The organism is Enterobacter cloacae complex sp. P47BA (assembly GCF_014930485.1).
Taxonomy (GTDB): domain Bacteria; phylum Pseudomonadota; class Gammaproteobacteria; order Enterobacterales; family Enterobacteriaceae; genus Enterobacter; species Enterobacter bugandensis.
In genome coordinates this window covers 228,743-286,104 of record NZ_JADBRF010000001.1, presented here as the reverse complement: position 1 = coordinate 286,104, position 57,362 = coordinate 228,743, and the positions used below count along the sequence as shown (strand labels likewise).

Below are 57,362 nucleotides of genomic sequence, written 5' to 3'. Positions count from 1 at the left end.
CCCCCAGATAGCCAATCGCCGACATCGATACGTGCAGGCTAATCTGATTGCCCACCAGCGCCCCCGCGCCAATCCCCAGATTGAATATCCCCGAGAACAGCGACATCGCCACGTCCGTGGCATCCGGTGCCAGGGCCAGGACTTTCACCTGCATGCCAAGACCAATAATCATGATCGCCACGCCCCAGAACAGGCTCAGGATCGCCAGCTGGCTTTCGCTGCCTGACGCAGGCAGCAGCAGCACCAGGCACGCCAGCAGCAGGCCGATGGCGCTGCTCACCAGCAAGGAGGCATGCTGGTTACCCAGTTTACCAAACAGCACGCTGCCAATAATGCCCGCGCCGCCGAGAATGAGTAGTAAGAGGGTGGCAAAGTTTGCGCTAAAACCCGCGACCACCTGCACAAACGGTTCAATGTAGCTGTACGCCGTGTAGTGCGCGGTGACCACGATAACGGTAAGCAGGTAGATACTCAGCAGCGCCGGGCGACGCATCAGCAGCGGCAGGCTTTTCAGCGAGCCGGAGTGTTCGCTTGGCAGCGCGGGCAGCAGCTTAATCAGACACACCAGCGTCACCAGCGCGCCCATGCCGATGGCAAAGAAGGTGGTACGCCAGCCGAAGTACTGTCCCACGATGCGGCCAATGGGCAGCCCCAGCACCATCGCCAGCGCGGTGCCGGTGGCAATCAGGCTCAACGCCTGGGCGCGTTTACCCGCCGGCGCGAGCCGAATAGCCAGCGACGCGGTGATCGACCAGAATACCGCGTGGGCAAAGGCAATGCCGATGCGGCTAATGACCAGCACCGTAAAATTCCATGCCATAAACGACAGGATATGGCTGGCAATGAACAGGGCAAACAGGCCGATCAACAGCCTGCGCCGCTCCATCTGGCTGGTCAGCAACATAAACGGCAAAGACATCAGCGCCACCACCCAGGCGTAGATAGTTAACATAATCCCCACCTGCGCCGTTTCCATCTGGAAGCTTTCTGCTATGTCAGACAACAGCCCAACCGGAACAAATTCTGTGGTGTTAAAAATAAATGCGGCAATGGCCAGCGTGACCACGCGTAGCCACGCGACCCTGCGGGAAACTGTGTTCGTTGTCATAGGGATGTCGGAGATTCGTTGCTGGAAAGATGAGAAGGCGATCTTAAAACGCCATACGGCGAAAACTCAACCATTATGTGACGCAGATCTCAATATTTACCTTATGAAAGCGGTAGCCGGGGGCGTTGTTTTCATTGAATATAAAAGTACAACACAGCACAGACAGGCGGTAAGACAATGCAGGAGATTGATTTTTATCTGGTAGATGCATTCAGCAATACTTCGTTCGGCGGCAATCCGGCAGCGGTTTGCCCGCTGAACGAATGGCTGCCGGATGAAACGTTACTGAAAATGGCGCAGCAGCATAATCAGTCGGAAACCGCATTTTTCGTCTGCACTAAGGGCGGCATTGAGCTACGCTGGTTTACCACGCTCACTGAAGTCAATCTCTGCGGTCACGCCACCCTGGCTGCCGCGTACGTTCTGTTTAATGAACTCGATTACCCCGACTCGCGGATCCACTTTGATACCGCCTCTGGCCGACTGACGGTCAGCCGGGAGGGAGAGTGGATGACGCTGGACTTCCCGGCGTGTCCGACCCGAGAAGAGACGCCGCCGCCGGAGATGCTCGCGGCGCTCGGTATCCGCCATTACGTTGAAGCCCGTAAAGGCCGCGCCTGGGTGATTGTGCTGGAAAATCCCCGGCAGGTTGAAGCGCTTGCGCCGCGCTTTTCGGCGATGACGCCGGGCGAGCATAAAGTGAGCGTGACGGCACCGGGTGAAGGGGAATATGACTTTGTCAGCCGCTTCTTCTCACCGGGCGTTGCCGTTCCGGAAGATCCTGTGACTGGATCCGCGCACACGATGCTGATCCCCTACTGGAGCGAAAAGCTGGGGAAAACGGCAATGTTTGCCCGTCAGGTTTCGGCGCGCGGCGGGGATGTGCGCTGCGAGCTGAAAGGGGAGCGCGTATTGATGAGCGGTCAGGCGTCGTGCTACCTGAAAGGCACTGTGTATCTGCGCTAAAACTGATAACAAAAGAGGAAGAGACAATGCGGGAAATTGATTTTTATCTGGTGGATGCCTTCAGCGACAAAACCTTTGGTGGCAACGCGGCAGCGGTATGTCCTCTGGAAGAGTGGCTGCCGGACGAGACGCTTCTCAAAATGGCACAGCAGCATAATCAGTCGGAAACCGCGTTTTTTGTGCGAACCGACGGCGGATTTGAACTGCGCTGGTTCACCACGCTGCATGAAATTAACCTCTGCGGCCATGCGACCCTCGCGGCATCACACGTCATTTTTGAGTATCTGGACTATCCGCATACGGAAATCCACTTTACCACGCGCTTCGTGGGGGAGCTGACGGTCAAACGCAGCGGCGACTGGCTGACGCTGAATTTCCCCGCATGGTCCACGGAGGTCGTCGATAACCCACCGCCTGCACTGTTTAGCGCGCTGGGCATCCCGGCGGCAAAAGAGGTGCGCGTCGGGCGAGACTACTGCGTGGTGCTGGAGAGCCAGCAGCAGGTGGAGGCATTAATGCCGGATATTGGCGCGATGGTTCCGCTGGGCAAAATGGTCTGCGTAACCGCGCCGGGCGAAGGGGAATATGACTTCGTCAGCCGCTTTTTTTGCCCGGGCGAAGGGGTACCGGAGGATCCGGTTACCGGGTCCACGCACAGCATGCTGATCCCTTACTGGAGTGAAAGGCTGGGTAAGACGTCGCTCAACGCCCGCCAGGTGTCGTACCGCGGCGGGGATCTTCGCTGCGAGCTGAAGGGCGACCGCGTACTCATTGCTGGTCAGGCCACCCTGTACCTGAAAGGGCGGATCTTTTTACGCTAGCGGCTGCGCGATAAGTTAATACTATGAAGCAGCCTGGCAGGCCTGCGCTATGTTGACATTGAGTTTCACAAATAAAGCAAGGAGCCTGCCATGTATTCCATTACCTCTGAATCTGCACGTCACCCGGACATTCTTATGCTGATTGCGGCCCTCGACCGTTATCAGAGCGAACTCTATCCCGCCGAAAGCAACCATCTGCTCGATCTTTCAGAACTGCCCGCGACATCTCTTATACTGATGATCGTCCGCGACCCGCAGCTTCAGGCCGTTGGCTGTGGAGCTATCGTGCTCAACGGCGACGGAACGGGGGAGATGAAGCGGGTTTATATCGATCCGGCCCATCGCGGGCAACATCTGGCTGAGAAGCTGCTGGCCGCGCTGGAAGATGAGGCCCTGAGCCGTCACTGCCATACCGTACGGCTGGAAACGGGCATCAAACAGCATGCCGCGATTCGTCTTTATGAACGAAGCGGCTACGATCGGCGTCTGGCGTTTGCCCCGTATGTGGACGATCCGCTCAGCCTGTTTATGGAGAAGGCGCTGGTTGAAGACGTTCGTTTAGCAGCGCTATAAACGCTTCCAGCTGGCGGGTCATCGCCCCGCGTCGCCACACCAGCCAGGTAGTGAGCCAGCGCCAGTTTTCCGCCAGCGGCCAGGCTTCAACCTGATGGTGGCCCGGCATACTTTCCAGCATTGTGCGCGGCATCAGCGCGATGCCCGCGCCCGCGATGACGCAGGCGAGCATGCCGTGATAGGACTCCATCTCATGAATGCGTCCCGGCGCGGCTCTGTCTGCATGAAACCAGCTCTCCAGGTGTCGGCGATACGAGCAGTTTGCGCGAAAGGCATAAACATCGCTGCCGCTCACCTGCGCAGCGCGCGTTACCTCCGTCTGCCCGGCAGGGGTGACCAGCATCATCTCTTCCCGATAGACCGGCATCCCCTCCAGCTCCGGGTGCGACAGCGGCCCGTCGACAAAGGCGGCGCTCAGGGTTCCCTCCAGTACGCCATCAATCATCGTCCCGGACGGCCCGGTAGAAAGGGCAAACTGGATGCGCGGATAGCGCTGGTTAAACTGCGCCAGCGTCTCAGGGATGCGCACGGCGGCGGTGCTCTCCAGCGCCCCGAGGGCAAACAGCCCCTGCGGCTCATCGCCCGCGACGACCATGCGCGCTTCATCCACCAGCGCCAGGATCTGCCTGCTGTAGCGCAGGAAGTTATGTCCGGCGGGAGATAAGCGCAAGCGCTGGTTCTCACGGATAAACAGCTCCACGCCAAGATCGGCCTCCAGCTGGCGGATGCGGGTCGTCAGATTCGAAGGAACGCGATGCACCTTCTGCGCCGCCTGGGTGATGCTGCCCGTCAGCGCGACGGCGTTGAACATTTCAAGCTGGGTTAAGTCCATAGCATTCTCGTTTCGTGAATAAGGTGGTCAGTATTATTCATTTTTAAGAAATAGCAGAGTGAGCCACACTTAATCAACCGAAATGCGTGGAGAACATCATGAAATATTCATCTGCTACACATGCTCTGTCCGTTAACCCTGCAACGGGTGAAACGCTCGCCTCGTATCCGTGGGCGACGCAGGGAGAGGTTGAACGTGCCATCGCGCTGGCTGATGCGGGCTTTCGTCACTGGCGGTGCGAAAGCGTAGCCCACCGGGCGCAGAAGCTGCGAGATCTCGGCACCGCGCTGCGCGGTCGCGCGGAAGAGATGGCCCGGATGATGTCCCGCGAGATGGGAAAACCCATTCAGCAGGCGCGGGCGGAAGTGGCGAAATCAGCGGGCCTTTGCGACTGGTATGCCGAACATGGCCCGGCGATGCTGAATGCTGAACCCACGCAGGTCGAGAATGACAACGCTGTCATCGAGTATCGTCCGCTGGGGCCAATTCTGGCGGTGATGCCGTGGAACTTCCCGCTCTGGCAGGTGCTGCGCGGCGCGGTGCCGATCCTGCTGGCAGGTAACAGCTATCTGCTCAAACACGCGCCCAACGTGCTTGGCTCGGCGGAACTTATCGCGCAGATTTTTGCGGACGCCGGCTTCCCTGAAGGGGTATTCGGCTGGGTGAACGCCACCAATGACGGCGTAAGCCAGGCGATTAACGATCGTCGCATTGCGGCGGTAACCGTCACCGGCAGCGTGCGCGCCGGGGCAGCCATTGGCGCGCAGGCGGGGGCGGCGCTGAAAAAATGCGTTCTTGAGCTGGGGGGGTCTGACCCGTTCATCGTTCTCAACGATGCCGACCTGGATCTTGCCGTGAAGGCGGCGGTAGCAGGGCGCTACCAGAATACCGGGCAGGTGTGCGCGGCGGCCAAACGGTTCATTGTGGAAGAGGGTATTGCAGACACCTTTACCCGACGCTTCGTTGACGCCGTCGCCGCGTTAAAGATGGGCTCGCCGGATGAAGAAGAGAACTACCTTGGCCCGATGGCGCGCTATGATCTGCGCGATGAACTGCATCAGCAGGTGCAGGCGAGCCTGGCAGAAGGGGCAACGCTGCTGCTGGGGGGAGAGAAAATCAGCGCTGAGGGGAATTATTACGCGCCAACCGTGCTGGCGAACGTTACCCCGTCGATGACGGCCTTCCGCCAGGAGCTGTTTGGTCCGGTCGCGGCCATTACCGTTGCGAAAGACGCGGCGCACGCCCTGACGCTTGCCAATGACAGCGACTTTGGCCTGTCTGCCACGGTCTTCACCGCCGACGCAGCGCTTGCGGATAAATTCTCTCGCGAGCTGGAGTGCGGTGGGGTGTTTATCAACGGATACAGCGCCAGCGACGCGCGCGTGGCCTTTGGTGGCGTGAAGAAAAGTGGCTTTGGCCGCGAGCTTTCCCATTTTGGTTTGCACGAGTTCTGTAATGTGCAGACGGTGTGGAAGGATCGCGTGTAATTTATTCGGCCCTCATCACGAGGGCCGTTGTCATTTATCTGCAATGGTTCTGTCATTTTCGTTTCGTAGACTCGCACGCGTCTAACGTCTTGTTACTGAAGAAAATTATGAACCTAACGCAAATTTTTCGCCGTATTGCGCAGCGTCTTATCCCTCGCCAGTTTGGCCTGCTGACGGGTATCTTTTGTATTATTGGCCTTTTCTCCGCGCTGCAGCTCTCCTCATCCTTTCTGCTGAACGCCTCCCTGAAGGAAGCTCAGCGCAATGAACGACAAAACCTGCTGGCGTATCAGCAGCAGAGCAAGCTGGATCTGGCGCGCGTCTCCCTGCTGGCGGCGAGCGATCTGCTCAACCGCTCCGGCGTCTGGTTTATGCAGGATAAAGAAACCGGCTCGGAAGGAAGCTGGCACAGCCTGATGGACGACGCACAAAAGTCGCTGGCGGTTTCTCAGCAGGCATGGAAGGCCTGGCTGGCGCTCAGCCCGCCAAAAGATGAGGCGCTGATTAACAGTTACCAGCTTTTCTACGATGCCATTAAGGAGCAATCGGAAGCGCTTGTCAGAACCAACTCGATTGATGCCTTTTTTGCCGTGCCGGCACAGGCGTTTCAGACCGACTTTAACGACAACTACGCGCGCTATCAGCAGGCCAGCGAGAAGCAGGCCATGCAGGGGCGTCAGGCCTTAATGGCGCAGCTCTCCGGTCTGCAAACGTTGTTCCTGCTGGCGCCGGTTCTGCTGCTCGCCATCGCCGCAGCCGTCTGGTTCGGCATGTCCAGGTGGGTGATTACGCCGTTGCGTCGGCTTATTGCACATATTAACCGGCTGGCCGCTGGAGATCTCTCCGGCACGCCGCCAAACGTGATGCGCTTTAACCGGGAGACGGGGCAGCTTAGCGACAGCGTTGCCACCATGCAGCGCGGCTTGCAGCAGCTGGTGACGCAGGTCAGCCACGCCACAGCCACGATGGTGGAGAATATTGGCTCCCTCGCGGAGGGAAACCAGAAGCTGTACCAGCAGTCGGCGCGTCAGGCAAAGGAGCTGGAGGAGGTCACAGCGCATATCGCGGCGCTGGAAACCCACGTGGAAGGGAATACCGGCTATGCCCGGCTCGCCAGCTCGCGCGCGGATGAAGCGCGTCAGGCTGCCGTAGGAGGCGACCAGATGATGTCGACCGTGAATGCCTCCATGCAGGCGATCGTCGAGCGATCGTCAGAGATGCGCGGGATCGTGGCGATGATCGACAGCGTGGCGTTTCAGACTAACATTCTGGCGCTCAACGCCGCCATTGAGGCCGCCCATGCCGGAAACCAGGGGCGCGGGTTTGCCGTTGTCGCCCGTGAAGTCGGGCTCCTGGCGCGAAAGAGCAGCCACTCGACGCAGACCATTCAGGAGTTGATCAACCGCTCCGTGCAGGGCATTGAAGACGGCTCCCGCGCCGTGAATCTGATGGAAGAGAACCTGCAGCAGGTCACCGGTCTGGTGGGCAATTTAAGCAGTTTGCTGAATGAAATCTCGACCGCCACGCTCAGTCAGGGAGAAAGTATTCACCAGATGACGCGCCAGCTTCAGGCGCTGAATCAGGTCTCGCGCCAGACGGATCTGCTGGTTTCAGACGCCTCGGAGGCCTCTGAACGCCTGCAAAAGCAGTCCGATCTTTTATTGCAGGCCGTTTCGCGTTTTCGTCTTAGCGCCTGACGCAATACATTAGCCTCTGTTATACTCGCAGCCCGTTTTAGCCTGAGGGCAAGGAGCAAAGAGTGGCTGCGGTCATCCATAATGAGATGCTGGACGAGATTCTGGCGCAGGTTCGTCCGTTATTAGGAAAGGGGAAGGTGGCCGACTACATTCCGGCCCTTGCCTCGGTGAGCGGGAATAAGCTGGGCATCGCTATCTGTACTATAGACGGACAGCGATACCAGGCAGGCGATGCTACTGAACGCTTTTCTATCCAGTCTATTTCTAAAGTGCTGAGTCTGGTCGCGGCGATGCGCCAGTATGAGGAAGAAGAGATCTGGCAGCGCGTGGGAAAAGATCCGTCCGGTCAGCCCTTTAACTCACTGCTTCAGCTCGAAATCGAGCAGGGTAAACCGCGTAACCCCTTTATCAACGCCGGGGCGCTGGTGGTCTGCGATATGCTGCAAAGCCGCCTCAGCGCACCGCGTCAGCGAATGCTTGAGATTGTTCGTCAGCTTTCTGGCGTGGACGACATTGCCTATGATTCGGTGGTGGCGCGCTCGGAGTTTGAACACTCGGCCCGCAACGCGGCTATCGCCTGGCTGATGAAATCCTTCGGCAATTTCCACAATGACGTGGCGACCGTGCTGCAAAACTACTTCCATTACTGCGCCCTGAAGATGAACTGCGTTGAGCTGGCTCAGACGTTTCTGTTCCTTGCGCACCAGGGGCACGCGCCGCATCTCGATCAGGAGGTGGTTTCCCCGCTTCAGGCGCGTCAGGTTAACGCCCTGATGGCTACCAGCGGCATGTATCAGAACGCCGGGGAGTTTGCCTGGCGGGTTGGCCTTCCGGCCAAATCGGGCGTTGGCGGCGGGGTGGTGGCGATAGTGCCGCATGAAATGGCGATTGCCGTCTGGAGCCCGGAGCTGGATGAAACGGGAAATTCACTTGCCGGCGTGGCGGTTCTGGAGAAGCTGACCCAGCGCCTGGGACGTTCTGTATACTGATGCCTGACCTGGATCCCCTCTTTTCCCGCCTGGCGCGATCGACGTTTCGCTCGCGCTTCCGCTTAGGCAATAAGGAACGACAGTACTGCTGGGACAAAGGCCCCGAAACCATTGACCAGCATACCGCCGATTTTGTCGCTAAACGCCTTGCACCCGCGCAACCCGCAAACGACGGCAAGCAGACGCCCATGCGTGGCCACCCGGTGTTTATCGCCCAGCATGCCACCGCGACCTGCTGCCGGGGCTGTCTGGCAAAATGGCATAACATTCCCCAGGGGGTGCAGCTGAGCGCGCAGCAGCAACATTATATCGTCAGCGTGATCCACCGCTGGCTGGTGATACAGATGAACGCCCAAAAATGATATTTAATGCGTTCTGCGCTTACCGCCTGCTGCCTCATACCCGGCTGGCGGACGAGCAAATCGTCATAACGCATTGACGTGAAATGGATAGCGGCTTAACAGGACGTCGAACGCTGACAATGTCTCGGTTTAAGCTACGCTTTGAGTAACGCTTTACGTCAGGAGACATTATGAAAGCACCTGCAACACCTGAAAATGAAATTGACAGACTTAACGCGCTGCGCGAATCGGGTCTGCTTGAGATTGACAGTTCCCCGGCGTTTGACCGCTTAACGCGTCTGGCAAAACGCTTTTTCCAGGTACCGCTGGCCATGGTCAACCTTATTGATGAGCATACGCTGATCGTAAAGTCGGCGGATGGGCAGGCCCCCGATTCCGTTCCGCGCAACATCTCTTTTTGTGGTCATACCATCCTCACCGAAGCACCGCTGATCGTCGGGGATATGCTTCAGGACGATCGTTTTGCGGATAACCCGCTGGTGGCCGGCGAACCTCGCGTGCGGTTTTACGCAGGCTTTCCGCTGCGCTTACGCAACGGCGCAAGCGTTGGCTCGCTTTGCCTGATTGACTACGCACCGCGGGAGTTCTCAGCGACCGATCTCGCCGTGCTGGGGGATTTGGGCGCGCTGGCTGAAGATGAGTTTGCGGCAATCAGCGCGGCGACCACGGATGAATTGACCGGATTATTCAACCGACGGGGCTTTAACCAGCTCGTGCGGTTCACGCTCTCCATCGCCCGACGCCGGGCGGAGCCGTTAACGCTCGGCTGGCTGGATCTGGATCGTTTCAAGGAGATTAACGATCGCTACGGGCATGAAGAGGGGGATAAGGCGTTAAAGACCATGGCGCAGCTGATGCGCGCCTCTTTCCGCGAAGCGGATATGCTGGTGCGTTTTGGTGGCGATGAGTTTGCCGTGCTGTTTGCTGATACGGATGAGAAGGGCGCGTGGATTGCCATGCAGTATCTCGCCGAGCAGGTCGAAAACTACAATGCACGCAAGCTACATCCATGGTCGCTTCTGTTCTCCTGGGGGCTGAGCGAATTCGATCATAACGGCAACGACCTGCAGCAGTGGCTTAAAGATGCCGATGAAAAAATGTATGCCATGAAGCAGCAGCGGCAGCGGGCCAGATGACATAACAAAAGCGTATGACCGTTCCGTTTGCGTTAATGAAATGTTAAATGCAAAGTGAGGGTATTCAACGTAAGGACAAAAAATGAATACCTCACTGCACATCAAAAACCTCACCCGCGACGACATTCGCACCCATCTTGATGCGCTGGCCGGGATCCTCGAAAACTGCGTAAACGGCGGCGCATCCGTCAGCTTTATGCTGCCCTTTAACCTGGAGAAGGCCCGTTCATTCTGGCTCGGCATAGCTGACAGCGTAGGGCGCAACGAGCGCGTGGTGCTGGCCAGTATTGATCCGCAGGAGGGCGTCATCGGCACGGTGCAACTGATTACCGACCAGCCGGAAAACCAGCCGCACCGTGCGGACGTGGCAAAGCTGCTGGTTCATGAAAAAGCGCGTCGAAAAGGGGCCGCAATGGCGCTGATGGAAGCGCTGGAAGCTGAGGCCCGGGCCAGAAACATTTCGGTTCTGGTGCTCGATACCTCCACCGGCAGCGGCGCCGAAACCTTCTACCAGCGTGCCGGCTGGCAAAAGGTCGGTGAGATCCCGCGCTACGCCCTGATGCCGGACGGCGCTATGACGGCCACGTCGGTGTTCTATAAATTCTTATAATTTTTTCACAACCACGCCGGGGATTGATCGAAACAGGGTTTCTGGTCGTAAAGTTTTGATAAGTTATCGTACCAATCTTATCAGGCTGTATGACTAATCATAAAAGGAACCCTCTTGTGAACACGCTCAACCGTCGTGATTTTCCCGGTGCGCAGTATCCCGAACGCATTATTCAGTTTGGCGAAGGCAATTTCCTGCGTGCGTTTGTCGACTGGCAAATTGACCTTTTGAATGAACATACCGATCTCAACGCCGGTGTGGTTATCGTTCGTCCTATTCAGAGCGACTTCCCGCCGTCGCTGAACACGCAGGATGGGTTGTACACCACCATCATTCGTGGCCTGAATGAGCAGGGCGAAGAGGTGAGCGAAGCCCGACTTATCCGCTCTGTTAACCGTGAAATCAGCGTCTATGACGATTACGACGCCTTTCTGAAACTGGCACACAGCCCGGATATGCGCTTTGTTTTCTCGAACACCACCGAAGCCGGAATCATCTATCACGCGGGGGATAAGTTCGACGATGCGCCAGCCGTCAGCTACCCGGCGAAGCTAACGCGCCTGCTGTTTGAGCGCTTTAGCCACTTTAACGGCGCGCCTGACAAGGGCTGGGTTATCATTCCGTGTGAACTGATTGACTACAACGGTGACGCATTGCGTGAACTTGTGTTGCGCTATGCCCAGGAGTGGGCGCTGCCTGCCACCTTTATCCAGTGGCTGAACGAGGCAAACCACTTCTGCTCAACGCTGGTTGACCGTATCGTGACCGGTTACCCGCGGGATGAAGTGGACACGCTTGAGGCCGAGCTGGGTTATCACGATGGGTTCCTGGACACGGCTGAACACTTTTATCTGTTTGTAATTCAGGGCCCAGGCTCGCTGGCTGGTGAACTGCGCCTGGATAAGTACCCGTTAAACGTGCTGATTGTCGACGACATCAAGCCCTATAAAGAGCGTAAAGTCGCCATCCTTAACGGTGCGCACACGGCGCTGGTACCGGTGGCCTATCAGGCCGGGCTGGATACGGTTGGCGAGGCGATGAATGATGAAGACGTGTGCGCTTTCGTCGAAAAAGCAATTTATGAAGAGATTATTCCGGTTCTCGATTTGCCCCGCAGCGAACTGGAGTCGTTCGCCAGCGCGGTAACAGGGCGTTTTCGAAATCCCTACATCAGACACCAGCTGCTTTCCATCGCGCTCAACGGCATGACCAAGTATCGCACGCGTATTCTTCCGCAGCTGCTGGCAGGGCAGAAGGCCTCAGGTCAACTGCCAGCGCGTCTGACGTTTGCGTTAGCGGCACTGATCGCATTTTATCGCGCGGAGCGTAACGGAGAGAACTATCCGGTGCAGGATGATGCGTTCTGGCTGGAACGTTATCAACAGCTATGGGCGCAGCATCGCGATAATCAGCTCGCTACCCGCGAACTGGTGCACGCCGTGCTGAGCGTAGAAGCGCACTGGGAGCAGGACCTGACGAATGTGGACGGTCTGGTTGAACAGGTGACGCGGGATCTTGATGCCATTCTGCTGAAGGGCATGCGCGCAGCGGTGAAGCCGCTTTGCTGATTACGTGACCCGGCTTCGGCCGGGTTTGAACAGGCATTATTTTAGTTACAACATACTATTTACCCTGTTTTTAATATCAAATGCAGCACCGTGCGGTTTTCATTCTTCAGGTGAGAGATTGCAATGTTCCGTTAACATGCTTGCAACCGTGATGGGGATCACGTTTAATAGCCACGCTCTTTTCTTGCCTGAATCTCACTATGATTGTTCGTCCTAAACAGCACTGGCTACAACTGATTTTTGTCTGGCACGGTTCGGTACTCCCCAAAATCTATACCCGACTGCTGCTCAACTTCCTGCTTTCTATCGCCGTTATCCTGATGCTGCCGTGGTATACCTCGCTGGGCATCAAATTTACCGTGGCGCCATTTAGCATTCTCGGCGTGGCGATCGCAATCTTTCTTGGTTTCAGAAACAACGCCTGCTATTCACGCTACGTTGAGGCTCGCCAGCTGTGGGGGCAACTGATGATAGCGGCACGCTCGCTGTTTCGCGAGGTAAAAAACACCTTGCCGGACGATAAGCACCTGGGGGAATTTGTCCGCCTGCAGATCGCTTTTGCCAACTGCCTGCGCATGACCCTGCGCCGGGAAATGAACGCTGACCAGCTCTCTCGCTATCTTGCCCCGGACGTTTTAGCTCAGGTAATGGGCGCCAACTCGCCGGCGAACCGTATTTTGCTGGTCATGGGGGAGTGGCTGGCCGTGCGGCGGCGTAACGGGGAGCTTTCGGACATCCTGTTCCACAGTCTGAACAACCGCCTGAACGATATGTCCATCGTCCTTTCCGGCTGTGAACGGATTGCGACAACGCCAGTGCCGTTTGCCTATACGCTGATTTTGCACCGCACGGTGTATCTGTTCTGCATCATGCTGCCGTTCGCGCTGGTTGTGGATCTGCACTACATGACGCCGTTTGTCTCGGCGCTGATCTCATACACCTTTATCTCGCTGGACACCCTGGCGGAAGAGCTGGAAGACCCGTTTGGCACAGAAGATAACGACCTTCCGCTGGACGCCATCTGCAACATGATGGAACGCGATCTGCTGCAGATGAACGATGAAGAGAACATTCCGGAAAGGCTGATGCCGGATAAGCACTATCAGCTGACCTGATGGGCGTTCCACTCGTCGCGGGTGATCTCCCACAGTTCGGAGTCCAATATCCCGCTGACGTAGGCTTTCTTTTCCGTTCTGATGAGCCGCATGCCGCTGCTGTCTGAAATACGACGGGAGCGGCTGTTCGCGGCGGCCTTCGGCGCCCGCAAAACGGGTTTGTTGAGCGTATTAAACCAGTAATCCGTCGCGGCAATGCTGGCCTCACGCATATATCCCTGTCCCTGAAACTCCGGCGCCAGCCAGAATCCGCGGTTATTATCTTCAACATCGTACAGACAGATAATCCCCATCAACGCATCCGGCACCTCACGACGGCGGATGCTCCAGATCCAGGCTATCCCATTTGCCATATCCGGCAGCGCGACGTTATTCACATAGTTTTCCGCGCCATTATCCGGGTAGGGCCAGGGCACGGAAGAAACCAAATAGCGGACGATCTCCCAGCGCGGATACAGCTTTTGAATCTGAACCGCATCTTCGGCGACCAGCGGTTTCAGCAGGAGACGTTCTGTCGTGAGGGTCGGTATTGTCATCTGCGGATCTCCTTATTTAAGCGTTATGTTTTTGTTTGCGTTCTGGTATTTTCATCTCTATCACATTCTGGTGAGGCGTGCTGTGGTTATTCACTACCAAAAATGGGCAACCTCTCTTTAATGGCAAAATATTGTTGTGACGTTGCGCGAAAACTATCATCACTCGCGTATGGCGGGGGCTGATTTACGCTGTTTTGAAATGGTAATCGACTTGTAATGTGAGGAACGCATGGCTGTCACGGTAAGACCTCTACGCGAAGACGACTATCCCCAGTGGCGACCGCTGTGGGATGGCTATACCCATTTTTATGATTGCTACCTCGAAGAGTCCGTTACCGCATCGACATGGGAAAGGGCGCTCTCAACGCATTCACCGATGTTCTGCCGCGTGGTAGAGAAAGACGCAAAGGTCATCGGTTTCGCAATGTGTGTTCTGCACGAAGGAACCTGGTCAACCGCGCCCATCTGCTACCTGGAAGATCTGTTTGTTGATGCAGCCGAGCGCGGCGCGGGAGCGGGTAAGGCGCTTATTGATGCCTTGATAGCGGAAGGCAAGCGCGAAGGGTGGTCAAAGCTCTACTGGGTAACCCGTGAGAACAATCCGGCACGTAAACTCTACGATCGATACGGTGACGCTGACGATTACGTCCGCTATCGTCTCTCCCTTTAAGGCAGCAGCCTGTGTTTGTATCACACTGTATCCGTGTTCCAGATACATACACAGGCTTGCAATAAACGCGTTTCCGCACATATCCGCTATACATTGAACTGTTGTTATATCACCGTGAAATGTACTCAACCGGAGATACCAACATGTTCAGCAAACTCGCTTATTCAACGCTTGCTCTCACCGTTTCCCTTGGCACCGTCATGTCATGTCAGGCCGAAGTCACCGGCACTAACTTAGCGGCGGCTTTCGATCGTCCACAGCAAATTAACGCCGGCGATCTTAACGTCGGGTATGTCGACATTGGTCCTAAAGACGGCCAACCGGTCATTCTGTTACACGGCTGGCCCTACGATATTCACAGCTACGCTGAAGTCGCGCCTGCGCTGGCGGCAAAAGGCTACCGCGTGATTGTGCCTTCTCTGCGCGGCTACGGTACTACGCGCTTCCTGTCGGCAAAAACGCCGCGCAACGGCCAGCCTTCCGCGATGGCGAAAGATATCGTGAACCTGATGGACGCCCTGAATATCAAGCAGGCGGTGTTTGCAGGCTATGACTGGGGTGCCCGTACGGCCGATATCGTTGCGGCGCTGTGGCCAGAGCGCGTTAAGTCGCTCGTTTCGGTAAGCGGTTATCTCATCAGCAGCCAGCAGATTGGTAAACAGCCGTTGCCGCCAAAAGCGGAGCAGCAGTGGTGGTATCAGTTCTATTTCGCCACCGAGCGCGGCGCTGAAGGCTATGCCAAAAACACGCATGACTTCGCTCGTTTGATCTGGTCTCAGGCCTCACCTGACTGGAAATTTAGCGACGCTGTCTTTAACGCCAGCGCCAAATCCCTTGATAACCCGGATCACGTTGCGGTAACGCTCAGCAACTATCGCTGGCGCTTAGGGCTGGAAAAAGGCGAGCGCAAATACGACGCCTACGAGCAAAAACTGGCCACGCTGCCGAATATCACCGTTCCGACGATCACCATCGAAGGCGGAAACAACGGGGCGCCGCACCCGGCACCGCAGGCCTACGCGGGTAAATTCACCGGTAAGTATGAACACCGTACCTTCGGCGCAACCGTGGGGCACAATCCGCCTCAGGAAGATCCGCAGGATTTCGTCAAGGCAGTTGTTGACGCTGACAAACTCTGAAATGTGCTATTTTCAGTACGTTACCCTTCGGTCTGGAGATTTCGGTGGAGCATATTGATCATATCCTTGTCGTCGATGACGACAGGGATATTCGTGAACTGATTATCGACTATCTCGTTAAGTCCGGTTATCGCGCCTCCGGCGCGGCAAACGGCAAAGAGATGCGCGTCGTGCTGGACAAGCAGCATATCGACCTGGTGGTGCTGGACGTTATGATGCCCGGCGACGACGGGCTTACGCTGTGTCGGCAATTACGCGTCGGGAAATATAAAGATCTGCCCATCCTGATGCTGACGGCGCGCAACGAGGAGACGGACAGGATCCTGGGTCTGGAAATGGGAGCCGACGATTACGTCGTAAAGCCTTTCGTCGCGCGAGAATTGCTGGCGCGTATCAAAGCGATTTTACGCCGTTTTCGCACGATGCCGCCCAATTTACAGGTGACGGAAGCAGGGCGGCTGGTGACGTTCGGCGAATGGCAGCTCGATACCGTTGCCCGCCACCTGATCGACCCGGAAGGGGTGATTGTGGCGCTCAGCGGGGCGGAGTATCGACTGCTGCGCGTTTTCCTTGACCACCCGCAGCGGGTGCTGACCCGCGATCAGCTGCTCAACCTGACGCAGGGGCGTGACGCCGAGCTGTTTGAACGCTCAATCGACCTGCTGGTTAGCCGGGTTCGCCAGCGTCTGAATGAAGATGCCCGCACGCCCGCGTATATCAAAACCGTGCGCAGCGAGGGCTATGTGTTTACCATGCCGGTCACCATCAAAGAGGCTAACGAATGACGCTCTGGCCACGCTCGCTGCTGGCCCGCTTGCTGATCGTCGTGCTGCCCGGCCTGTTGCTCGCCAATGCCCTGAGCCTGACGCTGGTCATGATAGAGCGAATGCACAGCGCCCGAACGGTGATGCTCGGTAATCTGGAATACGATGTCGCGACCAGCGTGGCTATTTTAGACCGCTTACCCGCCAGCGAGCGCGCGGCCTGGCTGCCGCGCCTTGAACGGGGTAACTATCGCTATATTCTGGGGCCGGGAGAGCCCGGCAACGCGCCGACGGACAAGCGCTCCCGGGACGCCATCCGAACCTTAAAAGCGACGCTTGCGGAACAGTACCCGCTAAGCTTCACCGCCGTTCCCGGCGCCATTTCACATATTCAGGCTCATCTCACGCTACATGATGGCGCGCCGCTGACCATTGACCTGAGCCCTCGGATGCCGCCGGTCGCCAGCTGGCTGCCCGTTGTTCTTATTCTGCAGTTGCTCGTGCTGGCTGCCTGCTCCTGGATCGCCGTACGCCAGGTGATACGGCCTTTTTCACAGTTTACCCGCGCGGTAGCCTCCCTGGACCCGGCCGCCAACACGCCAATGACGGAAAAGGGGCCAGTCGAGGTGCAGCGGGCAGCACATGCCTTCAACGCGATGCAGGCGCGCATTCAGTCCTATCTCAGGGAGCGGGCGCAGATCCTGGCATCCATATCGCACGATCTCCAGACGCCCATTACCCGCATGAAGCTTCGTGTTGAAATGGCGGATCAGCCTGACCTGCGCGACAAGCTCTTAAACGACCTTGATAACATGTCGCGTCTGGTGCGGGAGGGTATTGCGTATGCCCGGTCATCAGAATCACTGGAAGAGACCTCGCTGAAGCTGGAGCTGAACGCCTGGATAAACAGCATCGCCTGCGATTATCAGGACATCGGTAAAAACGTGCAGTTTCAGGCAGACGAAAACCGTTTGCCCATCGTCATGCGTCCACAGGCGCTGCGCCGGGTGATGACCAACCTGCTGGATAACGCCCTGAAATTTGGCGACTACGCCACCATTAGCATTGATGACTCGGCTGCCGGAGAGGTGGTGATTCACATCATGGACGGCGGGCCGGGGATACCGGATGCCGAGCTGGAGGCGGTATTACAGCCGTTTTATCGGGTAGAAACATCACGCAACCGCGACACCGGCGGGACAGGGCTCGGCCTGGCGATCGCAGCGCAGCTCACCGCTCAGCTGGACGGAAAGCTAAAGCTGGCGAACCGCGCAGAGGGCGGGCTGGACGTTTCGATTACTCTCCCGCGCCTTTAATTGTACGGTTCTGTATCTCCCCGCGTGGCCGATACAGAGCCAGACAAAAACCCACGCTTTTACACATATCCTGAATACATCCGCACGATGAAATAGCCTCACTGCAGCGTCGCAGGACTTGTATTGTGAGGTATCTATGTTTCTGATAATTGCTTTCCTGGGCGGGATGATAAGCCTGCTCAGTCCATGTACGCTCCCGGTAATTCCTCTCCTGTTCGCCGGTTTTCAGGGGCAGCGGCGACATATTCTGGCGCTGCTCGCGGGGATGATCGTCATGTTCACCCTGGTGGCGATGGTCGTCACCGTCGCCAGCGAGTGGATAGCAGAGGCAACTATCGTCGGGCGCTGGATCGCGCTTATCGTCCTGGCCACGGCCGCGCTGGCCTTAATTTTTCCGGCCTTTGCCCAGCGTATCGCCGGGCCGGCAGTCAGCGCGGGAAATGTCCTCAACACCCGAAGCGGGCAAACGCGTGGTATGGCATCGGCTTTTCTGGCCGGGCTTGCCGTCGGGCTGCTCTGGTCTCCCTGCGCGGGACCGATTCTGGGCGCCATTTTCAGCATCAATATTGCCGGACACTCGGCCATTGCCACAGGAGCCTTGCTGGCCGCCTATGGTAGCGGCTGCGCGCTGATGCTGGGCCTGCTCGTTTTCGGAGGCCGCACGCTGATGGCGCCGCTGAGAGCAAGATCGGCGCTGATGGAAAAAATACGTCAGGGGGCAGGCGTGGTGATGTTAGCGGCCGTTGTCTTTAACGCAACGGGGATGACGTCTGCTCTGCAAGGCGCAAACGGCGTCGCTAATCGTCTTGAAACCGCGCTGCTGAATCTGGCAAAGCCCGCCGCGCAACCGGCGAAGCTTCAACCGGTCGTCATGACCGAGCCCAGCAGCCAGCTGCCTTCATTAAGCGGTGGAACAGGGTGGGTAAATGGTGACCCTGTCACGTCTGAATCACTCCGCGGGAAGGTGGTACTGATCGATTTCTGGACCTGGGACTGCATTAACTGCCAGCATACGCTTCCGCACGTACGCGACTGGGCAACAAAATACCAGTCTCAGGGCCTGGTCGTCATAGGGGTACACACGCCTGAATACCCCTGGGAGAAACCGATCGCCTCGGTGAAAAACGCGGTAAATAAATGGCAGCTGCCGTACCGGGTTGTGACGGACAACAACTATCAGATCTGGAACGCTTTCGGCAACCAGTACTGGCCCGCGCACTACTATTTCGATGCTAAAGGTCAGCTACGCTATACCTCGTTTGGCGAAGGGAATTATGAGCAGCAGGAAAAGGTTATCCAGCAGCTGCTCAAAGAGGCCCGTTCATAGCGCCGTTCAGGGCTGACGCTGGGCAACCATAAACAGTCGAGGAAAAGCCAGCAGTATCTGCCCGTTTTCCTGGAGCGGATACTGCTCTTCCAGCAGTTCATGGTAGCGTTTCAGGAAACGTTGCTGCTCGCTCTCGTTCAGTTCCTGGAGCCACGGGCGCAAACCGGTCGCGCTGACCCAGTCAATAATGGCCTGGTGCGAACTCATTTTATGGAAATAGGTTGTCCGCCAGATATCCACATCGCAGCCGGCCTCCGATAAAATATCGTAATAGGCATGCACGCCAGGCAGCGGCTCGCGGCCACGGTCCGGGTAGCCTTGCTCCAGCGCCACTTCACGCATCGCCACATGCGTGGGTTCAAGCCAGTTGTCCGGCATCTGGATCGCCAGCATGCCATTGAGCGTGAGCAGTGACGCCAGATGCGGCAGGAGATCGTAATGGTCAGGTATCCACTGTAGGGATGCGTTCGCATAGATGAGGTTCAACGGCTGGCCTGGCCTGAACTGGCGGATATCGGCCTCAACGAACTGACAGTCGGGCAGTGCGCTGCGCGCCTCTTCCAGCATAGCCGGTGAGTTATCGACGCCGACAATCTGCGCTTTTGGCCAGCGATGCTGCAACAGCGCGGTGCTGTTTCCCGGCCCGCAGCCCAAATCGGCGATGGTGGCAACGTCACTCAGGGGAATTCTGGCAAGCAGCTCGGCGGCAGGGCGCGTTCGTTCAGCGCCGTATTGCAGATAAAGCGAAGGGTTCCAGTCGGCCATCTTTAGATCTCCGTTTTGCGTGTTTCAGCAAGGATAGCACAGGCCGACACCTGCACCGGGACAGGCGTCGGGCGAGCGGCAGGTTACAGAATGCCTTTCAGTGCAATATGGTAGAGCAGCATGATGGTTTTTCCGTCGACGATTTTGCCCGTTTCAATTCCCCGCAAGGCCTCTTCAAAGGGCATTTCCTGCACGTCGATATCTTCTCCCTCCGCTTTGATACCGCCGCCTGCGCTGGTTTTGTCCTTCGGCTGATACTCGGCAAGATAGAAATAGAGTTTCTCCGTGACGGAGCCTGGGCTCATGTAGGCTTCAAAGATTTTCTGCACGCTCGACACGTTAAACCCGGTCTCTTCTTCCGCCTCTGCTTTAATGCGGCTTTCCGGATCCATGTTATCAAGCAGGCCGGCCGCCGCCTCAATCAGGTCGTCCTCATGGCCATTAATAAAGACCGGGAAGCGGAACTGGCGGGTCAGAATCACGGTTTTTTGGTCACGGTTGTAGAGCAGGATCGTAGAGCCGTTCCCCCGGTCATAAACTTCACGCGTTTGCCGCTGCCATTCGCCATCGCGTCTTTGCAGGTCAAAGGTATATTTTTTAAGTAAGTACCAGTTATCGGACAGGGTTTCACTGTCAATGATGCGCACATCTGCACGTTTTGATTGCACGTTTCGTCCTCCTTACGTAGAGTAACTATCAATATCAGCATTATCGTGCATTTTCAAGATTAAACATGCAACATCAGGAATACATCATGCTCACCAGTCAGCGAAAACAGTTGATCCTTGAAAAGCTCGGCGCCGAAGGACAGGTCCAGTCTAAAGCACTTAGCGTTCTCTTCGACGTCTCTGAAGACACCATCCGACGCGATTTGCGCGAGCTGGCGGCAGAAGGGCGTTTACAGCGGGTTCACGGCGGCGCGCTGCCGTCGTCTTCCGCTACTGTGCCTTTCGCGGAACGACAGTCCGTTAAAATGGATGCCAAAAGAAAGGTGGCGCAGAAGGGGGCGCAGCTGATTTCTTCGGGCCAGGTGGTGATCGTTGACGGTGGAACGACCACTTCAGAATTGATCGCTTTTTTACCGCGTGACCTGCGTATTACCGTGGTGACGCACAGTCCGAGCATTGCCCTGGGGCTTGTTAATCATCCTTCCATCGAGGTGATTCTGATCGGCGGCCGTTTGTATAAACACTCGATTGTCGCCGTCGGCGCGGCGGCCGTCGAAGGTATCGAAAACATTCATGCGGATCTGTTCTTTATGGGCGTGACCGGTATCCATCCGGAAGCAGGGCTGACGACCGGAGATTTCGAAGAGGCGTGCATCAAACGTGCATTTTCCGGCAGAGCCGCCGAGACGGTTGTCCTGGCGTCGCCGGAAAAAATAAATACGGCGTCATCATTTGTTATTGGCGATGTGGCGCTGGCGAATACGATTGTCGTCGAAGGCGATACCGACCGCGACTGGGTCAATGCGGTATCGGAAAAAGGGGTATCGGTCGTATTGGCCTGAGCGTGAGCCAGCCAGAAAACTGGCTGGCGCGGGTACTCGCAAGCGGGTGAAATTAAGTTATCTTTCTTCGGGGGCATGGCATACCGCTTCGATATTATGACCATCAGGCGCAATGACAAATGCGGCATAGTAATTTTTACCGTAGGAGCGTAATCCCGGTGCGCCATTGTCGCGTCCGCCTGCGCGCAGCGCGGCATGGTAAAAGTCATCAACCTGCTGGCGTGTCGTGGCCACAAAGGCCAGATGAAGCGGAGCGGGTTTATCATTCGACTGAAAAAGGCAAAGAGAAACATCGCCGGAACTCATTTCGACGCCATAGTCAGGAGAGCCTTCATCGACGAGTTCGACACCGAGCGGTTGAAGCGACATGAGGAAGAAGGTTTTACTTTTCTCATAATCGCTGACGCCGAATTTTACATGATCAAACATTATGGACTCCTCAAAAGTGATGGTGAAATGAGAAGTATAGAAAGAGAGTGGAGTCCAATACGATCAAGGGGTTGTGAATGTGACCGATATCAATACTCGCTACAAAGCAGACCGTTTACTCCCTACGAATGTCCAACGCAGATAATCATAGAGCCAGTTAAAAAGCATCGTGTATGGCAGGAAAAACAGTACAAGGCCAATCTCAACAAAAAATGCCTCCGCGATCGTCAAATTCAGCATGAACATGGCCACAGGGATTAAGGAGATGATAAGGCCCGTTTCAAACCCAACTGCATGGATGGCGCGAACGAGAAACGTTCGTTGGAACTGATGTTTTTTCTGCAGGGAGTCAAAGAGCTTATTGAAGACAAAATTCCAGACCGTTGCGGTAAGTGCAGATATCACCGACAACGAACCCGACTGGAGTACCGAAACGTTCATCAGCCACGCAAGAGACAGCGCGATGATAACGTTGGCCGTCACTTCAAAAATGACAGCGTGGAAAATCCTTTCTTTAAAGCTTTTATTGAGTTCGATTTCCATAAGTCTACAGCAGCGGTGGTCAAAGCCAGGAGTATATCAAACGTCTTTTAACGTTGGATAAACGTAGAAGTTGGGATTTCACAAGCTATCAATGACCAGGGGCAATCACGACCGTAGAAAGGCAGATTTTGAATGGTATTACGTTGGTGCGCATAATGTATATTATGTTAAATAAGAATGTTGCCGTGCCTCAGGAGGTATCCCTCCTCAGTCTTGAGGATTCACCGTTGGCCACGCAGTTTGTATGTAAAACCCACTGACGATTACGCCCATCTGTGAAAAAAACTCATAACACCATTCGATGGCGCATGCTGGTTCCCTTCATGTCAGTGCAATACCCTGTCACATACAGAATTGCTGGCAATAAAAGAAGGAACATAGAATGAAGTATGTGAATCTGGGTCGTAGCGGTTTGCAAGTCTCCCGTCTTTGTCTCGGTTGTATGAGCTATGGTGAACCTGAACGCTTGCCTCAACCCTGGTCCCTGGATGAAAAGGCGTCACGTCCGCTCATTCGTCAGGCGCTTGAAGCGGGCATTAATTTTTTTGATACCGCGAATATCTACTCGGGCGGAAGTTCTGAAGAGATCACTGGAAAAGCGCTGAGAGAAATGGCCAGACGCGATGAGATCGTTGTGGCGACAAAGACCTTCTTTCCGTGGCGCAACTCACCCAATACCGGGTTTCTTTCCCGCAAGGCCATTTTTCAGTCTATTGACGATAGCCTGATGCGCTTAGGCATGGATTACGTGGATCTCTTTCAGATTCACCGCTTTGACCACTCCACGCCTGTTGAAGAGACCATGGAGGCTCTGCATGACCTCGTTAAATCAGGAAAAGTACGTTACATCGGCGCATCATCTATGGAAGCCTGGCGCTTTGCAAAAATGCAGCATACGGCAGAGCGTAACGGCTGGACCCGATTTATTACGATGCAACCGCAATACAACCTGCTTTACCGGGAAGAAGAGCGCGAGATGCTGCCCCTGTGTGAAGACCAGGGCGTTGGTGTGATCCCCTGGAGTCCGATGGCACGCGGCAGGCTCACGCGCGACTGGAGTGTCACGTCCCGACGAACGCAAAACGATGCCTTTGCGTTAAAAATGTATGAGAACGCAGCCCTTCTGGATAAGCCCGTTATTGATGTTGTTGCCAGCATTGCTGAAAAGCACCATGTGCCAAGAGCCCATGTTGCAATTGCCTGGTTGCTATCAAAAACGGTCATCACAGCACCGATCATCGGCGCGACGAAACCAGAACATCTTTCCACGGCTATCAGCGCGCTGGACTTTTCACTTAGCGATGCCGAAATCATGGAACTCGAGGCACGCTATCTGCCGCACCCCGTCGACGGGATCATTCCCCCGCTTCCGGATACGCCACCTTCACTCACGCCGCCTTCAGCAATACAGGACTGTTAATGCCCTACCCTGGCCCGGCGTTGGTTCGGTGAGTGGATGGACTTGTGAAAAAAATTCAGCAACGGATTAGCCCTGGTCGGTCTATGGTGTATATCATTTCCGTATCAACGCATTCGGGCCTTAACGCACAAGGAAAACGATTCTGTATGCAAATAAGCAGAGCTGATGTCGCCGATCTCATTTATTTCATGGCTATTGCACGCCATCGCAGTTTCAGCCGTGCGGCGATTGAATTAGGTGTCAGTGCATCAGCGCTTAGTCATGCCCTGAAGGGACTGGAAACCCGGCTCGGGGTTCGCCTGCTTAATCGCACGACCAAGAGCGTTACCCCTACGGCTGCAGGTGAAGAACTGGTTCAGTCTGTCCTTCAGCCTTTCGACAAGATAGAAGGCGCGCTTGAATCGCTTAACCGGTATCGTAATACGCCTACCGGGCGTATCCGCATCAATGCAGCCGTTGAAGCGGCCAATCTTTTGCTTGCACCGGTTATGCCCGCGTTTATGGATCGCTATCCCGATATTGAAATCGATATTGTGGCCAATAACCGTATGGTTGACGTCACTGATGCGGGCTTCGATGCCGGTATCCGCTATGGTGGCACCGTCCCGGAAGACATGGTTGCCCGGCGTTTATCTGCCGATATTCGCTGGGTTATCGCCGCATCCCCTGACTACCTTGAACGTTACGGAACGCCTGAACATCCGGATGATTTATTACACCATCGCTGTATAAACAATCGTCTCGGCGATGATCGGATTTATCGCTGGGAACTTGAGCGAGACGGCGAAACGTACCAAATCACTGTGCCTGGCTCAGTGACGGTCAACCAGGCTGAAACGGGTCTTGTGGCCGTATTAGGCGGGGCCGGCCTGATGTATTTTCCGGAGCCTCTTGTTGCACCCTATGTGAAGGATGGACGGCTCCGCCTGGTGCTTACGGAATGGTCCCCGCTGGAGGAAGGTTTTTATATCTATTATTCAAGCCGCCGGCAACTGCCGACCGGGCTTCGCCTTCTGATTGAGTTCATACAGGAGGCCAGGCCGCTGGGGTTGTGAAATAGCGCTTCCATACGGGACAATAGGATGCGGTATCGACGCGCTTCATTCTCTCCGTGCCGAAAAAAGTGGCCTGAGCCGTCAGCGTACAGCGCGGCACACCTCCAGCACCTTTTCTCTGAGCCAGCGATGCGCCGGGTCCTTTTCCATGCGCGGATGCCACATCTGTGACACCGTAATACTCCGGGTTTTAAACGGCAGTTCAAAGACGTGCACGCGCTCGGTCATCGGCTGATTGAGCAGATAGAGCGCCGGCACCATGGCAACGAGATCGGAGACCAGCGCCACCGATAACGCCGTCGGAAACCCTGGCACCACGCTGGCAATTTTGCGCTTCATCCCGCGTTCCGCCAGCGCCTCATCGACAAATCCGTGTAACGAGCCGTCGGGCGAGGCCACCACGTGCCCCCAGGCGACATAATCCTCCAGGCTGACTGACGACAGCGAGGCCAGCGGATGCCCCTGGCGCACCGCGCCCACAAACCGGTCCTGAAAGAGCCGTTGCAGACGAATTTCAGGCCCCATATTGCTCTGCACGCCGATCTCCAGGTCAACCAGCCCCTCTCGCAGATAGCGCGACGTTTTCTCAGGTTTCGGCGAAAAGCGAATGCAGACGTCGGGCGCCACCGCCGCCACTGCGGCAATGAGCAGTGGCCCAAACGCCACCACAAAGCCGTCGTTGGCTCGGATGGTGAACAGGCGCTCCATACGCTCAACATTCAGCGTTTCCGTGGAGGGTTGCAGTACCGCCCTTGCCTCATGCACGGCACTTCTGGCCCGATCCCGGGTGGCTTCGGCCCAGGGCGTCAGCACCATCTGCCGACCAGCCCGCACCAGGATAGGATCGCCTGTCACCTCCCGCAGCCTGCTCAGGGTGCGGCTCATGGCGGAGGTGCTCAGGTTTAAGCGCCGCGCCGCGCCAGCCACGCTGGCTTCGGCCAGCAGAACGTCGAGCGCAACCAGAAGGTTAAAGTCAGGATCGGACACGATGGCTCCTCAGATAAGGCGTCTTATGCAACGATAAAGTGCAAGTACTGCGTCTTCCGCCCTGTATACCTCATGATTATAGTTTCGTCATCACTATTCTTATGCGGAGTAACGACGATGACGCTCTTTTCAAACCAGCCCGGCGATGAAGGCTTACCCAGTCATGAACGCGCCCGGGTGATGGCCGCCGTCATGACCACCACGCTGATGGGCGTCTTTGACGGCACCATGATCAACATCGCGCTGCCCTCCATGGCAAGGGCGATGCAGGTCCCCGCGAACGTTGCGGTGTGGTTTGCCAACGGTTATCTACTATCGGCGGCAATGACGCTGGCCATCTTCGCGGCGCTGGCGGCGCGCGTGGGCTTTCGACAGGTTTTTCTTGCCGGGCTTGCCACCTTTACGCTCACCTCGCTCGGCTGCGCGCTGGCGAAAACGCCCGACATGCTGATCGGGATGCGTATTCTGCAGGGCATCGGCGGCGCGGCTACCCTGAGTATCGCCCCGGCGATCCTGCGGTCCGTTTTTCCGGGGCGACTGCTGGGCCGTATTCTGGGGGTGCACGCCCTGCTTATCGCCTCCAGCACGGCGATTGCCCCTGTACTGGGGGGAACGATACTGGACGCGCTGAGCTGGCAGTGGCTGTTCGCTATTAACCTTGTTCCGGGCAGTATTGCCCTGTTGCTGGCATGGCGGGCCTTGCCGCGGGAATCGGCCGTTGACCGCACTCCCTTTGACGCGCCGGGCGCCGTGCTCTCCGCCGTCCTGTTAGGTTCGGCGATCATGATGGCCGACAGCCTTCAGCACGTGACGGAGCACATTAACCGGCAGGCCGTCTGCTGGGACGTTCTCGCGCTGGTCAGCGCCTTCGCCTTTACCTGGCGTATCCGGCGCGCGCAACATCCGTTACTGCCACCGGTGATGTTCAAAAACGGGCGCTTCACCCTTGCCGCGCTGACCTCGCTGGCCTCGTTTGTGAGCCAGGGGATCACGTTTGTCGCGCTGCCGTTCCTGTTTCAGAGCGTGTATGGCTACAGCCCGGTGGTGTCGGCGCTGCTGTTTACCCCGTGGCCAATGGGCATCGTGCTGATCGCGCCGCACGCGGGTCGCTGGGCGGATACGATCTCCGCGCCGCTGATCTCGACCCTCGGGCTGATCGTCTTTGTCGGTGGGTTGGTCCTGCTGGCCACGTTGCCGGAGAATCCTTCCGTGTGGAATATCTGTCTGCGCAGTCTGGTATGCGGTATTGGATTTGGCTGCTTCCAGAGCCCCAATAACCGGGAAATGCTCGCTAACGTCGCGCGGGAATATGCCAGCTATGCTTCCGGCGTGTTGTCGATTGTGAGGACATTCGGCCAGTGTCTCGGCGCCGCCGTGGTGGGGGTTCTGCTGGGAGCAGCGGCAGGATGGGACCATCAACATGCTATCCAGGTTGCACTGTGGCTAGCCGTCATCGCCTCGACGGGTTCGGTGGTATTCAGCCTGAGCAGGCTGCGCCCTGCGGTTCGGGCATCCGCGTAAATTGTTGCAGCGCCTCTCGGCGCTGCTCGTTTTTACGCCTACGCTGCAGGGCGTTCGTTCCACGCATCAGTGTACTGAATATTTCCGTCCAGAATTTTCCATGTGATTTTTGCATATCGCAAAGATACATTTTCCATGTGACCAGTACCGGGACAATCTCTTGTATCATGCATTATTGGAGTTATTGAAATGACCTTCACCCCTTCCATAAGGATATTGAAGTATTCCACTTCCTGACCAGCATCATTGATGTGGTAGAACTTTAATTCAGCACTATGAAGCGTTTGACCTGTAGCCACAGCTTTGTATAGATAGGGTGAAGATGAATCAATTGCTTTTGTGAGACTGAAAGCAGAGTGTTGCCTTGTACCTGTGAGTTTACCCGTTGCATCATCTGTTGGAATGCTCAGGTTATGAATCAGATCTCTGAGCTCTATACTTCCTTCACGGTCTGCAACATCAGAACCGCCACGGATCATTGCTCCGCCATCGTCTTTCAAAAAGAGGTGTACTGGTACAGCCATTTCTATAACTCCTTATGTTACTTAATCTCTTATTCCATTGGCTATGAGGTTAATTACAGGCATGATCGCTACACCATCTGCATAGAACAGATCAGAATTAGTGAATGAATAAACCTTGCCGGTGATTTTTACATTTACCGTGTTCCCATAAGCTGAAGCAGTAACATTGCTTGTATTGGCTTCAAGGAATGGTGATCGATCTTCAAGGGCTTTCATAATGTTCCCGCTGTTGTCTTTATCTAAATAGAAGCGGTAAACATCCGACACCGTAGCGCCTCCATCATCATACTTAGTTATGTACAGTGTGACGGAATCAGAGAGTTTCTGTTTGCTGACAAAACTATCGTGAGAAGGTGCGTTAAAATAGTATTGATATGTCAGAAACCCACAAACAACGAGCAATAGAATCGTTGTGAGTAAGCAATGAAGCCGTTTAATAACCGTATTTCTTTGCATATTCTATACCTTGCCTTATCCAAAACTGATCGTGAGGATCATCCCCATAAGGCGGTTTTTGATACCAGTGTCCCCATTTCTTTTTGGAGGTTTTAGCTCTTTCCTGCGCCCATCCAGCACCCATCAATAGCGTTTCTGATGGTATCCCGGCAGCATAGCCAGCCGAACCATAATTGAAGTTCCCAAAATTTGCTAACTCCGGGTGTCCTTGCTTGTAATCCCACGGCCCCTTATTTCTTACTTTTTGATAAAACCAAAGATAGGTCGTAGGGATAGCCATGTTTCTACTCATACCATGCGCTCTTGCAATCCTCATGTTTGCCAACACAAGTGCGATTCCTTCTTTAGGCAACAAAGGTATAACAGCCATATTAACCATCCATCCACTGTGGGTATTGGGTATGTGGCCGCGTATCGTACACTTTTGCGATGGTAAAAAAGATATCTGTTTCCAGAGAAATGACGGGAAAATATCCGACTAAGGTATTAATCGCATTAAAAATCAAAGAAATGTAGGCTGCGCCCGGCAAGGCCTACAGGCAAGCGTTGCACAATGTAGGCCGGGTAAGCGCAGCGCCACCCGGCAAGAAAGACGGCGCGTTTGTTTACTCCAGCGCCAGCAGCGCAAAACTCGCCAGCCAGTGCCCGCCGCTATAGTGGCTGCCGACCACATGCCCGACGCTTGCGGCCAGATGTTTCGTCACCGCCTCGCGCAATGCCGGTTGCGCCGGGTGGCTGGCTGGAAGCGCTTTCGCAATATGCTTCATACACCAGGCGCGGCTGAGGTTTAACCCATCCAGATGGGCAATTTTCGGGTCGGTACGGTCGCTCACTTCCGCCGGGTTCATCAGCGCCGCAATGGAGCCGATACTCGGCAGAAACGCGTCAAACCAGGCCGGGAAGTCTTCAGCCACCTTGCTCATCAGCAGCGCCTCCGTCAGCGCACCAGAGATGTACTCATCGCCACCCGGCTCGTAATGGGCCGGGTAGCGCGTATCGGCGAGATAAAACCGCTCCGCCGCCGTCACAATCGCCTGCTCAAGCGCGCTATCTTCCACGGCTCGGGCGTAATCCAGCCCCAGCGCGAGGGCAAACGCCGTGTTGTAGTGCGTTCCGACGCGGATCGGATAGGTTAGCTTGCTGAGGTAATCCACCAGCCGGTTGCCAATATCCTGGGTTAGCGGCTCCAGCGTCTGGTACCAGCCTGCGGCCTGCGGCAGCGACGATTGTTTCAGCTCCTGGGCCAGCGCCAGCAGCCATCCGTAGCCATACGGCCGCTCAAACGAGGCGCGGAACGGCGCGGTGAAATAGGCCAGTTCCTTCACCACATTCTCGTCGGTCAGATGCTCGTCGAAAAGCGCGACGATGTCATTCCGACACGGTAGATCAGGATAGAGGCGCACGCAGCGCAGCAGCAGCCAGTAGCCGTGCACCGCCGAATGCCAGTCGAAACAGCCATAGAAAATCGGGTGCAGCTCGCGAGGCGGCAGAACGTCACCGTCATCATTCAGCAGATGCATGATGTGGTTCGGGTATTCCTGGCGCAAATAGGTTAAAGGCATGCGGGCAAACGCGTCAGCCTGATGTTGCGTCAATTCCATAACAGCTCCTTAGCGAAACACGAGGAAATACATGAGGAACACGTTCACCACCAGCAGGGTTAACGCGGTCGGGATCTGGATCTTGATCACCTGATATTTGTCTTTCAGCTCCAGCAGCGCGGCGGGAACGATATTGAAGTTCGCGGCCATCGGCGTCATCAGCGTGCCGCAGTAGCCCGCGTACATGCCGATCGCCAGCAGCGGCGCCGGGTTGCCGTGATGCACGTTGATCAGGAACGGCAAGGCGATCCCCGCGCTCAGCACCGGGAAAGCCGCAAAGGCGTTACCCATGATCATGGTAAACAGCGCCATCCCCACGCAGTAAATGACCACCAGCATGAAGCGGCTGTCCGGGTTCACGAACAGGCTCACCACCTTCTGCACCGAATCACCGGTATTGGCCGCCACGAACACGCCGCCGAGCATGGCCAGCATCTGCGGCAGGATCACCGCCCAGCCGATGGTATCGACAAGACGACGTGACTGGCGAATGGCGTGCAGCGGCGTGCCTTTGGTCAGCCACCAGCCGGTGAGAATCGCCGCGACGCAGGCCACGCACAGCGCCGCCAGAGTGAGCTGTTTCTGGTCGAGAAGGTAAACGCCGCCAATCGACACCCCCTTCAGGAACAGCGTCCCGATTACCGTCACCACCGGGATCATCAGCGCGGGCAGGAACAGCCAGTTTTTAAGGCGGTTTGACGAGGCAATGCGCTCCTCGTCGGAGGCCATTTTATAGTGGCCTTTCCCGACCAGGCCAAAACCCGCCAGCAGCGCGATAGCGATAACGCAACCGCCAACGATCCGGTATGCCAGCGATTTGCCCAGCTCCTGAACCATCAGGTCACCGAACAGGAAGATCCCGCCGAATAAAAACCAGAACAGCGCGGTGGTAAAACGCTTCGGATTAGCGCGGTCGCGCAGGGTCATGACAACCAGCAGCATCACAACAAAGCCGATCAGGTAATACACGCGATTAATGGTGATAAGCGTCATCATTGCGCGGCCCCCTGCGTACCCTGCTCTGCACGCCAGGCCATGACGTCGCGGCGGATGCTGGCATCCAGGCGCAGCAGGCGCGTCATATGAATAATCAATGCCGCAATGGCGGTGGGAATGGCCCACAGGCCGATATGCAGCGGCTCGATCCCTTCGATCCCGTTTTCCTTCAGAAACGCGTCAATCAGCAGCACCGCACCGAAGGCGATAAAGATATCTTCCCCAAAGAAGACCGCGATGTTGTCGCACGCCGCGGCATGGGCCTTGATTTTGTCGCGAATGTGCTGCGGCAGTTCGCCGTATTCGTTCAGCGCTGCCCCTTCGGCCATCGGGGCCAGCAGCGGGCGTACCGTCTGGGCATGGCCGCCCAGCGACATCAGCCCCAGCGCGGCGGTGCCTTCACGCGCCACGAAGTAGAGCATCAGAATACGCGCCGAGGTGGCGCTGGCGATCTTCGCCACCCAGGCCTGGGCGCGCTCTTTAAGCCCGTAATATTCCAGCAGACCAATTACCGGCAGGATCAGGATGAAGGTCGCCAGCGATCGGCTATTGACGAACTTCTCGCCAAAGGTCTCCAGCAGCATCCCGAAATCCATCCCGACCAGCAGGCCAGTTGCCAGCCCCGCCACCACAACGACCAGCAGCGGGTTGAAGCGCAGTGCAAAACCAATGACCACGATCGGTATCCCGATCAGCGGCAACAGCGTAGTACCGTCCATAACGTTTACCCTATCGAAAGTGAGCGTTGCGCGCCGACGGCTATTTTTTTAATTTGCGGCGAGCGATGTTGTGTTTTTCGTCAGGCTTCACAAAACCTGCGCTAAAAAGCTATATCTGAACCTCAAAAACATGTAAACAAATTATCAATAAAATGTTCTTATTTTATCGACGAGTTTACATTTCTGGCTAAGGAACGTTATGACCTCGAAAAAGAGTGCTTCACCCGATTGCAATGATATCAACGATGGCCGGATCGTCTCCTCCCGCCATCTGGTGTCGGAGCGCTGCGCGGAACTGTCAGAGCTGGAGTACGCGCTGATCATGACCGGCAACGCGTTTAACAAGTGGATGGTGCGCTGCATGGCCGCAGCCGGAGAGCCGGATATGGGCGCTTTTGACGTTTCGCTGCTGCATCACGTGAACCACCGCGACCGCAAGAAAAAGCTGGCCGATATCTGCTTTGTTCTCAACGTGGAAGATACGCATGTAGTGACCTATGCCCTGAAAAAGCTGGTTAAAGCGGGCTACGTGACGAGCGAGAAAGCGGGTAAAGAGCTCTTTTTCTCCACCACAGAGGAAGGGAAAGCGTTGTGCATGAAGTACCGGGACGTGCGCGAAGCGTGTCTGATCGCCATTCATGCGGAGAGCGGCATTTCCGGGAAATCCATCGGCGAAACCGCGCAGCTGCTACGCGCGATCTCCTCCCTGTATGACACCGCCGCCCGCGCGGCGGCATCACTCTGAATTACGGACGTCTGAACAGGGTAATGCTGCGTCCGGCCAGTTCGTACTCTACGGTTTCGGTGAACGCTGTCCCGGCGGCAGCGTCATCCGCCGTAGACAGCTCCAGCACCCATCCCCCTTCGCCAAACTGCGGGATCTGGAACGGCACGGTGCCTTCAAACGGATTGAACAGCATCAGCACGTCGTGCCAGATGCCGTCCTCCTGCTGAAGATCCGGCCTGCTGATGGAGACCCCGAGCGTTGAGCCTTCATCCCACTGCTCGGCCTGCTGCGGACCGCCTCCGGCATTGAACCAGCGGATCTCCAGCCCGTCGCGCCAGCTCTCACGACGCAGCAGCGGCTGCTGCGCGCGCAGGGCAATGAGCCGGCGGGTGAACTCGCGCAGCGCCGCGTCGTTTTCGGACAGCCCCTTCCAGTCGATCCATGAGATCTCGCTGTCCTGGCAGTAGCCGTTGTTGTTGCCCTTCTGCGTGCGGCCAAACTCGTCCCCCGCCAGCAGCATCGGCGTACCGTGGGAGAAAAGCAGCGTGGTCAGGAAATTACGCTTCTGCCGTTCGCGGGTGGCGATAATGTCCGGGTTCTCCGTCGGCCCTTCTTCGCCATAGTTGTACGACCGGTTATCGTTATGCCCGTCGTTATTGTCCTCACCGTTGTCGGCGTTGTGCTTCTCGTTGTACGACACCAGGTCATTCAGCGTAAAGCCGTCGTGGGCGGTGATAAAGTTGACGCTGGCCCACGGGCGACGCCCGCGCAGATCGTACAGATCCCCGGAGCCCAGCAGACGCGCGGCAAAGTCCGTCGAGACGTTGTCCCCCTTCCAGTACTCGCGCACGGTATCGCGGTATTTGTCGTTCCACTCTCCCCAGCCTGGCGGGAAGCCACCGACCTGATAGCCGCCGGGGCCAATATCCCAGGGCTCGCCAATCAGCTTGAGCTTAGAGAGCACCGGATCCTGGGTAACGGCGTCGAAAAAGCCCCCGCGCGGATCGAACCCCTCAGGTTCGCGGCCCAGAATCGTCCCCAGGTCGAAACGAAAACCGTCAATGTGCATGGATTCGGCCCAGTAGCGCAAGGAATCCATCACCATCTGCAGCACGCGCGGGTGCGAGGTATTCACCGTGTTCCCCGTCCCGGTGTCATTAATGTAATACCGGTGCTGGTCCGGCAGCGTGCGGTAGTAGCTGTAGTTATCAATGCCCTTGAATGAAAGCGTTGGCCCCAGCTCGTTACCTTCCGCCGTGTGGTTGTAGACCACGTCCAGAATCACCTCAATGCCCGCGTCATGATAGGCGCGCACCATGTCGCGAAAGCCCTGGATCCCCGCCGGGCCATAGTAGCGCGACGCCGGAGCAAAAAAGCCGAGCGTGTTATAGCCCCAGAAGTTCTTCAGGCCACGGTCGAGCAGATGCTGGTCGTCCGGGAACCAGTGAACGGGCAGCAGCTCCACTGAGGTAATACCGAGGCTTTTGATGTAGTCGACCGAGGCTTTGTGTCCCATCCCCTCGAACGTCCCGCGCAGCTCGGGCGGGATGGCCGGGTTCATCTGGGTAAAGCCCTTCACGTGGCTCTCATAGACGACGGTATGTGGCCAGGGCACGTTTGGCCGGTTGTTGTCCTGCCAGTCGAAAGCGTTCGGGTCGATAACCTTGCATTTCGGCGTAAACGGCGCGCTGTCCCGCGTATCGAAGCTAAGATCCAGTTCGTCATGCCCCAACTCATAGCCGAAATGGGCGTCGTTCCAGTCGATATCGCCCACCAGTTCACGGGCATACGGGTCAATAAGCAGCTTATGCGGGTTAAAGCGGTGACCGTTTTCCGGATCGTAGGGGCCGTAGACGCGATAGCCGTACAGCGCACCGGGTTTCAGGTCAGGCACATAGCCGTGCCAGACCTCATGGGTATACTCCGGCAGCTCCAGCCGGGCGATTTCTGTTTTCCCGGACGGGTCAAACAGACAGAGCTCCACCCGCTCCGCGTGCGCGGAGAACAGCGCGAAGTTAACGCCCTTCCCGTCATAATTCGCACCCAACTGCTGGCCATGACCGGCCCGAATTTCAAACGTAGTTTCCTTTGCCATTTTCGTTCTCCACGATTATTCGCAGGTAAGCAGAACCAGTACACATCCCTTTTCTGACGTTAAATCCAGCGTCTCTTGCAGAATGCGGCTTTCACCGCTGAACAGATCCCGATAGCGCTTCCCGGCCAGTTCGTCGGGTATCGCTACCGTGGTATTGATCCACAGCTGATGATTATCGATGATGCCAAAAACCAGACGCGGCACGGCAACGATCAGCGCCTCCTCGTCTTTAACGCGCGCATAGACAATCAGGTTCTCCTCGCGCTCGCCGGAAACCTTGAGCGGCAGCCAGTCGCCGTAGCGGAAAAGCGCGTCGTAATGCGGTCGAAGCCGCAGCAGCGTGGCGGTGACAAACTGCTTTACCCTGCCATCTCGCCAGCACGCCGGGTGTTCAAACACTGAAGCATCCGCCGCGCTGAGGTTTTGCACCAGCGCGTTGAAGTCCGGCTCCCGCCGGTTATCCGGGTCGACGAGGCTAAAGTTGAGCGCCTCGCTGCCCTGATAGATATCCGGCACGCCGGGCGCCGTCAGCTTGATGACCGTCTGGCTGAGGCTGTTCATCAGCCCGGCGCGGATAAAGGGCTGCATCCCCTCGCTGAAATCGTGCAGGAACGGGGCGTTATCCGGGGAAAGCAGATGCCGCGCATAGCTCAGCACCACGCTCTCATAGCTCTCGTTGCTGTCGATCCAGTCGGTGCGCTGCTTCGCCTCGCGAAGCGCTTTCTCAAGGAAGCCGAGGAAACGCGTCTCCAGCGATGCAAGCCCTTCGGCATCGTCAGGCGACAACGTGGCGGGCCAGACGCCCGCCAGCGCCTGATAGATCATCCAGGTATCGGCGGCGTTCGGCGCGGTGCCGTCGTTGAGAAAACGCACCTGGGTCTGGTTCATCTGCCGCCAGCGGGCGAGATTTTCTCCCCAGCGTTCCGGCGCCTCCGTCAGGGTGTAGAGCCGCGCCCGGGCGTCTTCTCCGCGCTTGGTATCGTGCGTGGAGGTGCCCAGCAGCGCGTCGGGCTGACGGGCGAGACGAATGCGCATCTCCTGGTGAAAGCGGGATAACGAGAACGCGCGCGGTGTCGGGTCAGCGCCCACTTCATTGAGCGCAAGCTCAAGGTTCAGACGGAAAAACAGCGTATCTTCCACCGACTTCGCCATCAGCGGCCCGGTCAACTGCTGGAAGCGAGTTCTGAAAAGCGCGGCGCAGTCGCGGCAATCTTCCGGCAGATCGCCGGTAAGAATGCGCACAATCAGGCTCAGGGCCGCTTCGGAGGTATTTACGCCAGCGACCACGCGGCTAAGCAGCGCCACATCAGGCGGGGTTAATCCCTCGCGAGTGCCGTAGGTGCGGTACACCGGAAAGGCGATAAGCAGCTCGCGCAGCGCGTGGCGGATCTCCTCGCGCGGCAGCGCAACGTCATTGCGGCGGGCCAGATCGTCCGCAAGGTTTAGCAGCGTGGTGAACTCGCCCTCAAAATTACGATCGGTCATCAGACCCTTGGCATCGCGCAGTTCGGCGTGGCGATCAACCGTGACGCCCAGCGTCTCGTCGTGGATTGTCTCCAGGCGCGAGAGATTATCGTCGTCGACCAGCACCTCCGCCAGCGAGGCGATAAACTCGTAGCCGGTGGTGCCGGAAACCGGCCAGTCGGTGGGGAGCTGCTCTCCCTTCGCGAGAATTTTTTCGACCGTGATGTAACAGTCAGATCCAGCTGCCTGCCGCAGCTTCTGCAAATAACCCAGCGGATCGGCCAGGCCGTCAATATGGTCAATGCGCAGGCCGTCAACCACGCCCGCGTGAACCAGCTCAAGAATGAGACGGTGCGTATCGTCGAAGACCGCCTCGTCTTCAACCCGTACGCCTACAAGACCGGTGATCTCGAAGAAGCGCCGCCATGAGAGCTGCTTCGGCGCTTCCCGCCAGGACATCAGCCGCCAGCTCTGCGCCTCATGCAGTTCGGCGATGCTTTTATCCTCGCTGTACTTGCCCGGATTAAGCGGGTACGCCGTGTCGTAATAGACCAGAGAGGCTTTATTCGTGACAGGGTCACGTTTTAACGTAATGGCACCCTTCTCCAGCTCCGCATCAAAGGTGTCGCCGAGAAATGGCAGCGTAAGCGGGCGCGACGCGTCGATATCGAAATAGCGGAAATAGCGGCTCTGCTGGCCGTATTCAATCACGTCCCGCCACCAGGCATTTTCCAGCGAGGTGGACATATGGTTCGGGACAATATCCAGAATCAGCCCCATGCCAGCCTGCCTGAGCGCCGCGGCCATGCGGTCAAACCCTTCCCGACCGCCAATCGCGGGGTCAATTTCATTCGGGTTGGTCACGTCATAGCCGTGGGTGGAACCCGTTGTGGCGGTAAACACGGGCGAGGCGTAGAGGTGGCTGATGCCGAGGTCTTTCAGATACGGCACCAGCTCGACAGCGCGGTCAAACGTCATGCCGTTGCGGAACTGAATACGGTACGTGGCGGAAGGGATCATAACGATGCGTCTCCATCAGCAAAGCGAACGACAATACTGTTCGGCGGCAAAACGTCGTTTACCTCCGGCCAGGCGAAGCGCGTCTCCCCTGCGAGCGCAGGCACGTCGACAGGCTTAGGGCCGATATTGAGCGCCAGAGAGAGCGTCCCGGACGGGAAGCGCCAGCTCACCGCCACCATGCCGGGCGCGGTCTCGATCGTCTTGCCTTCAACGATGCCGCCCTGATGCAGAAGCGGAACAATATAGCGGTGGCGCAACGTCAGCAGGTGGCGGGTGAAGCGCAGCCACGTTTTCCCTTCGTCGGTAGCAATCTTATGCCAGTCGAGCTTTGAGCGAACGAAGGTGTTAACGTCGTTCGGATCCGGGACGGCTTCATCGTGCCCGGCGTGGCCGGTAAACTCTTTCGCGCGCCCTTCCCGCACCGCTTTTGCCAGGTCGCCGTGAAAATCGGTGAAGAACAGGAACGGATGCGTTTCACCGAACTCCTCGCCCATAAACAGTAGCGGGATATGGGGAGAGAGCAGCAGCGCGGCAAGCAGCACCCGCGTCCTGTCGGCCCCCGCGAGGGTGATGAGCCGCTCCCCCTGGGCGCGATTCCCGGTCTGATCGTGATTTTGAATGAAATCGACGAAGAACTGCGGCGGCTGGGTACGGCACTCCACCCCGCGAGATTCCCCGGTTTGCAGCGAAATCTCGCCCTGGTAGACAAACCCTTCCGCCAGCGCACGGGCGAACTTTTTCTCCGGCTCACACGCAAAATCCTGGTAGTAGGCGTGCGTTTCGCCGGTGGCAAACACGTGGGCAGCATTGTGGAAGTCATCATTCCACTCGGCGGTGAACAGCGGCGTGTTGCCCTGTTCATCGCGCGGATGCAGGAAAATCACGTTGCGGCTGTCTTCCGTGGTCAGGTGAACGTGACGGTGCGGGATCGCCTCGCGGATCTTCGCGGCAATCTCCTCCAGAATGTGCGTCCCGGAGCTGTCTTTAATCTGGTCGATGGCATCAAAGCGCAGGCCGTCCAGACGGTACTCCGTCAGCCAGTAGAGCGGTGCGTCGGTGATGTACTGCCTCACCGGCTCGCGCTCGTAAGCGATGCCGTTGCCCCACGGCGTCATCCGCTCCGCATCAAAAAACGCGGGCGACAGCAGAGGGAGATAGTTCCCCTCCGGGCCGAAGTGGTTGAGCACGATATCCAGCACCACGGAAAGCCCCAGCCCGTGCGCGGCGTCGATAAACGCGTGAAAATCCTCCGGCGTGCCGTAGGCAACGTGCGGGGCATACAGCAGCACGCCGTCGTAGCCCCAGCCGCGGGTTCCGCCAAACTGGGAAACGGGCATCACTTCAAGCTGGGTGATACCGAGCTCCGCCAGATAGGGCAGCTTGTCGATGGCCGCCCGGAAGGTGCCCTCCGGGGTAAAGGTGCCGACGTGTAGTTCGTAAATGACCGTCTCTTCCCACGGCCGCCCTGCCCAGTCCCGGTTAACCGGCTGATAGCGTCGGGGATTGATAACAACCGATGGCCCGTTAACATCGCCCTTTTGCGCGCGCGATGCCGGGTCGGGTACCGTCATGCCGTCCTGCAGGACAAACTGATACTCTGCACCGTGCGTGACGCCAGAAACGTCTGCCTGGAACCAGCCGTGCCCCACCGCCGTCATCGGCACGTCGGTGGCGGCCAGACGTAGCGTAAGTTCTTTCTGTCCTTCTGCCCAGACGCGAAAACGTACCACGTCATCGGAAATAAACTCAGCACCCCACTGCTTTTGAAATGTCCTGAATTCCATTCATTGTCCTCGAATGACCCACATTTTACGCGGAACGAAGTACAAGCTTAGTTCAGGATCACAAGTGCGTGAGCTCAGCGGATTTAACCGCGTCGTCTATTCTTTATGAAATAACTCACTATCGGGAATACTATGCAGATTCGAAAAGGATTAAATACGGACCTCGTCCGTCTTGAATGTTGTGACTTTTCTTTCACCATTAGCCACATTGCGCGAGAGCCGTTTATCCATTGTGATTTGCATATTGAAGCCGTCGCCGAGCCCTGGATAAAAACCTACGAACTCGACATCCAAACGCTTGAAAACCATTGCGTTAATCCGGACGCCATATTTCTTGTTGCGGAAACCGATGACGGTGAACTAGCCGGATTTATTACCGCGTCAATCGGCTGGAATAAATTTATTTCAGTGGATTATATTGCCGTTGATCGCACCAGACGCAGAACCGGCGCCGCGCAAAAATTAATGGCTGCCGCGCACGTGTGGGCCCGCAGCGTAAACGCGCCGGGATTACGGCTTGAAACACAAAATGTGAACGTCTCCGCCTGTCTGTTTTACCGTAACTACGGGTTCACCCTGGGCGGGTACGATCGGTATCTCTACAACGCCTTACCGGAAAAAGACGAGGTCGCCCTGTTCTGGTATTACATGCTGGTGTAGCGCCGCTGCCTTCATATTTCTGTCATTGAACTTCATTACGCTTTCGGGATTTTAACCACGGTGTTGAGGAAAGAAGCGTGAATTCAATGGCTAAGGCATTACTGCTGGCATTACCCGTTTTGAGTGCAGCGGCGACGGCCGCTGAGCGCGAGCTGTGTGAACCCAAAGCGTACGAAATGGCGCTGCGCTATCAGCAGAAATCGGCAGAGGTTCTGGCCCTTCAGCTGCAGACGTATCGGTTTGCCACCGAGCGTTTCAACGAAAAATTAAAAGATCTGAAAACACCTGAAAATTACGCCGTGGTGATGGACCTGGATGAAACGGTGCTGGATAACACCCCTCTGCTGGTGCGCGACATGGCGCAGTGTCACGACTATACGAAATGGGATACCTGGAGCGACTGGGAAAAACAGGGAAAACCCGGCTTAATTCCGGGAGCAAAGGCCTTTCTTGACCATGTGAATCAAAGCAAGGTCCGCATCTATTATGTTTCGGACCGTATGCAGGAAAACAAAGCCGACACGCTGAAGACGTTAAACGCTCTCGGCCTGCCGCAGGTGTCTGACGAAAGCGTGCTGCTGGATACGGTCAGCAAGGAAGAGCGCCGTCAGAGCATCCTCAAAAAGCAGCAGATCGTGATGCTGTTCGGCGACAGCCTGCCGGACTTCGCCGTACAGTTCAAAAACAAAAAACCGAGCGAGCAGCAGCGTGAGCTGGTTGAAGCCAGCGCCGAACACTTCGGCAACGACTGGATTGTGCTGCCTAATGCCGCTTATGGTGCCTGGTCCAGGGCCACGCTGGATAGCTGGAACGCACCGCTGAAAAAATAACGCTTTACGGGCCGGGAAAGGCTTCACCACCACCCGGCTGTTGCGCTGTGTTATTTATCTCGTTTATAGGTCCTATCATTTCTGAGCAGGTTCTTATAATTTTACGGAGCAGTAAGATGAGCACTTTCAAAGGAGACTCGTATGCTTACCGTGAAAAAACTTGCTCTTTCCACGCTGATTTCCAGTTCATTGCTGTTCTACCCTGCGCTGCAGGCCTCGGCAGAAACGCCGCAGCACGTCGTTAAACAACCAGCGGGCGGTTACAGCGTGCAGGTCGGTGACGTTCTGGTAACGTCGTTTACGGACGGGACCGTTGCGCAGGATCTGCACAAGCTGCTGCGCCGGACAACGCCGCAAAACATTGATGCACTGCTCGCGAAAAACTTTCAGACCAACCCGGCGGAAGTGTCCATCAACGCGTTCCTGATTGCGATGCCCGGACACAAAATCCTGGTGGATACCGGTTCCGGCCAGCTCTTTGGCCCCGGCAACGGCGGACGTCTGATTGAAAGCCTCGCCACCCAGGGAATCAAACCCGAGGACATTACTGAAGTCTTGCTGACCCACGCCCATTCCGACCACGCGGGTGGCCTGGTGAAAGACGGCAAGCTGGTGTTCAGCAACGCGCGCGTTTTCGTTGGCAAACCGGACATCGACTTTTTCCTTAACGACGACAATCAGAAGAAAACCGGCTACGGCAAGAACTATTTCGATGTCGCACAGAAGACCTTAAAACCCTATCTTGACGCGGGTAAAGTGGTGCCGTTTAGCGGCACATCGGAGATTCTTCCGGGGCTGACCGGCACGGTTCATCCCGGACACACGCCGGGTTCAGCCTTCTACACGCTGACAAGTAAAGGCGAGAAGATCACCTTTGTCGGCGACATCATTCACGCAGCGGCGGTCCAGTTCCCGCAGCCTGCGGTGACCATCACCTACGATGAAGATGAGAACAAAGCGGCAAGCGTACGCGAGCATGCGTTCGCTGACTTTGTGAAAAATAAAGACCTTATTGCCGCGCCCCATCTGCCTTTCCCGGGCATAGGCTATGTGACGAAAGGTGAGAAAGGCGGCTATGCCTGGGTCCCTGTCACCTATACCAACCGGGACGCCAGCGGCGCGAAGTAGAGTGATGTCGCGTATATCTGACATGGACATCGACCTGCTCCTGGCGCTGGACGCCCTGCTTCAGGACAGGAACATCACTCATGCGGCCACGCGGCTGGGCATCAGCCAGCCCGCGCTGTCTGCCCGCCTGGCGCGTCTGCGCACGCTCTTTGGCGAGCCGCTGTTTATTCCCTCCCCACATGGACGTGGGGTGTTACCCACACCGAGAGCGGAGGCGTTGAGGCCACAGGTTGAAAGCGTGCTACGCGGCATCCACGCGATGTTCGCCCCCACCACGTTTGAGGCGCAAACCAGCAGCCGGACATTTGTTATCGCGCTGCATGAAAACCCGGCGCTGATGCTCGGCACCGCGCTGCTTAACCAGGTGAGTACCGATGCCCCCGGCATCCGCCTGCGCTTCGCCCTGCCGGAGATGGTAGACCTGCCGCAGCAGCTGGAAAACGGTGATGTGGATATCTACATCGGCGTGAGCGCGGGCGCCCATGACGGATGGGTGAGGCGCAAACTTCTCGAAGACGCGTTTGCCACCGCCCAGCGCAAAGCTCATCCGCGTGGAACAGGTCCGTTAGATTTGGAAAGTTACTGCGCGCTTTCCCATCTGGTGGTGTCGTCGGCGGGAGATCCCTTTACCGGATTTGTCGACCAAACCCTCGCCGGACTGGGCTATCAGCGACACGTTGCCATGTCCACCCAGAGCTACGCTATGGCGCCTGCGCTGGTTGCCGGTACCGACCTGGTATGTACCCTGCCGGAACGGATGCTGAAGCAGTTTGCCAGCACGCTGGATATTTTCCCACCGCCGCTGCCGCTCCAGCCCATTACCATCAACATGTACTGGCACCCGAAAAACAGCCAGGATCCGGCGAACGCCTGGCTGCGCGGGCAGCTGCTGCGGGCCGCCGGACGTCAGGTGTGATCGAGCGTGACCAGAAACTTTTTAAGCACTTCTGAACGAATAATCCGGTGGCAAACCAGGGTGAGTTCGCTCTCCCGCAGCCGGTCGAGGATGTCCACGTAGACGACATTCTCAACGCTCACTGCCTTTGCCGACGCGGGCAGCAGCGCCAGCCCAAATCCGGCCGCAACAAGGCTTATCACCGTGGGCACGTCGGTCGCATTTTGCACCACGTCCGGCTGAAAGCCCGCCCCGCTGCAGGCGTCATAGAAGTACTGCTCCAGCCCCATTCCATCCGGATCGCGCAGCGAGATCCATTTTTCGTCTTTCACCGACGAAAGCGTCAGCGCGGACGATCCGGCGAGCGGATGCTGACGAGAGAGCGCCAGCACCGTTTTCTCCGAGGTGAACGGCCGGCTTTGCAGATCGTCAGGCAGCGACGGCAGCGGCGCGCGGATGATGGCCACGTCCAGCTGGTTGCTCTGCACGGCGGCGTAGAGCGTCTGCACATTTCCCGTCATCAGGGACATGGTAATGGCCGGCCAGCGGCTGTGCATCTGGCGCAGCGCGGCGGGTAGCCTGCCGTCAAACATCGCACTCGACACGCACCCCAGGTTTAACTCCCCCTGCTCGCCCCGTGCCGTTTGTCTGGCATCCAGCACCGCCTGCTCGGTCAACGAGATGGCAAGCCGGGCTTTGACCAGAAACGCTTCGCCCGCGGGCGTCAGGGTTAAGCGGCGGTTCGCCCGGCTGAAAAGCGTGACGCCTAAACGTTCTTCCAGCGCCTTTATCTGCTGGCTCAGAGCCGGTTGGGCGATGTTCAGACGCTCGGCGGCCCGGTGCATGTGGAGCTCTTCGGCAACGACAATGAAGTGGCGCATCTGACGAAACTGCACGAGACGTCTCCCTGTATTGATATAAATTTACTTATCAATTTAACAGAAATGATGAAATTGATGCTATTGGTCTTTGCCATAAAAATGGAGGTATTCAACCGAGGGAGGAAAATATGGAAAACCAAGTCAACGATCTCCGCAGCGCCATCGCCTTACTGCAGCGCCACGAAGGGCAGTATATTGAAACCGATCATCCGGTCGATCCCAACGCGGAACTGGCGGGTGTCTATCGCCATGTCGGCGCAGGCGGCACGGTCAAACGTCCGACCCGCACGGGTCCGGCCATGATGTTCAACAGCGTTAAGGGCTATCCGGGCTCCCGCATTCTGGTGGGCATGCACGCCAGCCGCGAGCGCGCGGCGCTGCTGTTAGGTTGCGAACCGTCTGAACTGGCAAAACACGTTGGCCATGCGGTGAAAAAGCCGGTCGCACCGGTTGTCGTTCCGGCCTCGCAGGCCCCCTGCCAGGAACAGGTCTTCTACGCTGACGATCCTGACTTCGATCTTCGCAAATTGCTTCCGGCACCGACCAATACGCCAATTGATGCCGGTCCGTTTTTCTGCCTGGGGCTGGTGCTGGCAAGCGATCCGGAAGACAGCTCGCTGACGGATGTCACCATTCACCGCCTCTGCGTGCAGGAGCGCGACGAGCTTTCCATGTTCCTTGCCGCCGGGCGACATATCGAAGTCTTCCGTAAAAAAGCGGAGGATGCCGGAAAACCGCTGCCGGTGACGATCAACATGGGTCTCGACCCCGCCATCTATATCGGCGCATGCTTTGAGGCCCCTACCACGCCGTTTGGCTACAACGAGCTGGGCGTCGCCGGGGCGCTGCGCCAGCAGCCGGTCGAGCTGGTGCAGGGCGTGGCGGTCAAAGAGAAAGCCATCGCACGGGCGGAAATCATCATCGAAGGCGAACTGCTTCCGGGCGTGCGCGTAAGAGAGGATCAGCATACCAACACTGGCCACGCGATGCCGGAGTTCCCGGGCTACTGCGGTGAGGCGAATCCCTCCCTGCCGGTGATCAAAGTGAAAGCCGTGACCATGCGCAACCACGCGATCCTGCAGACGCTGGTGGGACCGGGGGAAGAACATACCACGCTGGCCGGACTGCCGACCGAGGCCAGCATCCGTAATGCCGTTGAAGAGGCAATCCCGGGCTTCCTGCAAAACGTCTATGCCCATACCGCAGGCGGCGGTAAGTTCCTCGGCATATTGCAGGTGAAAAAACGCCAGCCGTCAGACGAAGGACGCCAGGGCCAGGCGGCGCTCATCGCCTTAGCCACCTATTCGGAGCTGAAAAACATTATTCTTGTCGACGAAGATGTGGATATTTTCGACAGCGACGACATCCTGTGGGCGATGACGACGCGCATGCAGGGCGATGTGAGCATCACCAATATTCCGGGGATCCGCGGCCACCAGCTGGATCCGTCCCAGTCGCCGGATTACAGCACCTCGATTCGCGGCAACGGCATTTCCTGCAAGACGATCTTTGACTGCACGGTGCCGTGGGCGCTTAAGGACCGCTTCGAGCGCGCGCCGTTTATGGAAGTGGATCCGCGTCCGTGGGCGCCGGAGCTGTTTGCCGATAAGAAATAAAATCACGCGCGTATGGCCCGCAGATCATACACGTATTTTCTTTTCAAGCGTGGCGATATTTTCACCCGCCACGCGTTCAACAGTGAAACGATCGACGCTCAGCAATATGAGCATCAGCCCCCTGCCGCTCTCCAGCAGCGGCGACATTTCGCAGAAACGGTCTCGCCGGGCGATCTCAAGACGCTCCTGCGGGAACGCGTCACCTGCGTCGATAAAAACAAGGCAGACGTCATTGCCGCGGATGGCGAACTGTACGCTAAAGACGCTCGAATTATCCTCATGAAGCGCGTAGCGGATGATATTCGTTGCCACTTCACAAACGGCGAGATCGAAGGCGAAACGCCACTCGTCATCGACGGGAAGCGCGCTCAGCCTGTCTCTCAGCCAGTCGGACAGCGGCGTCAGGGACGCGATCGCCGCCGGAAATTCAGCATGCTCTGGCCTCTGCATCTACTGCCCCAGCTGCGCAAGCGCGCTATGTTTATCCGGATAGATACGGAAGATACGATCCATTCGGGTCAGGGTGAACATGTTCATGATCCCGGGGTTCAGAGAGCACAGCGCCATGTCGCCTTTCCCGTTCATCAGCTTAAACAACGACACCAGCATCCCCAGCCCGCTGCTGTCGATGAAATCCACTTTGCTAAAGTCGACGATTAAGGCTTTACGATCGCTGCCGATTTCCTCCGTCACGGACGCTTTAAACGTCGCAGCAACGGAGGCGTCCAGCCGTCGGACCGCGGGCGTGAGAATGTTGGCATGCGGTAATCGTTCGGTGTTAATTATCATTCTGTTCTCCCTGACGCTCAATCACGAGCAGTGACACGTCATCAGTTAAGGCGATCGGTTCATCACGATTTGCATTGCGCCAGCCGGTCAGGTGGTCACCGAACCGTGGCAGGAGCTGGTCAACGGGGAGCCGGGCATGCTCATGAAGCCAGCGTTCGAGACGTTGCGTGCCAAACTGCTCGCCGCTGACGTTCTCACACTCGGTAATACCGTCACTGAATAAGCATAAGCGATCCCCCGGATGGAGGGTAAACGCGACGTCTTCCCAGCTCAGATCCGGGATTAGCCCGACCGGCGGTCCGCCATCGCCCACGGACGTGACGGCGCTGTCCGCATTCACAATGAAGGGAGTAGGATGCCCGGCCTGGCACAGCCACCCTTCGCCAGTCTCTGGATCGATCACGCCGTAAATGAGCGTGAAATAACTGGTGATGTCGCTCTCTTCACTGCAAAAGCGGCTGTTCAACATCCTGACAACCTCCGCAGGTGACTGAATCCCCCCCTCTTCGGTAAACAGAAAGCGATCCACCACCCGGCCATGTAAAAACTGGCGAGCCACCGCGAGGGACATCATCGCGGCCCCCACGCCGTGACCCGAGACATCAACGCAATAGAATCCCAGATGTGAATCCAGAGGGAAAATATTGAACACATCGCCCGAAACCCAGGCTGACGGAAAGAAAAGCCAGTCGGAGAAGTAGTCGCCATAGCGTAAGCGGCGTGAAGGCAGCACCGAGTGCTGAACGCGCGCAGCCAGTTCCAGATCTTTTTCAATCTGATGCAACGCTTCACTCAGGCGCTTGTTGTGCGCCGCGAGGGTCGCCTCCAGCGTCAGAATACGGACCCCGGCATGGAGCCGCGCCCGCAGTTCAGACTGCTCAACGGGCTTACTCAAAAAATCATCCGCTCCGGCATCAAACCCCTGCGTCACGTCCCCGGCATTCTCGCGGGCCGTCAACAGGATGATATACACGTAGCGGCCAAACTGACGGTTGCGGATAGTCTGACACAGCGTCAGTCCGTCCATTTCCGGCATTTCCCAGTCGCTTATCACCATGCTGACCGGCTGGCTGGACAAGATTTCCAGCGCGTCGACACCATTTTCCGCCTCGCTCACGATATATCCCCACTGGGTGAGCATTCGGGAGAGTAACCGACGATAAATCAGCGAATCTTCAACGATTAACACGTGCAGCGCCGACATACATCCCTCCTAAAGCGGTAAGAACCAGATGAGGCTCACGGTCCCTTCCCTGAATTTTGCATTCCCGTTGCCGTGCCCCGGATAGCGCGTTCCCGCATAGTTCGCGTACTGGATGGAGAACGAACCCGGCGTATAGCCGGCATAACCGAAGCTGTAGCTGTAATCGCCGTTCCAGGGCTGCTGCTGGCTGCTGTCCGGGAACCAGAATGCCGTCGCGCGAACGAAGAAATGTTGTTTGAAGGTGTAGCCGCAGCCGCCGAGCATGACGTTTTTATTTTTGCGGATGTCATCGCTGCTGAGGTCGTAGTAGCGCGGTACCCAACTGTACCCGACCTGGCAAATGATGGAATCCCCTTTATTAATCAGGAGCGTGTTTTCAACCGGTTTCGGTAACGAAAACTTATAGGCCAGCGTGAAGGCGCCCTGTTCGAAATAGGTGTGTCGTCGGCTGCCCGATGTCCAGAAATGGTTATCGCCGTAGTTGCTGTAAACCAGACTCACGGTGTTGGCGTGCCAGTCATCGTAGCCGAAGCTGTAGCGAAAATCGGCGGTGTAGCGGCTGGTGTCTCTGACCGGCAGTCGGGACGTAATGTTGGCAAACCAGAAGCTGTAGGGGGAATACTGAAGGCTGAGATTCAGCGTCTGGTTAATCTTTTTCTTTTCCGTGGCGGTGTCTGAACTGTTAGGAATGCTCATCCACTGCTCTTTCAGTCCCGAGCTAAAGCTCAGCGCACCTGAGAATTTCTTGTCGTTACCCGAGAACAGGCGCCCCCAACGGCTGGTAAAAACGCCTGCCTGAACGGGTTCACCGTTCTTATCGCGCAGGGTTTCTTTATCACTGCTTTGCGCCGCCTCCGCGGCGGGTATCGCGGCGAGCAGCACGCCCGCCAGAAGCCATTTTTCGCGCATAACCGCCATCCTTAGTTAGGTATCCAGCGTGCGCCGACGTCGTATTTTGCCATCAGCCACAAAATACCCAGTGCCGCCGCATGCACTAACGTGTTCTCTATCCAGGCGTGACGCCATAAATCGAAGGTGATGAACTGACTCACCAGCAGCACCACGTACACATGCAAAATAAAGGTATAGAGCGAGTGCTGCCCTAGCGGGATGAGGAACCATCCCAGCAGGCGGTTGAGCGGCGTCCAGCAATACGTCAGCACCAGGTAGACGGTGACCATCAGGGCGATATCGTTCAATACCCGCACCGGGCCCAGCCCATTCTTCGCCGCCCAGGTGTGATAAAACGAATTGAAGCTGTCAGGCGGGATGACGTGCATCAGCAGCGCGGGCGGCATAAACGGGTTGGTATGGTTCTGGGCGACAAATCCCAGCACCAGTGACACCATGACCAGCGCCACCACCACCCCTTTGCCCGGGGGCGTCCGGGCGAACGAGAGCAGTTCGGCTTTATACCAGCCGCTGGCCATGCCCAGCACAAAGATGAACTGCCAGGCGAGCAGCGGGAAGGCAAATTCGAATTCCGACGGCGTCAGCCGGAGCGGCCACCGCTGCCACAGGCTGTACACCAGCAGCGACAGCCCTAACAGCCACCAGACTTTTCCTTTCTGCAGCATCCCTAAAAATAGCGGGCTGAGTAGCAGCAAAAAGATATACAGTCCGAGAATTTGCGTCTGGTGGGGGCCGATCTGCAAATAGAGAATAATGTTGAACCAGGTCTCTTTAATTTGCGGCGTCACAGGATAAAGCGACCAGCTTTGACCTGAAAATCGGTCGGTAAAATGGGTGACCTCGAAAACGTTAATATGGGGGATATAGGCCAGCAGAATAAACGACACTATGATAATGATATTTACGCGATATATTTTCCATGCCCTGAGATAAAGCCCCCAGGAAACCGTAAGCAAAACCACTTTTTGCAGACGCGCGCGATTCAGCATTCCCAGCATAAACCCGGAGAGAATGACAAAGCCTTCTGCACCTGTTGTTAACCCAAAACGCTCCCAGGAGAATATATTAAATATCGACATCACCTCCGTATGCGCCACGACCATCATGACGAGGGCAATGCCGCGCATAAAGTCAATTCTCAGGTCACGGGCACCTGCAACGGAATACCTCCATGTTATTGATTTAGCGTCATCTTCTTGCGCAATCGACGGCGCAACATGGCTCATAGGGTGTCCTTTGCCTGAAAACGAAAATTAAGGTCTAAATAAAGTAGATAGTCTAAAGGAATAGTAACTGCAATTTATCACCGGCAGATGAAACATATTAAGCAGAATTAAATCCAAATTAACTACCACTTCATATTAATAAAAACGACGCTGGACACTTTTATTCGGCGTTCTACACTTATCTTAAATCTTGTTTACTCGCTATTTTCTTTCGCTTTTGGGCAACTGTCTGCGCAGCAGAATGGGTCTGCATTTTCACGGAATCAGGAACGCCGGAACTATGGATTTTTATTTTTCCCGTTTTGAACATCGTCGTCCTCCGGAACCGTTAACAACACCGCGTTGGGTCATGATGACCTGGCAGGTATTAGCGGTCGCGGCACTTATTCTGGGTGCAAATTATATTTACTGGCGCTGGACCGCCTCCCTGAATACTGACGCACTATGGTATGCCATACCGCTGGTCCTCGCCGAAACGCTCGCGTGGATAGGGACCGTGCTGTTTACCATCAACTTATGGAAAGAACAGGATCCCCCCCAGTGTCCGCCCCCCGGCGAAATCAACGAATGCCTGTTTCCGGAAGAGGCCGTAGAACCTCGTCCTGTTAAAGTGGATTTGTTCATTGCCACCTACTCGGAAGATACCGAGCTGGTCAGGCTGTCCATTCGCGACGCCCTGAAGATGGCCTACCCGTACCCGATTGACTACCGGATCCACGTGCTTGATGACGGTCGCCGCCCGGAGATGAAAGCCGTCTGCGATGAGGAAGGCGTTAACTATATCAGCCGTCAGACCAATATCGGCTTTAAGGCCGGCAACCTGCGCAACGGTCTTGAGCAAACCGACGGTGATTTCATTGTTATCTGCGACGCCGATACCCGCGTATTTCCCACCCTTCTCAGCCATACGCTGGGCTATTTTCGCGATCCGGACGTGGCCTGGGTGCAGACGCCGCAGTGGTTCTTCGACCTTCCGGAAGGAGAAAATCTGTCACGCTGGGGCCAGCGAAAAGCCGGAAAAGTGGGCTACGGTCTGGGCTGGCTGATTCAAAAGTGTGTTGGCCCGGTCACCGTAGGCCGCGACCCGTTTTTTAACGATCCGCGCATGTTCTATGACGTGATCCTGCGGCGGCGCAACTGGGCGAACGCGGCTTTCTGCTGCGGCGCGGCCTCCATCCACCGGCGCGAGGCGGTCATGCAAGCCGCGCTGAGGAGCTACGTCTGGTCCGTCGAAGAGGAGATCCATCGCCACACCCGTGACATCCGCGATGAAGAAACCCGCGAAGCGCTGCAGGAGGCGATGCGCCCGCACGTGGCGTTTGACACCGAGCTCACCCCCTACAAATTTCACGTCTCGGAAGATATTTACACCTCGGTGCTGCTGCACGGTGACGCCGCGCGACGCTGGCGCTCGGTTATGCATCCGCGGGTGGAGTCGAAGATGCTCTCTCCGCAGGATATGCTGACCTGGATGATCCAGCGCTTTAAATACGCCGCCGGCTCGCTGGATATTTTGTTCCATGACAATATCTTCAGCCGTCGCCGCTTCCGGCTTTCCCTCCCCCAGACGCTAATGTATGCCACCACCTTCTGGTCTTACATGGCCTGCGTGTGGAACACGGTATTTTTGATTTCGCCCATTATCTATCTGTTTACCGGCATTCCGCCGGTGTCCGCCTGGTCGACGCCGTTCTATCTGCATTTTCTCCCGTTTTTTATCTTCTCTGAACTGGCGTTTATGTTCGGCACATGGGGGATCTCGGCCTGGGACGGCAGGGCCTCATACCTCTCCTTCTTTTCCATGAACCTGCGCGCGCTCAATACGGTGCTGCGGGGCGAGCAGATCAAATTTCACGTCACGCCTAAAGAGCGGCAGACGGGCCGTTTTCTCTACCTGGTGAAGCCGCAGATTGCCATCGTGGTGCTGACCCTCGCAGGGCTTATCTGGGGCGGTATTCAGGTGGCGCGTGGACAGGTGGACGACCCCTCTGGCTACGTCATCAATATTTTCTGGGGAGGGGTGAACATCGCCGCCATGCTGCCGCTGATTTTCGCGGCCATGTGGACGCCCGCCGAAGAGGATGAGGTCACCCAATGAGGATACGTGATGCCCTGCTGCCCGCGCGCAGCTACCTCACCATTTTGCTCGGGTTCCTGCTCGGCTTTGCCATTGTGGTCTGGGTGGAGAAACAGATGCCCACGCGCGTGGAAAGCAGCGGCGGCATCGCGCTCAGCAAAGACTTCCCGCCGCTGCCTGCGAAACGCGCCCTGACATATGACGAAGCCATCTGGGCGCGGGTCGCCTGGCAATACTACGTGAATAATACCCAGCCAAACGGCCTGCCGAATGCCAGCGACGGTGAACCCTGGCTGAGCCTCTGGAGCGTCGGAAGCTACCTGTTTGCGACCGCTGCCGCAGAGCAGCTCAACATTATTTCCGCCGATGAGTTCGACGAGAGGATCGGTACGGCCCTGTTCGCGCTGGGGCAGCTGCCGCTCAACGAGCGAGGCCTCCCAGCTGCGTATTACCATGCCGACACCCTGAAAATCCTCGGCAAACCCGACGCCTCGGCAATTGGTCTGAGCCGCCTGCTGACGGCGCTTCAGACCCTCCTGTGGCGCTATCCTCAGCACGCGGCGGCTATCCACGATCTCTTCAGCCTCTGGAACACCGGCGCTCTGATTGAACATAACGTCCAAAGCCAGGCGGCCGTGCCGCTCCATCACTGGACGCTGACCGATGATGAACAGCGGGACAGTTTTGGCTACCGTCTCTATGCCAGCCATACGCTGCGCCTGATTGACAGCGCGGCAGGCCTCGCGGTAACCAACCCGCCTGAAGGGCAAAAGATGATCGATCTGGACGGCGTGATGGTGCCGGATGAAGGGCTACGCACGCCCTGGGGCAAGCAAACCTCCCTGATCAGTCTCCCCTACCTGTTAACCGGCCTTGAACTGGGCTTTGACGCGCAGAGCGCTGAGATTGCGTGGCGGATTATGCAGATCCAGCAGCGGCGTCATAGCCTGCGCAGCCCAAAACCCCCTGTCAGCACGGATTACGCCGAACCGGCGCCGGATTACGTCAACGATCTGCCGAACAGGCAGCCGGTACAGGCGCGCAACCTGCGCGACGAGGTGCCGGAGAAAGTGGCAATTACCTCCACCCGCACCGCGTTTGCCTGGTATGCCCTGTTCCGCAACAGCTGGAGCGAAGCGCTGCGCCAGCAGGTTCTGCCGCTTCAGGTACCGGGTAAAGGCTGGCAGCGCGGATTAAATCTCAACAACAGCGTCAATGCCGTCGTGGACGCCGATACCAATGCCATTGTGCTGGAAAGTCTGTCTTACATCGCGCATGGTCAGATGCTCTGTCTGGCCTGCCTCTACACTTCCCCCTCAGCAGGAGCAACGCCATGAAGCCACGATCCCCGATCCTTTTCCACCTGCTCACGGGAATAACGATCTGCTGGCTGGCGTTATCGACCGTGCGTGCGGACACCGAGCTTCCTGCATCAGGTTACTCCCCGCGCAGCGGCGAGCTGACGGTCCGAGAGATGACCATCGCGAAAAACGCCTGGCAGTATTTCGTCACCAACTATCAGCCCACGACGGGCCTGGTGAATGCGGTCAACAAATTTCCCTCCACCACCATGTGGGACAGCGCCTCCTATCTGGCCGCCCTGACGGCGGCGCGCGAGCTCGGGATCATTGATAAAGCGGAATTTGACCGCCGGATGCTGAAATTTCTCGCCACGTTAAACACCCTGGTACTGTTCCGCAACGAGCTGCCCAACAAGGCCTATAACACCATCAGCGCCCAGAAGGTGGACTACACCAACAAGCCCGGCGAAATTGGCTTCTCGGCGCTGGATATCGGGCGAATGCTGGTCTGGCTGAAAATCGTCAAAGAGCGCTATCCGGAATACGGCAACAGCATTGATAACGTGGTGCTCGGCTGGGATTTCAGCCACGCGATCGACCCCTGCGGCACGCTGTACGGGGCCTATCTCGAGAACGGCCAGCCGAAGTACGTTCAGGAAGGTCGGCTGGGCTATGAAGAGTACGGCGCGGCCGGGTTCCAGCTTTGGGGGTTTAATACCTGTAAAGCCAGCCGTCCGCAGCCTTACGAGCTGGCCGAAATCTACTGCGTGCTGGTCCCGTACGATACGCGCGACCCGCGCAACACGTCGCAGCATAACTACGTGGTGACGGAATCCTACCTGCTCTACGGGCTGGAGTTCGGCTTTGATAAACCGACCGACCGGGATAACGCCCCGCGCGACTACTCCCTGACGTGGATGAAAAACTTTGCTGACCGCGTTTATCAGGCTCAGGAGAATCGCTATACCATTACCGGCGTCCTCACCGCGCGCTCCGAGCACCAGCTCGATAAGGCCCCTTATTTCGTCTATGACACCGTCTTCAGCGACGGATACAACTGGAACACCATTACCGATAAAGGCCAGTTCGTCCCCAACGCTGCCGCGATATCGCTGAAGGCGGCGCTGGGCATGTGGGTGCTGTGGAACTCCCCCTATACCGACCGCCTGCTGAATACGATTGAGAATGCCAACGAAGAGGGAAAAGGCTATTACGAAGGGCTGTATGAAAACGGTGACGGCCCGATCAAAGAGTTCACCGCGAATAATAACGGCATCATGCTGGAAGCCCTGCTGTTCAAGAAAGAGGGAAAACTGCTGGCCTTCAACACCGACAACCCAAAGAGCAAGGATTTTGCCCCGTCGCTGTGGGATCGCAAGCTGCTCGATCAGTTTGAAGAGAACAACGCTCTGCGCAGCCGTCCGTTCCTTAGCAGCACACCGGCCATAAAAAGCTGGTGCGACCGGACCGGCGTCACGCAGCGTACCAAACCCGCCTGTCAGGCCTGTCAGTGCGCGTCATGCAGCGTAGACGAGCCCGTTAAACTGCCTCCGGTGACTGCGCAATGCTTAAAACCTTAGCCAGAGGGCTCGCGGGATTACTCCTTGCAGGCGGGGTCATTTTTGCCCTGTTTGGTCATCAGGGCGCAGGCTGGCGCTGGCTAATCCACGGCGGCTGGCACTCCAGCGTGCGTATCGCCGCCCTGACGCCGGAAGAGCAGACGTGGGCGACGATCGCCTGGCGCTATTTCGTCAATAATACCCAGCCGCAAACGGGACTGGTCAACGGGAGCGACAAACAGCCCCGCGTCACGCTCTGGCAAATGGGCGATACGCTTATCGCCCTGCTGGCGGCAAAAGAGCTGGGACTGATTGAGGACGCCGAGTATGACGCTCGCTTAACCCGTCTCATGGGCACCCTTAACCGCCTGATGCTGACCGATGCCCGAACGCCGGGTCGACTCTATTCCAGCCAGACGGCGACGCCAGTCGACTTTAGCGGCAAGCCCAGCAAAAACGGCTGGTCCGCGCGCGACATGGCGCGTCTGATGCTCGCCCTGCGCCTTACCGCAGAGCGGGAGCCGCAGTACAGCGAATACCTGGATAAAATTATCCTGCGCTGGAATTTCTGCCCGGTCATCGACAGCGAAGGCGAACTGTGGTCCTCTTCCCTGCAAAACGGTCAGCCGGTCGTGCGGGAGGAACTGCGGCTGGGCGAAAGTGAATATGCCGCGACGGCGTTTCAGCTGTGGGGATTTTCCCCGGATAAAGCATTTACGCCCCCGGCGCACCACGTCATCATCGCCCAGCGGCGTCTGGCCGTCGATGCCCGCGATCCGCGCACCACGTGGCAGCCCTCTCTGATTACCACCCTTCCCTATATGCTGCCGGGCCTGGAGTTTGGCTGGGAGCCAGAAGGCGTTGCGGCCGATCTGCAACAGCGTCTGCGCAAGCAGGCCGAAAACGTCTGGCTGAGCCAGAAGACCCGCTGGGAGACCGATAAAATCCTGACGGCCAGGGCAGATTTCACGCTCTCTCAGGCGCCCTGGCATATCCAGGATACCGTCTGGGGAAATGGCTATGCCTGGAACTCTGTCGGAGACGATGGCCGGGACTACACCCGTTTCGCACAGGTATCGACTAAAGCGGTTTTTGCCCTGTGGGCGCTGTGGGACACCCCGTACACCGACGTGCTGATGACGGTCACCAAACACCTTAACGATCCGCAGAAAGGCTGGTATGAAGGCCGTCAGGAAGCCACGGGCGATACCAACGCTGCCTTAACCCTCTCGACCAACGCCACGGTGCTGGAAGCCCTCTTCTTTAAACACAACGCCGGGCCGCTTTTTGACGTGCGTCGGTCGAAGAAAGAGAGCTACTTCTCACGCCGTCTGGCGGAGCAATACACGCCCATCGGGCACTGTCTGCCGGGCGAAAGCACCATAAGGAGGACGCCGTGAAGTTCTATCGCGATCTGTTTGAATCCAGTCTGAACCGCGTCTTTCCGAATAATGAAAAAACCGCGTTTTTTCAGACGTTCTATGACGCCTTCGTCCATATGTCACCCGAAACCGAGGCGCATTTTTCTCGTCTGCCGGATCGGGAGGGTCAGCAGACCCTGTTTAAAAGTTTCTTCGCCATGCTTGCGGTCGACGGTGCCCTGATTGTCCCTGATTTTCTCGAGCGCCTGGCGCGGGAGCAAAGCGACGACGGCCTCCACCTTCCCCCGCGGTTTTTTGCCTTTTGGCGCGAAGCGATGTTGAACGCGGTGAGCCTGCGCGATCCGCAGTGCGACGATGAGATCCTCACCGCCTGGGCCATGGCGATCGCGCCCGGGCTGGAATACCTTCGCCGACAGGCAGAACTGCACTACCGCGCGTAGGGGGAATCACGATGAGTTCATTCACGTACGATCTTAACGCGCTGCCGGCCGCCGTCATGATTTATGACCGCGAGGAACGCCTGCAGGCCTGGAATCACAACGTGGCCCTGTTTTATCCGGTCATTACCCCGTGGCTGAAGGTGGGAACGACACTTGAGGCGCTGGCGGAACGCTTTATCGATGCCGTTTACAACGTCGACCCCGGCCTGCGTCAGACGCTGCGCGAGTCGATCGTGCGCAACTGTCGGCAGGATAAACACTGCGAGGTGCGCCAGGCGGGCCAGCGGCGGATCTTCGTCCAGCATCAGCGGCTTGCGGACGGCGGTATTGTCAGCCTGCACAGCGATGTTACGGAGCTGGATGAAGCGCAGCGCGCGCGCCACCAGCTGCATGACGACTTTCTGCTGACGGCGGAATCCATTCATATCGGGATCTGGGACTGGCAGGTTTCCGGCGACACGCTCCAGGTCAACGATACCCTGCTTGCCATGCTGGGCCAGTCGCGCACACAGTGGCGATATCCGGTGCGTTTTCTCCTCAATCAGGTCCACGAGGACGATCGCGCAGCGCTACGCAAGGCGCTGCACGCTTCGAAGCAGGATCATCGTCCGGTCTTTGAATGTGAAATTCGCGTTCATCACCCTACCGAAGGACTGCGCTGGATGCTGCTGTCCGGCCAGGTGGTTACGCTCTCCATTGAGGGAAACGCAGAGCGCGTTATTGGCACGCTGCAGGATATTACGCGGCGCAAAGAGGCTGAAATTCAGGCGTTCGCCTCGGCCATTGAGGCACAAAAAGCCAATGAGGCAAAAAGCGCGTTCCTGGCGAATATGAGCCATGAAATTCGTACCCCGATGAACGGCATTATTGGCATGACCCAGCTGTGCCTGGATACGTCTCTGAGCGCCGATCAGCGCGACTATCTGACCCTGGTGATGAGCTCTGCCCAGTCTCTGCTGCATATCATCAACGATATTCTCGACTTTTCCCGAATTGAAGCCGGCAAAGTGGAGCTGGAGTCGGAACCCGTACCTGTCCGCCCCTTTATTCAGTCTCTCATTCGCCCGCACATGCCAGGGGCGAGCGAAAAAGGCATCGAGCTGCTGGTTGATATTGCGCCCGACGTTCCCGATGTGCTGCTGGTTGACGGCGCGCGGCTGCGCCAAATCCTGACCAATCTGCTGGGCAACGCGCTGAAATTTACCCATCAGGGAGAAGTTATCCTGGTTGTTGAGCCCGGCGATAGCGCGAATCGATGGCGTTTTCGCGTGCGCGACAGCGGCATTGGCATACCGGCAGATAAGCAGAAGGCTATTTTTGAAGCCTTCAGCCAGGCGGATAACTCAACCACCCGCCGCTATGGCGGTACGGGGCTCGGGCTAACCATCTCGGCAAGACTGGTTGCGGCCATGGGGGGCGAATTAACGGTCTCCAGCGAGCCGGGAAAAGGCAGCGAATTTTCGTTCTCGCTACCCCTGGCGGCGCAGACCCTTGCGCCCGGAGAGCGCCCACATAGCCAGCGCTTTAACGGTGAACCCGTACTGGTGGTTGATGATAACGCGACCAACCTGCGGCTGCTGGCCGCGATGCTCAGCCAGATGGGACTGAAACCCACCTGCGTTAACAACGCCAGCGAGGCCATTGACCGGGTTAGAACGGGAACAGCGTGGCCCCTGATCCTGCTGGACGCGCAGATGCCGGATATGGACGGCGTGTCTCTGGCCCTTGAGCTTTCGGTTCTGCCGCAGGTTGCTGAAAGCCATATCATCATGCTGAGCTCCATGAGCCGACATTTTGATATCAATATGCTGAAGCGGATCGGAATCAAGA

The 57,362-nt window shown here is 57.0% G+C and carries 55 protein-coding genes (2 of these 55 running past the window's edge); 32 read left to right on the top strand and 23 right to left on the bottom strand.

Annotated elements, in window-relative coordinates:
* Positions 1–1,108, bottom strand: the 5' portion of a protein-coding gene (locus IM299_RS01355) for a sugar transporter (protein WP_048958200.1). The gene continues 89 nt to the left of window position 1, outside the view; 1,108 of the gene's 1,197 nt are visible here — the first part of the coding sequence; the start codon lies at positions 1,106–1,108; its stop codon lies off the left edge, out of view.
* A 177-nt stretch (positions 1,109–1,285) separates the two neighbouring features.
* Between IM299_RS01355 and IM299_RS01350 the strand changes: the two genes are divergently transcribed.
* The 3 genes from IM299_RS01350 to IM299_RS01340 all read left to right on the top strand — a co-directional run bounded on the left by IM299_RS01350 (position 1,286) and on the right by IM299_RS01340 (position 3,468).
* Complete coding sequence (locus tag IM299_RS01350) at positions 1,286–2,074, top strand: PhzF family phenazine biosynthesis protein (protein ID WP_045260510.1); 789 nt, start codon at positions 1,286–1,288, stop codon at positions 2,072–2,074.
* 26 nt (positions 2,075–2,100) lie between these two features.
* Complete coding sequence (locus tag IM299_RS01345; protein WP_045260511.1) at positions 2,101–2,895, top strand: PhzF family phenazine biosynthesis protein; 795 nt, start codon at positions 2,101–2,103, stop codon at positions 2,893–2,895.
* 90 nt (positions 2,896–2,985) lie between these two features.
* Entirely contained in the window at positions 2,986–3,468 is a 483-nt protein-coding gene (locus IM299_RS01340; RefSeq protein ID WP_048958203.1) for a GNAT family N-acetyltransferase, read from the top strand.
* Here IM299_RS01340 and IM299_RS01335 read toward each other — a convergent pair.
* Positions 3,422–4,300 carry a LysR family transcriptional regulator gene (locus IM299_RS01335; RefSeq protein WP_163332330.1) on the bottom strand — a complete coding sequence of 293 codons (879 nt, stop codon included), beginning with the start codon at positions 4,298–4,300 and terminating at the stop codon, positions 3,422–3,424. The two genes, IM299_RS01340 and IM299_RS01335, sit on opposite strands and share 47 nt — an antisense overlap.
* A 98-nt stretch (positions 4,301–4,398) precedes the next feature.
* On the opposite strand from IM299_RS01335, the gene sad reads away from it, so the two are divergent.
* The 8 genes from sad (at position 4,399) to IM299_RS01295 (ending at position 13,264) form a co-directional block, all read left to right on the top strand.
* Positions 4,399–5,787 (top strand): succinate-semialdehyde dehydrogenase, encoded by a 1,389-nt coding sequence (sad, locus tag IM299_RS01330; protein WP_193356893.1) that lies wholly within the window; start codon positions 4,399–4,401, stop codon positions 5,785–5,787.
* Positions 5,788–5,894: 107 nt separating this feature from the next.
* A complete protein-coding gene (locus IM299_RS01325) occupies positions 5,895–7,484 on the top strand; it encodes a methyl-accepting chemotaxis protein (protein WP_041909985.1) in 1,590 nt (529 codons plus the stop codon).
* Positions 7,485–7,546: 62 nt separating this feature from the next.
* A complete protein-coding gene (glsB, locus tag IM299_RS01320) occupies positions 7,547–8,473 on the top strand; it encodes a glutaminase B (RefSeq protein WP_028013148.1) in 927 nt (308 codons plus the stop codon).
* Positions 8,473–8,835 carry a DUF4186 domain-containing protein gene (locus tag IM299_RS01315; RefSeq protein WP_193356892.1) on the top strand — a complete coding sequence of 121 codons (363 nt, stop codon included), beginning with the start codon at positions 8,473–8,475 and terminating at the stop codon, positions 8,833–8,835. The genes glsB and IM299_RS01315 overlap by 1 nt, the downstream gene beginning before the upstream one ends.
* A gap of 170 nt (positions 8,836–9,005) precedes the next feature.
* The gene (locus tag IM299_RS01310) at positions 9,006–9,971 is read left to right on the top strand and encodes a sensor domain-containing diguanylate cyclase (RefSeq protein ID WP_028013150.1); all 966 of its coding nucleotides are present in this window, start codon (positions 9,006–9,008) and stop codon (positions 9,969–9,971) included.
* An 82-nt stretch (positions 9,972–10,053) separates the two neighbouring features.
* Positions 10,054–10,581 (top strand): GNAT family N-acetyltransferase, encoded by a 528-nt coding sequence (locus IM299_RS01305; protein WP_193356891.1) that lies wholly within the window; start codon positions 10,054–10,056, stop codon positions 10,579–10,581.
* A 116-nt stretch (positions 10,582–10,697) separates the two neighbouring features.
* Positions 10,698–12,149 carry a tagaturonate reductase gene (locus IM299_RS01300; RefSeq protein ID WP_193356890.1) on the top strand — a complete coding sequence of 484 codons (1,452 nt, stop codon included), beginning with the start codon at positions 10,698–10,700 and terminating at the stop codon, positions 12,147–12,149.
* A gap of 200 nt (positions 12,150–12,349) precedes the next feature.
* A complete protein-coding gene (locus IM299_RS01295) occupies positions 12,350–13,264 on the top strand; it encodes a bestrophin family protein (protein ID WP_193356889.1) in 915 nt (304 codons plus the stop codon).
* On the opposite strand, the gene IM299_RS01290 is transcribed toward IM299_RS01295, so the two are convergent.
* Positions 13,252–13,800, bottom strand: a complete 549-nt coding sequence (locus IM299_RS01290) for a GNAT family N-acetyltransferase (RefSeq protein WP_193356888.1) — start codon at positions 13,798–13,800, stop codon at positions 13,252–13,254. The genes IM299_RS01295 and IM299_RS01290 overlap by 13 nt on opposite strands.
* A gap of 229 nt (positions 13,801–14,029) precedes the next feature.
* On the opposite strand from IM299_RS01290, the gene IM299_RS01285 reads away from it, so the two are divergent.
* From IM299_RS01285 to IM299_RS01265, 5 genes are all read left to right on the top strand, one after another.
* On the top strand, positions 14,030–14,470 hold the full coding sequence (locus tag IM299_RS01285) for a GNAT family N-acetyltransferase (protein ID WP_041909975.1): 441 nt from the start codon (positions 14,030–14,032) through the stop codon (positions 14,468–14,470).
* 143 nt (positions 14,471–14,613) lie between these two features.
* Entirely contained in the window at positions 14,614–15,609 is a 996-nt protein-coding gene (locus IM299_RS01280; protein WP_048958215.1) for an alpha/beta fold hydrolase, read from the top strand.
* A 44-nt stretch (positions 15,610–15,653) separates the two neighbouring features.
* Entirely contained in the window at positions 15,654–16,394 is a 741-nt protein-coding gene (locus IM299_RS01275; RefSeq protein ID WP_028013158.1) for a response regulator, read from the top strand.
* Positions 16,391–17,689, top strand: a complete 1,299-nt coding sequence (locus IM299_RS01270) for an ATP-binding protein (protein ID WP_193356887.1) — start codon at positions 16,391–16,393, stop codon at positions 17,687–17,689. The genes IM299_RS01275 and IM299_RS01270 overlap by 4 nt, the downstream gene beginning before the upstream one ends.
* A 136-nt stretch (positions 17,690–17,825) precedes the next feature.
* A complete protein-coding gene (locus IM299_RS01265) occupies positions 17,826–19,016 on the top strand; it encodes a cytochrome c biogenesis protein/redoxin (RefSeq protein ID WP_193356886.1) in 1,191 nt (396 codons plus the stop codon).
* Between the two features lie 6 nt (positions 19,017–19,022).
* Here IM299_RS01265 and tam read toward each other — a convergent pair whose 3' ends face one another.
* A complete protein-coding gene (gene tam / locus IM299_RS01260; RefSeq protein ID WP_193356885.1) occupies positions 19,023–19,781 on the bottom strand; it encodes a trans-aconitate 2-methyltransferase in 759 nt (252 codons plus the stop codon).
* Positions 19,782–19,864: 83 nt separating this feature from the next.
* Positions 19,865–20,449: an NUDIX domain-containing protein gene (locus IM299_RS01255; RefSeq protein ID WP_193356884.1), complete on the bottom strand. Its 585-nt coding sequence runs from the start codon at positions 20,447–20,449 to the stop codon at positions 19,865–19,867.
* An 86-nt stretch (positions 20,450–20,535) separates the two neighbouring features.
* Between IM299_RS01255 and IM299_RS01250 the strand changes: the two genes are divergently transcribed.
* Entirely contained in the window at positions 20,536–21,291 is a 756-nt protein-coding gene (locus tag IM299_RS01250) for a DeoR/GlpR family DNA-binding transcription regulator (RefSeq protein WP_193356883.1), read from the top strand.
* Positions 21,292–21,348: 57 nt separating this feature from the next.
* On the opposite strand, the gene IM299_RS01245 is transcribed toward IM299_RS01250, so the two are convergent.
* Together IM299_RS01245 and IM299_RS01240 are read right to left on the bottom strand one after the other, a co-directional pair.
* On the bottom strand, positions 21,349–21,720 hold the full coding sequence (locus IM299_RS01245) for a VOC family protein (RefSeq protein WP_028013164.1): 372 nt from the start codon (positions 21,718–21,720) through the stop codon (positions 21,349–21,351).
* 99 nt (positions 21,721–21,819) lie between these two features.
* Complete coding sequence (locus tag IM299_RS01240; RefSeq protein WP_193356882.1) at positions 21,820–22,263, bottom strand: PACE efflux transporter; 444 nt, start codon at positions 22,261–22,263, stop codon at positions 21,820–21,822.
* 382 nt (positions 22,264–22,645) lie between these two features.
* On the opposite strand from IM299_RS01240, the gene IM299_RS01235 reads away from it, so the two are divergent.
* The gene (locus IM299_RS01235) at positions 22,646–23,683 is read left to right on the top strand and encodes an aldo/keto reductase (protein ID WP_045260527.1); all 1,038 of its coding nucleotides are present in this window, start codon (positions 22,646–22,648) and stop codon (positions 23,681–23,683) included.
* A gap of 146 nt (positions 23,684–23,829) precedes the next feature.
* Positions 23,830–24,738 (top strand): LysR family transcriptional regulator, encoded by a 909-nt coding sequence (locus IM299_RS01230; RefSeq protein WP_193357053.1) that lies wholly within the window; start codon positions 23,830–23,832, stop codon positions 24,736–24,738.
* Positions 24,739–24,819: 81 nt separating this feature from the next.
* Here the strand turns inward: IM299_RS01230 and IM299_RS01225 are convergent, their stop codons facing one another.
* The gene (locus IM299_RS01225) at positions 24,820–25,725 is read right to left on the bottom strand and encodes a LysR family transcriptional regulator (RefSeq protein ID WP_048958224.1); all 906 of its coding nucleotides are present in this window, start codon (positions 25,723–25,725) and stop codon (positions 24,820–24,822) included.
* A 117-nt stretch (positions 25,726–25,842) separates the two neighbouring features.
* Between IM299_RS01225 and IM299_RS01220 the strand changes: the two genes are divergently transcribed.
* The gene (locus tag IM299_RS01220) at positions 25,843–27,246 is read left to right on the top strand and encodes an MFS transporter (RefSeq protein ID WP_193356881.1); all 1,404 of its coding nucleotides are present in this window, start codon (positions 25,843–25,845) and stop codon (positions 27,244–27,246) included.
* Between the two features lie 38 nt (positions 27,247–27,284).
* Here IM299_RS01220 and IM299_RS01215 read toward each other — a convergent pair whose 3' ends face one another.
* The 6 genes from IM299_RS01215 to IM299_RS01190 form a co-directional block, all read right to left on the bottom strand.
* On the bottom strand, positions 27,285–27,770 hold the full coding sequence (locus tag IM299_RS01215) for a type VI secretion system tube protein TssD (protein WP_045354100.1): 486 nt from the start codon (positions 27,768–27,770) through the stop codon (positions 27,285–27,287).
* A gap of 21 nt (positions 27,771–27,791) precedes the next feature.
* The gene (locus IM299_RS01210) at positions 27,792–28,226 is read right to left on the bottom strand and encodes a hypothetical protein (protein ID WP_048958227.1); all 435 of its coding nucleotides are present in this window, start codon (positions 28,224–28,226) and stop codon (positions 27,792–27,794) included.
* A complete protein-coding gene (locus IM299_RS01205; protein WP_032623152.1) occupies positions 28,204–28,596 on the bottom strand; it encodes a polymorphic toxin type 44 domain-containing protein in 393 nt (130 codons plus the stop codon). The genes IM299_RS01210 and IM299_RS01205 overlap by 23 nt, the downstream gene beginning before the upstream one ends.
* A gap of 235 nt (positions 28,597–28,831) precedes the next feature.
* Positions 28,832–29,827, bottom strand: coding sequence for a DUF2891 domain-containing protein (locus tag IM299_RS01200; RefSeq protein ID WP_193356880.1), 996 nt, complete (start codon positions 29,825–29,827; stop codon positions 28,832–28,834).
* 9 nt (positions 29,828–29,836) lie between these two features.
* Positions 29,837–30,823: a DUF979 domain-containing protein gene (locus IM299_RS01195; RefSeq protein WP_041909955.1), complete on the bottom strand. Its 987-nt coding sequence runs from the start codon at positions 30,821–30,823 to the stop codon at positions 29,837–29,839.
* Positions 30,820–31,542 carry a DUF969 domain-containing protein gene (locus tag IM299_RS01190; RefSeq protein WP_028013182.1) on the bottom strand — a complete coding sequence of 241 codons (723 nt, stop codon included), beginning with the start codon at positions 31,540–31,542 and terminating at the stop codon, positions 30,820–30,822. Before IM299_RS01190 ends, IM299_RS01195 begins: the two co-directional genes overlap by 4 nt.
* Before the next feature lie 199 nt (positions 31,543–31,741).
* Between IM299_RS01190 and IM299_RS01185 the strand changes: the two genes are divergently transcribed.
* Positions 31,742–32,287 (top strand): winged helix DNA-binding protein, encoded by a 546-nt coding sequence (locus IM299_RS01185; protein WP_041909953.1) that lies wholly within the window; start codon positions 31,742–31,744, stop codon positions 32,285–32,287.
* Between the two features lies 1 nt (position 32,288).
* Here the strand turns inward: IM299_RS01185 and glgX are convergent, their stop codons facing one another.
* From glgX to treZ, 3 genes are read right to left on the bottom strand one after another with little or no spacing between them, the layout of a single operon-like run.
* Positions 32,289–34,364, bottom strand: coding sequence for a glycogen debranching protein GlgX (gene glgX / locus IM299_RS01180; protein ID WP_028013184.1), 2,076 nt, complete (start codon positions 34,362–34,364; stop codon positions 32,289–32,291).
* Between the two features lie 15 nt (positions 34,365–34,379).
* Positions 34,380–36,848 carry a malto-oligosyltrehalose synthase gene (treY, locus tag IM299_RS01175; protein WP_193356879.1) on the bottom strand — a complete coding sequence of 823 codons (2,469 nt, stop codon included), beginning with the start codon at positions 36,846–36,848 and terminating at the stop codon, positions 34,380–34,382.
* Entirely contained in the window at positions 36,845–38,632 is a 1,788-nt protein-coding gene (gene treZ / locus IM299_RS01170; RefSeq protein ID WP_193356878.1) for a malto-oligosyltrehalose trehalohydrolase, read from the bottom strand. Before treZ ends, treY begins: the two co-directional genes overlap by 4 nt.
* A gap of 132 nt (positions 38,633–38,764) precedes the next feature.
* On the opposite strand from treZ, the gene IM299_RS01165 reads away from it, so the two are divergent.
* From IM299_RS01165 to IM299_RS01150, 4 genes are all read left to right on the top strand, one after another.
* Entirely contained in the window at positions 38,765–39,292 is a 528-nt protein-coding gene (locus IM299_RS01165; RefSeq protein WP_041909946.1) for an N-acetyltransferase, read from the top strand.
* Between the two features lie 86 nt (positions 39,293–39,378).
* A complete protein-coding gene (locus tag IM299_RS01160; protein ID WP_227013006.1) occupies positions 39,379–40,122 on the top strand; it encodes a 5'-nucleotidase, lipoprotein e(P4) family in 744 nt (247 codons plus the stop codon).
* A 141-nt stretch (positions 40,123–40,263) separates the two neighbouring features.
* On the top strand, positions 40,264–41,250 hold the full coding sequence (locus IM299_RS01155) for an MBL fold metallo-hydrolase (protein ID WP_193356876.1): 987 nt from the start codon (positions 40,264–40,266) through the stop codon (positions 41,248–41,250).
* 4 nt (positions 41,251–41,254) lie between these two features.
* The gene (locus tag IM299_RS01150; RefSeq protein ID WP_045630436.1) at positions 41,255–42,166 is read left to right on the top strand and encodes a LysR family transcriptional regulator; all 912 of its coding nucleotides are present in this window, start codon (positions 41,255–41,257) and stop codon (positions 42,164–42,166) included.
* Here the strand turns inward: IM299_RS01150 and IM299_RS01145 are convergent.
* Entirely contained in the window at positions 42,157–43,041 is an 885-nt protein-coding gene (locus IM299_RS01145; protein WP_193356875.1) for a LysR substrate-binding domain-containing protein, read from the bottom strand. The genes IM299_RS01150 and IM299_RS01145 overlap by 10 nt on opposite strands.
* A 113-nt stretch (positions 43,042–43,154) precedes the next feature.
* Between IM299_RS01145 and IM299_RS01140 the strand changes: the two genes are divergently transcribed.
* Positions 43,155–44,642 carry a UbiD family decarboxylase gene (locus tag IM299_RS01140; RefSeq protein WP_048958238.1) on the top strand — a complete coding sequence of 496 codons (1,488 nt, stop codon included), beginning with the start codon at positions 43,155–43,157 and terminating at the stop codon, positions 44,640–44,642.
* 24 nt (positions 44,643–44,666) lie between these two features.
* On the opposite strand, the gene IM299_RS01135 is transcribed toward IM299_RS01140, so the two are convergent.
* The 5 genes from IM299_RS01135 to opgC are packed head-to-tail and all read right to left on the bottom strand — an operon-like array spanning position 44,667 to position 48,773.
* A complete protein-coding gene (locus IM299_RS01135) occupies positions 44,667–45,092 on the bottom strand; it encodes an ATP-binding protein (protein ID WP_193356874.1) in 426 nt (141 codons plus the stop codon).
* A complete protein-coding gene (locus IM299_RS01130) occupies positions 45,093–45,431 on the bottom strand; it encodes an STAS domain-containing protein (RefSeq protein ID WP_028013194.1) in 339 nt (112 codons plus the stop codon).
* On the bottom strand, positions 45,421–46,635 hold the full coding sequence (locus IM299_RS01125; RefSeq protein ID WP_193356873.1) for a PP2C family protein-serine/threonine phosphatase: 1,215 nt from the start codon (positions 46,633–46,635) through the stop codon (positions 45,421–45,423). The genes IM299_RS01130 and IM299_RS01125 overlap by 11 nt, the downstream gene beginning before the upstream one ends.
* A 9-nt stretch (positions 46,636–46,644) precedes the next feature.
* Complete coding sequence (locus IM299_RS01120; protein ID WP_028013196.1) at positions 46,645–47,544, bottom strand: hypothetical protein; 900 nt, start codon at positions 47,542–47,544, stop codon at positions 46,645–46,647.
* Between the two features lie 11 nt (positions 47,545–47,555).
* The gene (opgC, locus tag IM299_RS01115) at positions 47,556–48,773 is read right to left on the bottom strand and encodes an OpgC domain-containing protein (protein WP_193356872.1); all 1,218 of its coding nucleotides are present in this window, start codon (positions 48,771–48,773) and stop codon (positions 47,556–47,558) included.
* A gap of 280 nt (positions 48,774–49,053) precedes the next feature.
* Between opgC and IM299_RS01110 the strand changes: the two genes are divergently transcribed.
* The 6 genes in view from IM299_RS01110 to IM299_RS01085 are tightly spaced (at most 11 nt apart) and all read left to right on the top strand, a layout consistent with a single transcriptional unit that may run on beyond the window.
* On the top strand, positions 49,054–50,871 hold the full coding sequence (locus IM299_RS01110; RefSeq protein ID WP_028013198.1) for a glycosyltransferase: 1,818 nt from the start codon (positions 49,054–49,056) through the stop codon (positions 50,869–50,871).
* Complete coding sequence (locus IM299_RS01105; RefSeq protein WP_193356871.1) at positions 50,868–52,187, top strand: DUF3131 domain-containing protein; 1,320 nt, start codon at positions 50,868–50,870, stop codon at positions 52,185–52,187. The genes IM299_RS01110 and IM299_RS01105 overlap by 4 nt, the downstream gene beginning before the upstream one ends.
* Positions 52,184–53,731, top strand: a complete 1,548-nt coding sequence (locus IM299_RS01100) for a DUF3131 domain-containing protein (protein WP_028013200.1) — start codon at positions 52,184–52,186, stop codon at positions 53,729–53,731. The genes IM299_RS01105 and IM299_RS01100 overlap by 4 nt, the downstream gene beginning before the upstream one ends.
* Positions 53,716–55,110, top strand: coding sequence for a DUF3131 domain-containing protein (locus IM299_RS01095; RefSeq protein ID WP_193356870.1), 1,395 nt, complete (start codon positions 53,716–53,718; stop codon positions 55,108–55,110). The genes IM299_RS01100 and IM299_RS01095 overlap by 16 nt, the downstream gene beginning before the upstream one ends.
* Positions 55,107–55,532 (top strand): hypothetical protein, encoded by a 426-nt coding sequence (locus tag IM299_RS01090; protein WP_048958250.1) that lies wholly within the window; start codon positions 55,107–55,109, stop codon positions 55,530–55,532. The genes IM299_RS01095 and IM299_RS01090 overlap by 4 nt, the downstream gene beginning before the upstream one ends.
* Before the next feature lie 11 nt (positions 55,533–55,543).
* Positions 55,544–57,362 carry the 5' portion of a PAS domain-containing hybrid sensor histidine kinase/response regulator gene (locus IM299_RS01085; RefSeq protein ID WP_193356869.1) on the top strand. Its footprint extends 848 nt past the window's final position, so the window shows 1,819 of its 2,667 coding nt (coding positions 1–1,819); the start codon lies at positions 55,544–55,546; its stop codon lies off the right edge, out of view.

Coding starts and splice junctions, on each gene's coding strand:
- IM299_RS01350 (WP_045260510.1), top strand. CDS start 1,286: ATGCAGGAGATTGATTTTTATCTGGTAGATGCATTCAGCAATACTTCG.
- IM299_RS01345 (WP_045260511.1), top strand. CDS start 2,101: ATGCGGGAAATTGATTTTTATCTGGTGGATGCCTTCAGCGACAAAACC.
- IM299_RS01340 (WP_048958203.1), top strand. CDS start 2,986: ATGTATTCCATTACCTCTGAATCTGCACGTCACCCGGACATTCTTATG.
- IM299_RS01335 (WP_163332330.1), bottom strand. CDS start 4,300: ATGGACTTAACCCAGCTTGAAATGTTCAACGCCGTCGCGCTGACGGGC.
- sad (WP_193356893.1), top strand. CDS start 4,399: ATGAAATATTCATCTGCTACACATGCTCTGTCCGTTAACCCTGCAACG.
- IM299_RS01325 (WP_041909985.1), top strand. CDS start 5,895: ATGAACCTAACGCAAATTTTTCGCCGTATTGCGCAGCGTCTTATCCCT.
- IM299_RS01315 (WP_193356892.1), top strand. CDS start 8,473: ATGCCTGACCTGGATCCCCTCTTTTCCCGCCTGGCGCGATCGACGTTT.
- IM299_RS01310 (WP_028013150.1), top strand. CDS start 9,006: ATGAAAGCACCTGCAACACCTGAAAATGAAATTGACAGACTTAACGCG.
- IM299_RS01305 (WP_193356891.1), top strand. CDS start 10,054: ATGAATACCTCACTGCACATCAAAAACCTCACCCGCGACGACATTCGC.
- IM299_RS01295 (WP_193356889.1), top strand. CDS start 12,350: ATGATTGTTCGTCCTAAACAGCACTGGCTACAACTGATTTTTGTCTGG.
- IM299_RS01290 (WP_193356888.1), bottom strand. CDS start 13,800: ATGACAATACCGACCCTCACGACAGAACGTCTCCTGCTGAAACCGCTG.
- IM299_RS01285 (WP_041909975.1), top strand. CDS start 14,030: ATGGCTGTCACGGTAAGACCTCTACGCGAAGACGACTATCCCCAGTGG.
- IM299_RS01280 (WP_048958215.1), top strand. CDS start 14,614: ATGTTCAGCAAACTCGCTTATTCAACGCTTGCTCTCACCGTTTCCCTT.
- IM299_RS01270 (WP_193356887.1), top strand. CDS start 16,391: ATGACGCTCTGGCCACGCTCGCTGCTGGCCCGCTTGCTGATCGTCGTG.
- IM299_RS01265 (WP_193356886.1), top strand. CDS start 17,826: ATGTTTCTGATAATTGCTTTCCTGGGCGGGATGATAAGCCTGCTCAGT.
- tam (WP_193356885.1), bottom strand. CDS start 19,781: ATGGCCGACTGGAACCCTTCGCTTTATCTGCAATACGGCGCTGAACGA.
- IM299_RS01250 (WP_193356883.1), top strand. CDS start 20,536: ATGCTCACCAGTCAGCGAAAACAGTTGATCCTTGAAAAGCTCGGCGCC.
- IM299_RS01245 (WP_028013164.1), bottom strand. CDS start 21,720: ATGTTTGATCATGTAAAATTCGGCGTCAGCGATTATGAGAAAAGTAAA.
- IM299_RS01240 (WP_193356882.1), bottom strand. CDS start 22,263: ATGGAAATCGAACTCAATAAAAGCTTTAAAGAAAGGATTTTCCACGCT.
- IM299_RS01235 (WP_045260527.1), top strand. CDS start 22,646: ATGAAGTATGTGAATCTGGGTCGTAGCGGTTTGCAAGTCTCCCGTCTT.
- IM299_RS01230 (WP_193357053.1), top strand. CDS start 23,830: ATGCAAATAAGCAGAGCTGATGTCGCCGATCTCATTTATTTCATGGCT.
- IM299_RS01220 (WP_193356881.1), top strand. CDS start 25,843: ATGACGCTCTTTTCAAACCAGCCCGGCGATGAAGGCTTACCCAGTCAT.
- IM299_RS01215 (WP_045354100.1), bottom strand. CDS start 27,770: ATGGCTGTACCAGTACACCTCTTTTTGAAAGACGATGGCGGAGCAATG.
- IM299_RS01210 (WP_048958227.1), bottom strand. CDS start 28,226: ATGCAAAGAAATACGGTTATTAAACGGCTTCATTGCTTACTCACAACG.
- IM299_RS01205 (WP_032623152.1), bottom strand. CDS start 28,596: ATGGCTGTTATACCTTTGTTGCCTAAAGAAGGAATCGCACTTGTGTTG.
- IM299_RS01200 (WP_193356880.1), bottom strand. CDS start 29,827: ATGGAATTGACGCAACATCAGGCTGACGCGTTTGCCCGCATGCCTTTA.
- IM299_RS01195 (WP_041909955.1), bottom strand. CDS start 30,823: ATGATGACGCTTATCACCATTAATCGCGTGTATTACCTGATCGGCTTT.
- IM299_RS01190 (WP_028013182.1), bottom strand. CDS start 31,542: ATGGACGGTACTACGCTGTTGCCGCTGATCGGGATACCGATCGTGGTC.
- IM299_RS01185 (WP_041909953.1), top strand. CDS start 31,742: ATGACCTCGAAAAAGAGTGCTTCACCCGATTGCAATGATATCAACGAT.
- glgX (WP_028013184.1), bottom strand. CDS start 34,364: ATGGCAAAGGAAACTACGTTTGAAATTCGGGCCGGTCATGGCCAGCAG.
- treY (WP_193356879.1), bottom strand. CDS start 36,848: ATGATCCCTTCCGCCACGTACCGTATTCAGTTCCGCAACGGCATGACG.
- treZ (WP_193356878.1), bottom strand. CDS start 38,632: ATGGAATTCAGGACATTTCAAAAGCAGTGGGGTGCTGAGTTTATTTCC.
- IM299_RS01165 (WP_041909946.1), top strand. CDS start 38,765: ATGCAGATTCGAAAAGGATTAAATACGGACCTCGTCCGTCTTGAATGT.
- IM299_RS01160 (WP_227013006.1), top strand. CDS start 39,379: ATGGCTAAGGCATTACTGCTGGCATTACCCGTTTTGAGTGCAGCGGCG.
- IM299_RS01155 (WP_193356876.1), top strand. CDS start 40,264: ATGCTTACCGTGAAAAAACTTGCTCTTTCCACGCTGATTTCCAGTTCA.
- IM299_RS01150 (WP_045630436.1), top strand. CDS start 41,255: ATGTCGCGTATATCTGACATGGACATCGACCTGCTCCTGGCGCTGGAC.
- IM299_RS01140 (WP_048958238.1), top strand. CDS start 43,155: ATGGAAAACCAAGTCAACGATCTCCGCAGCGCCATCGCCTTACTGCAG.
- IM299_RS01135 (WP_193356874.1), bottom strand. CDS start 45,092: ATGCAGAGGCCAGAGCATGCTGAATTTCCGGCGGCGATCGCGTCCCTG.
- IM299_RS01130 (WP_028013194.1), bottom strand. CDS start 45,431: ATGATAATTAACACCGAACGATTACCGCATGCCAACATTCTCACGCCC.
- IM299_RS01125 (WP_193356873.1), bottom strand. CDS start 46,635: ATGTCGGCGCTGCACGTGTTAATCGTTGAAGATTCGCTGATTTATCGT.
- IM299_RS01120 (WP_028013196.1), bottom strand. CDS start 47,544: ATGCGCGAAAAATGGCTTCTGGCGGGCGTGCTGCTCGCCGCGATACCC.
- opgC (WP_193356872.1), bottom strand. CDS start 48,773: ATGAGCCATGTTGCGCCGTCGATTGCGCAAGAAGATGACGCTAAATCA.
- IM299_RS01110 (WP_028013198.1), top strand. CDS start 49,054: ATGGATTTTTATTTTTCCCGTTTTGAACATCGTCGTCCTCCGGAACCG.
- IM299_RS01105 (WP_193356871.1), top strand. CDS start 50,868: ATGAGGATACGTGATGCCCTGCTGCCCGCGCGCAGCTACCTCACCATT.
- IM299_RS01100 (WP_028013200.1), top strand. CDS start 52,184: ATGAAGCCACGATCCCCGATCCTTTTCCACCTGCTCACGGGAATAACG.
- IM299_RS01095 (WP_193356870.1), top strand. CDS start 53,716: ATGCTTAAAACCTTAGCCAGAGGGCTCGCGGGATTACTCCTTGCAGGC.